The sequence below is a fragment of the Bradyrhizobium sp. 138 genome, assembly GCF_023074075.1.
Classification (GTDB): Bacteria; Pseudomonadota; Alphaproteobacteria; order Rhizobiales; family Xanthobacteraceae; genus Bradyrhizobium.
This window is the reverse complement of record NZ_JADPKT010000071.1, coordinates 1-57,671: the sequence shown is the minus strand read 5'-3', so window position 1 is coordinate 57,671 and position 57,671 is coordinate 1. Positions and strand designations below refer to the sequence as shown.

The following is a 57,671-nucleotide window of genomic DNA, read 5'->3' as shown; positions in this document are numbered from 1 at the left end:
GCGAGCGCGTGCGCCATCAGTTCGACAAGCCCTGGGGCGCAGGCGCGCGTCAGTCCAAGCTCGTCGTGATCGGCGAGCACGGCGATATCGACGAGGCAGCGATCAGGTCAGGACTGGGTATCTGATGCACGTCGTCTTCCGCGAGAGCCGCGGTCTCGAGGAGACCGCGACGCCAAGAGACATCGGCCAGGATCCGGCCGATCTCGTGGTGCTCTCGTATTCGGATTCCGACCTTGCCGCGTTCGCGGCCGGCTGGCGCCGTGGCCGCGATGGCCTGCCGTCGCTGCGGCTCGCCAATCTCGCCGAGCTGCGTCATCCCCTTTCGGTAGACACCTATATCGAGCGCACGCTGTCGCAGGCGCGCGGGATCCTGGTGCGCCTGATCGGCGGTGAATCCTACTGGCCGTATGGGCTCGCGGCCCTGCAGCAACTTGCGAAGGATCGTGGCATCGTTCTGGCCGTGCTGCCGGCCGACGGCCGCGATGACGTCAGGCTCGATGCGTACTCGACCTTGCCGATCTCGACACTGCGTCGGCTCAAGGTGCTCTGCGACACCGGCGGCCCGGTCGCGGCGCAAGCCGCGATTGCGCAGCTCGCGCTCGCCTCGGGGCTCTATGCGGGGCCAGTCGTCGGCGAGATGAGCGTGCCCGAGATGGGGTTTTACGAGCCCGCGCGCGGCGTCATTGCCGCGCCGACGCACGGCGAGGGCAGGCCGCGTGCGCTGGTGACGTTCTATCGCTCCTATCTTACCGCTGCGGACACCGGCCCGGTCGATGCCCTGATCGCGGCGTTGCGCGAGCGCGGCTTTGATGCCTGTGGCGTGTTCGTGACCTCGCTGAAGGCCGTGGGCGTTGCCGACTGGCTGCGCGTGTATCTTGCGAAGAATCCTCCGGCCGCGATCGTCAACGCGACGGCGTTCTCGGCCCTGGGCGACGATGGCACGACACCGTTCGACGCCGCGTCATGCCCTGTGTTCCAGGTCGCGCTCTCCACGGCACGGCGCGAGGATTGGGCGGAGTCGCTGCGCGGCCTCTCGCCCGGCGATCTCGCGATGCATGTCGTGCTGCCCGAGGTCGACGGCCGTCTGTTCGCGGGCGTGGTGAGCTTCAAGTCGGCAGGGCAGCGCGACCCCGATCTGCAATTCTCGCATCTGGCGCACAGGCCCGACGAGGAGCGCGTCAAGGCCGTCGCCGCACGCGTCGCGGCCTGGCGGCGCCTCGCGGAAAAGCCTGCCGGTGAGAAGCGGCTGGCGATCGTGCTCTCGAACTATCCGGGACGCCCGCACCAGATCGCGCACGCTGTTGGCCTCGATGCGCTGGCCTCGGTCGAGGCTTTGGTTTCCGATCTCGCGGAGATCGGTTTCGATGTCGCACCGGTCCAGGCTCTCGGCGAGACGCTGCTCAAGCAGCAACTGACCTGGCACGTGGCAGACTATCGCACTGCGCTCTCGCGCCTGCCGCAATCCCTGCAGGACGATCTCGCGCAAGCCTGGGGCGCGGCGGAGGATGATCCGAGCTGTCGCGACGACGCGTTCCACTTCGCTGCGATCCAGTGCGGCCGGTCGATCATCGCGGTCCAGCCCGAGCGCGGCGATGCAACGACGCGCGATGCCGATTATCACGATCTCGCACGCACGCCGCGCCACGCCTATGTCGCGTTCCACCTCTGGCTCCGCGAGCAGGGGATCGACGCCGTCGTGCACACGGGCGCGCATGGCACGCTGGAATGGCTGCCCGGAAAATCCGTGGCGCTGTCGCAGGCGTGCTGGCCGGAAGCGCTGATCGGCGATCTGCCCATCATTTATCCCTTCATCGTCAATGATCCCGGCGAGGCCGCGCAGGCCAAGCGGCGCATCGGCGCCGTGACGATTGGCCATTTGCCGCCACCGCTGGAAAACTCTGTGGTGCCGGAGGGCCTGCGCCGGCTCGAACGCCTGCTCGACGAATATTCGACCGCTGATGGTCTCGATCCCGCGCGCCGCCAGCGATTGATCGCTGCGATCCGCGACGAAGCCCGTGCGGCGGGCCTCGAGGACGATCTCGGTTTGGATGCATCGGCCGCGCCGGCCGAAGCGATTCCGCGGATCGATCGCTTCGTCTGCGACCTCAAGGAAAGCCAGTTCGGCGACGGCCTGCACGTGTTCGGCCGCGGCGCCTGCGGCGATGCGGAGCGCGATGCGCTGCGATCCGCGCTTGCGGGGACGCGTGTCGCGCCCGGACCATCGGGCTCGCCCTATCGTGGCCGCCAGGACGTGCTGCCCACCGGGCGCAATCTCTTCGCCGTCGATCCCCGCGCGGTGCCGACGCCGTCGGCACACGCGCAGGGCATCAAGCTCGCCGAAGAGTTGCTGCGCCGTCACCTGCAGGATCACGGTGACTGGCCGAAAGGCCTCGTGGTCGACCTCTGGGGTTCGGCGACGATGCGCACCGCCGGCGAGGAGTTTGCGATGGCGCTGCATCTGGCCGGCCTTGCACCGCGCTGGGATCACGCCTCCGGCCGCGTCACCGGCTACGACATCATTGCGCCGGCCGAGCTCGGCCGCCCCCGCATCGACGTCACGCTGCGGGTCTCCGGCCTGTTCCGCGACGTCTTCTCGGGCCTTGCGCAATTGTTCGAGGCGGCAGCCGAAGCGCTTGCGAGCCGCGAGGACGAGGGCGAGGAGAATCCGTACCGCCACCGCACCTCCCGCGTGTTTGCGCCGCGCCCCGGACAATACGGCGTCGGTCTGTCGGCGATCCCGGACGCGTTCACGCCGGAGACGCGCGAGGCCGCGGGCGAAGCCTGGCTGTCGACGTCGTCCTGGGCGTTCGCGGCCGATGGCGCGATGCAACCCGATCGCGCCGGCATCGAACGGCGCCTCGCCTCGGCCGATGCCTTTGTCCACGTCCAGGATCTGCCGGAAACCGACCTGCTGCTCGCCGCCGATTATGCCGCGCATGAAGCCGGCGTTGCTGCCGCCGCCGCGCATCTCGGCGCGGCAGCACCATCTCTCTATCACCTCGACACCACGCGCCCCGAGCAGCCGCATGCGCGCACGCTGACCGAGGAAATCTCCCGTGTCGTCCGGGCGCGCGCCGCCAATCCGGCCTGGATCGCCGGCATGATGCGCCACGGTTTTCGTGGCGCGGCCGAAATCACCGCGACGCTGGAGCACATGGCCGCCTTCGCGCATCTCGCCGATGCCGTGCCGCCGCATCTGTTCGATCTCTACTACGACGCGACGCTCGGCAACGAAGACGTCCGCACGTTCATGGCGCGCGAAAATCCGCAGGCGCTCGCCGCGATGGAAACCTGTTTTGCGCGCCTGCATGATGCGGCGCTCTGGCAAACGCGCCGGAATTCGATCGCGGCGGCGCTGCGGGAGGCCTCATGAGCGCTTCTGCGGTCAAGGGCTGGTGTCCCGGCGCGTTGCGGCCGATGCAATCGGGCGACGGGCTCGTGGTGCGGGTGCGTCCGTTCGGTGGGCGCCTTGAACCAGCACAAATCACCGGGCTTGCCGAGCTCGCCGGAAGACACGGCAATGGTCTGATCGACGTGACGAGCCGCGCCAATCTGCAGATCCGGGGCGTCAGTGAGCAAAGCCATCGACCGCTGCTCGACGGCCTCGCGCAACTGGCACTGCTCGACCCCGACGCCGATGTCGAAGCCCGGCGCAATATCTTGGTGATGCCGTTCTGGAGCGGCGGCGACCAAACACAGTCGCTCGCCGCCGAGCTGGAGGAGGCGCTTGCCGACAGCGGCCTCGCGCTTCCCACCAAGTTCGGCTTCGCCATCGATGACGGACGATCGCGGGTGCTCGCGGGCGATTCCGCCGATATACGGATCGAGCGCGATCGGTCGGGCCGTCTTCTGGTGCGGGCCGATGGTGCGAGGCTCGGCCGCTCGGTCGCACGCGGCGAGGCGGTCAGCACCGTGCTCGCGCTCGCAAGCTGGTTCCTGGTCTCCGGCGGGGCGAGGGGCGGGCGAGGGCGCATGGCTGCCCACATCGCGTCCGGCGCGGCATTGCCTCAATCGCTGCGCGGCGAGACCGAGCCAGCGCCCATGATGGCGGCGTTGCGGCCCGGACAATATCCGCAAGGCGCGATGGTCGGCGTCGCGTTCGGGCAGATGCTGCACACGACCCTGCATCAATTCGCCGGTTGCGGACATGCGCTGCGCATGACGCCATGGCGGATGGTGCTGAGCGAGGGCAAGCGCGAGATGCCGAGCGCGGCCGGCCTCATCACCGAGCCGTTTGATCCCGCGCTGCGCGTTATCGCCTGCAGCGGCGCGCCGCGCTGCCGCGAAGCGCATGCCGATACACGCGCATTGGCCGCCGCGCTCGCGCCGCGCATCGCCGCCGATGCGCGCCTCCACGTCTCCGGCTGCGGCAAGGGCTGTGCCCATTCCGGCACGGCTGGGATCACGCTGGTTGCGACGTGCACCGGCTTCGATCTCGTCCGCGACGGCTCGACGCGAGACGAGCCGGTTCTGCGTGGGCTCAACGGCGCCGACATCGTCAGCGATCCCTCCATCCTGGTGGGAGGGCACTGATGCCGCACATTTATGAAACCGATGGCGCGGCGATTTATCGCCAATCCTTTGCGACGATCCGCGCCGAGGCGGACCTTGCGCGCTTTTCGCTTGATGAAGAGCAGGTGGTGGTGCGGATGATCCATGCCGCCGGCATGGTCGGCCTGGAGGCGCATATCCGTTTCACGCCGGGCATGGCGACAACCGCGCGCGCCGCCTTGCTGAGAGGCGCCCCGATCCTGTGCGACGCGCGCATGGTCTCGGAAGGGATCACGCGCGCAAGATTGCCCGCGGCCAACGCCGTCATCTGCACGCTCGGAGACGAGGCCGTTCCAGCGCTGGCCCAGTCCATGCGCAACACCCGCTCGGCCGCCGCGCTGGAGTTATGGCGGCCGCATCTTGGCGGCGCAATCGTTGCAATCGGCAACGCGCCGACCGCGCTGTTTCATCTGCTCAACATGCTGGAGGACGAAAACTGTCCGCGGCCGGCGGCGATCATCGGCTGCCCGGTCGGCTTTGTCGGCGCGGCCGAATCCAAGGCTGCGCTGATGGCCGCTCCGCCTGCGCCGGCGCTGACGGTCGAAGGCCGCCTCGGCGGCTCCGCAATCACGGTCGCGGCCGTGAACGCGCTGGCGAGCCGGAGCGAATAGCAATGGGACGCATCATCTGCTGCGGTCTCGGCCCCGGCGATCCTGATCTGATGAGCGTGCGCGCGGACCGGACGGTGCGCGGCGCCAGGCATGTCGCCTATTTCCGCAAGATGGGCCGGCCGGGCCAGGCGCGCCGTATCGTCGAGGGCATGCTGGCGGCGGATGTCGCCGAATATCCCATGGAATATCCTGTCACGACCGAAATTGCGTTCGACAGCGCTGAATATGTGCAGCTGCTCGCCGGCTTCTACGATGAATGGGCCGAGCGCCTGGCGCGGCTGGCGCGGGCGGTCGACGTTGTCGTGCTCTGTGAGGGGGATCCCTACTTCTACGGCTCATTCATGCATTTGCACTCGCGCCTGCAGGGCCGGGTCGAGATCGAGGTGATCGCCGGCATTCCCGGCATGGTCGGCTGCTGGAACGGCGTCGGTCAGCCGATCGCGCTCGGCGATGACGTCACGACCGTGCTGATGGGAACGCTGGCTGAGGACGAGCTCGCGCGGCGCATGCGCGATTCCGATGCGCTTATCGTCATGAAGACTGGCCGCAATCTCGCAAAGGTGCGCCGGGCGCTCAGCGCCGCCGGCCGGCTGGACGACGCCTGGCTGGTCGAGCGCGGCACCATGCCGGGCGAGCGCGTGGTGCGGCTCGCCGAGATCGATGGCGCCGACTGTCCCTATTTCGCGATCGTGCTGGTGCACGGCAAGGGCCGGCATCTGGACGCCGCGGAATGACGGGCACCTTGACCATCGCGGGTCTTGGTCCCGGCAGCGATGCGCTGGTGACACCCGAGGTCACGGCCGCATTGGCATCCGCGACCGACATTCTGGGTTATGCACCCTATGTCGCGCGCGTTCCGCCCCGGCCTGGACTCAACCTGCATCCCTCCGATAACCGCGAAGAGCTGCAACGCGCCAGCGAGGCTTTGCGGCTTGCCGCCGAAGGCGGGCAGGTCGTGGTCGTGTCTTCCGGCGATCCCGGCGTGTTCGCGATGGCCTCGGCGGTGTTCGAGGCGTTGGAACGGGTGCCGCAATGGCAGGACTTGCCGATCCGCGTGCTGCCGGGCATTACCGCGATGCTGGCGGCGGCTGCGCGCGCCGGTGCGCCACTCGGCCATGATTTCTGCGCGATCAATCTCTCCGACAACCTCAAGCCCTGGACGGTGATCGAAAAAAGGCTGCGCCTCGCGGCGGAAGCCGATTTTTCGATTGCGATGTACAATCCGCGCTCGGCGAGCCGGCCCGAAGGATTTGGCCGCGCGCTTGCGGTGCTTCGCGAGGCCGGCTGCGGCGAGCGCCTCGTGATCTTCGCGCGCGCGATCAGCGCGGCTGACGAGAGGATCGAGACCGTCACGCTGAACGAGGCCCGGCCAGAAATGGCCGACATGCGCACATTGGTGATCGTCGGCAATTCGCAGACGCGCCGCGTCGGCCGTTGGGTCTACTCACCAAGGCGGGTCGAATGACCGAGCCACTGCATCACGTCAGTGACGCTCTCCACACGCCGACGCTCAGGCAGTTCCGGCCGCGAGATCATGATCGCGGGCAGCCCGAGCATGCGCGCCGCATCGATCTTGGCGCGCGCGCCGTCGCCGCCGGAGTTGCGGGCGACGATCCAGGCGATGCCGCGCGTGCGCATCATCTCCAGCTCGCTATCAAGTGTAAACGGCCCGCGCGACACAATCACATCGGCTGCGAAGGGCAGCGGTGCTTCCGGTGGATCGACGAAGCGCAGCGTGTAGGAATGTTGCGGCTTCGTCGCGAAGGGCGCGATGTGCTGGCGGCCGATGGCGAGGAACACGTTTGCAGGCGTCTCGGGCAGCGTAGCGACCGCGGCGTTGACATCTGCGACGTCGGTCCAGTTGTCGCCAGGCGTCTTCAGCCAGGGCGCGCGTTCAAGCGCGATCAGCGGCGTATCGGTCTGTGCGCAGGCCGCGACCGCATTGCGGCTCATCTCGGCAGCGAACGGATGCGTCGCGTCGATCACATGCGTGATGCGTTCGCTGCGGATGTAATCGGCAAGTCCGCTCACGCCGCCGAAACCGCCGATGCGGGTCGGCAGTGGCTGATCCGCAGGCGCGCGAGTGCGGCCGCCATAGGAATAGATGGCGTCGATGCCGGCGCGCGCGATCTCCACGGCGAGCAAGCTCGCATCGGCAGTTCCGCCCAGAATGAGGGCGCGCATCATGTCTGATCCCTGGCTGACCATCATCGGTATCGGCGAAGATGGCCTTGCCGGGCTATCCGAGGCAAGCCGAAAGGCGCTCGATGAGGCCGAAACCGTGTTCGGCGGCGAACGGCATCTCGCCCTTGCAGATGTGGGAAGTCGCGGCCGTCCGTGGCCGGTGCCCTTCAACGCCGATGCGGTGCTGAGCTGCCGTGGCCGGCCGACGGTGGCGCTCGCCTCCGGCGACCCGTTCTGGCATGGCGCAGGCGCGAGCCTTACCGAGAAGATCGGTAGCGACGAGTGGACCGCGCATCCGGCACCGTCAACCTTCTCGCTCGCCGCCGCGCGCTTGGGCTGGCGACTGGAGGCCACGACGTGCATCGGCCTCCATGCGGCGCCGTTCGAGCGTCTGGTGACGCATCTTGTGCGAGATGCGCGCATCATCTGCCTGATGCGCGACGCGGCGGCGGTCGGCGATCTCGCGAAATGGCTGACCGAACGCGGATGGGGCGCGTCATTGATGTGGACGCTCGAGGCGCTGGGCGGGCCACGGGAATACATTGACCAGCATCGCGTCGACCTCTTTGCCGAGGAAGTCAGCGCAAATCTGGTCGCGGTCGCGGTGTTGGCGAGGGGGACGCAGGGCATTCCCCGCAGCTCAGGGCTGCCGGACGACCTATTCGTCCACGACAGCCAGATCACCAAGCGGCCCGTGCGCGCGCTCGCCCTCTCGGCGTTGGCGCCACGTCCCGGCGAACGTCTCTGGGATATCGGCGCAGGCTCGGGCTCGATCTCTGTCGAGTGGGGTCTGTGCGGCGGCACGGCGATCGCCATCGAGGCGCGCGAGGATCGCGTTGCAAACATCCGCAGCAATGCGGCGGCGTTCGGGCTTTCGCATCGGATCACCATCATCACGGGGAGGGCGCCCGAAGCTCTTGCTGGGTTAGAAGCGCCAGATGCCGTCTTCGTTGGCGGCGGTCTTGATACCGCGATGTTCGATGCGATCTGGTCGCGGCTTGCGCCTGGAACGCGGCTCGTTGCGCACGCGGTGACGCTGGAGACGGATGCGCTGCTCGGCGAGCTGCATCAGCGCCACGGCGGCGAACTGATGCGGGTCGAGATCGCACATGCCGGCTCGCTCGGCCGCTATCGGTCCTGGGAAGGGGCACGGCCGGTAGTGCAGTGGAGTGCGGTCCGATGAAGGTCGCCGGATTCGGGTTCAAGAAGGATGTCGCGCTCGCTTCGCTGCGCGACGCACTGCTGGCAGCGGGTGGTCCGGAAGGTCTGTCGGCGATGGCGACTGTCTGCGACAAGGCCGATACAGAGTCGCTGAAGCAGCTCGCGCGTGAGTGCGGTGTGCCGATCAAGGCAGTTCCGGCCGATATGCTGGCGAGCATCGACACGCCGACGCAGTCGAAGCTTGTCGCTGAAAAATTTGGCACGGGTTCGATCGCCGAAGCCGCGGCGCTCGCTGCGGCCGGGCCTCGCGCGCGGCTGATTGCGACACGCGTTGTCTCGAAGGATCGCACCGCGACCGCGGCGATTGCCGAAGGAGATGGCGCATGACGGTGCATTTCATCGGCGCAGGACCCGGCGCGCCTGACTTGCTGACCTTGCGCGGCCGCGACCTGATCGCGGCCTGTCCAGTCTGTCTCTATGCCGGCTCGCTGGTGCCCGAAGGCGTGCTGGCGCATTGCCCGCGTGGGGCGCGCATCGTCAATACCGCATCCCTGTCGCTCGACGAGATCGTCGCGGAGATCGCCGCCGCGCATGCGGACGGCAAGGATGTCGCTCGCTTACATTCCGGCGATCTCTCGATCTGGTCCGCGATGGGCGAGCAACTCCGCCGCCTGCGTGCGCTCGGCATTCCCTATACGGTCACACCGGGTGTGCCGTCCTTCTCCGCCGCTGCGGCCGCGTTGGAAACCGAGCTGACGCTGCCGGGGCTTGCCCAGACCGTGGTGCTGACGCGCGCGCCGGGCCGCGCCAGCGCGATGCCCGAAGGCGAGAGGCTGGCCGCGTTCGCTGCCACTGGTGCAGTTCTCGCGATCCATCTGTCGATCCATCTGCTCGACAACGTCGTCGCCGAGCTCACGCCGCATTACGGCGCGGATTGCCCGGTCGCCATTGTCTGGCGCGCGAGCTGGCCAGACCAGCGCATCGTCCGCGCGACGCTCGGCACACTCGATGCCGCTGTCGGCACTGAGATGGAACGCACCGCGCTGATTCTGGTCGGCAAGACGCTTGGCGCTGCGGATTTCGACGAGAGCCGCCTCTATGCCGCCGACTACGACCGCCGCTATCGGCCTGTCGGCCCTGAACCGCGATTTCCGGAGGCGACCTGATGGCGGCAGGCCTCGTCATCTCCGCACCGGCCTCCGGCGTCGGCAAAACCACGCTGACGCTGGCGCTCGCGCGTGCCTGGCGCAATCGCGGCCTGAACGTGCAGTGCTTCAAGAGCGGGCCTGATTACATCGATCCCGCCTTTCACGCTGCCGCCACGGGACGCGCCTCCGTCAACGTCGATAGCTGGGCAATGGATCGCGGCACCATCGCGCATCTCGTCAGCCGTGGCGCGGATGCCGATGTTGTGCTGGCCGAGGGATCGATGGGCCTGTTCGACGGCGTCGCCGCGCGCGGCGTCTCCGGCACCGGTGCCACCGCCGACATCGCGGAGATGTTTTGCTGGCCGGTGGTCCTGGTGATCGATCCGTCCGGCCAGGCGCAGACGGCGGCGGCAATCGCCGCGGGCCTGCGCGATTATCGCCCCGGCGTGCGGCTTGCCGGCGTCGTGCTCAATCGCGTCGCCAGCCCGCGCCATGAAGACCTGGTGCGGCGCGCGCTCAATGATGCCGGCATTGCCGTGTTCGGAGCGCTACCGCGTCATGCCGAGATCAGCCTGCCGAAGCGGCATCTCGGCCTGGTGCAGGCCGAAGAGCAAGCGGAGATCGGCAAGCTGATCGACGAGGCCGCGCGGTTCGTTGCCGAGCATGTCGATCTCGACGCGGTGCTGCGATCCGCAGCGAGCTGGCCGCCGCAGCCTGCCGCGAACGGCCTGAACGTGACGCCGCCCGGCCAGCGCATTGCGCTCGCGCGCGATGCCGCATTCTCCTTCGTCTATCCGCATATGCTGGAAGCCTGGCGCGTGGCGGGCGCCGAGATATTGCCGTTCTCGCCGCTGGCCGATGAAGTGCCTGACGCGAGCGCCGACGTCTGCTGGCTGCCCGGCGGTTATCCCGAGCTCCATGCCGGCAGGATCGCTTCCAACGTTCGTTTTTGCAGCGCCTTGCGAGCCTTCGCTGAAACGCGCTCCGTGCACGGCGAATGCGGGGGCTATATGGTGCTGGGAACCGCTTTGACCGACGCGGACGGGATCCGCCATGAGATGACGGGCCTGCTTGGCCTCGAGACCAGCTTTGCCAAACGCCGCATGCATCTGGGCTATCGCCTCGCCGAACTCGCCGCGCCGATACCGGGCCATCGGGCCGGCGCGCGTCTGCGCGGCCACGAGTTTCACTATTCGACGATCGTTGCGCAGCCTGACAGGCCGCTGGCGGCGGTGCATGATGCAACCGGCGCAATCATCGCCGAGACCGGCTCGCAGCGCGGACGTGCCACCGGTACGTTCTTCCATCTGATCGCGGAGGACAGGTGAGCGGTTTTGTCTCTTTCGTCTCGGCCGGCCCCGGCGATCCCGAGCTCCTGACGGTGAAGGGCGCCGCGCGGCTGCGCGAGGCCGACGTCGTGCTTTACGATGATCTCGCCTCGGGCGCGATCCTCGATCTCGCCCGGCCCGGCGCTAATCTCGTCGCGGTCGGGAAGCGGGCGGGGCGACCCTCGACCAAGCAGCACCATGTCAACCGTCTCCTGGTCGACTATGCCGCAACAGGCGTACGCGTGGTGCGGCTGAAGTCCGGCGATGCCGGGATTTTCGGCCGGCTCGAAGAAGAGCTCGAGACGCTGCGCGAGGCCGGCATCGGCTATGAGATCATCCCAGGCGTCACCTCGGCCTGTGTGGCCGCCGCGCAAGCCGGCATCCCCTTGACCCGTCGCCATACATCGCGCCGGGTGCAGTTCGTGACCGGGGCCGATGTCACCGGCGAGCTGCCGCCGAATCTGAATTGGGCAGCACTGGCCGATCCTGAAGCGACGACCGTGGTCTATATGGGCCGGCGCACCTTCCCTGCGCTTGCCGCAAACTTGATCGCACACGGTCTCTCCGCCGATACCCCGGCGCTGTTCGCCGAATCCCTCGGCCGCCCCGACGAGCGGCTGGTCCGCACCACCATTGCCGAGCTTGCCGAGCAGCTTGCCCGTGGCGGCGCTGCCTCGACGGCTGCGGTGATCCTGTTCGGCGCGCTGGCGGGGGATTATCCGTCATGACGGCCGCGGCCGCCCTTCGCCCCTTGACGCCGGCTCGCCGAAAGGGGCACACAGGAGAGGCATGGTGCTCGACGCGGCGCAAAGCGCCGGAGCATAATCGGGAATGGGGGTGGGCGGACCCAGTTGCGGCGCCCAAAACCCCAGCCGCCCCCGCGACTGTAAGCGGTGAGGGACTCCGATCAGCCACTGGGCCGCAAGGCTCGGGAAGGCCGGAGATACCCAGTGAACCGCGAGCCAGGAGACCGGCCCTGCACGTTTTGAGGCCAAGGCCGTCGGGTGTGACGGCAGGAAGGAACTGAGCCATGCATATCGAACCCGGAATCGTAACGGGCGCCAAGCTCGTGTTGAGTTACGCAACCGGCATCGCCGCAGGCGGCGTTGCCTTGAAGCTTGCGGCCGAGACCGTGCGGGAGCAGGGCATCGGCTCGTTCGCAGCGCGAACGCTCGCCACGACGGGCCTTGTCTTCGTGTTCTTCCAGGTTCTGCCGCACTTCCCGGTCGGCGTCTCCGAGGTGCACTTCATCCTCGGCTCGACCCTGTTCCTGCTGTTCGGCGCCGCGCCCGCCGCCTTCGGCCTCGCGCTTGGCCTGCTGCTCCAGGGCGTGTTGTTCGAGCCGGCCGACATCCCGCAATACGGCATGAACGTCACGACGTTGCTGGTGCCGCTGTTCGCGATCCAGGCAATCGCCACACGGATCATTGCCCGCAACACCGCCTATGTCGATTTGAAGTATCGGCAGGCGCTGGGGCTCTCGACGACCTATCAGGCCGGCGTGATCGCCTGGGTGGCGTTCTGGGCGCTCTATGGCTCCGGTTTTGCCATGAGCAACCTCGCGAGCATCGCGACGTTCGCGGCTTCTTACGCGCTCGTCATCGTGATCGAGCCGCTGGCCGATCTCGCCGTGCTGGCGCTGGCGAAGTCGCTCCGCGGCGTCACCGCGCCCGGCCTCGTCACCCCGCGCCTGCACAACGCGGCCTGAGAGATCAGCGAAGGGCGGTACGCCGCCCTTCGCGCTCGCGATGCTCACGCTCTCCCTGATAGGCATCGGCTGCGGCGATCCCGACCAGCTCACGCGCGCCGCGATCCAGGCGATCAACGCGGCCGATCTCGTCCTGATCCCGCGCAAGGGGACGGCGAAGTCCGATCTTGCCGATCTCAGGCGGACGATCTGCGCGGACGTGCTGGCCAACGACAAAACCGTTATCGCCGAGTTCGATCTTCCCGTGCGCGATGCCGGTGAAGCGGATTATCGCAAGGGCGTGGACGATTGGCACGATGCGGTCGCCGCGACCTGGCAGCAAGCGATCGCAAAACATCTTGCAGGCGAGGGCAAGGTCGCGCTGCTGATCTGGGGCGATCCTTCGCTGTATGATTCCTCGCTGCGCATTGCGCGCCGGTTCGATCCTTCCAAAATCGAGGTCGTGCCCGGCATCACCTCGATCCAGGCGCTATGCGCGGCGCATGCGCTGCCGCTCAACGACATCGGCGAGCCTTTTCTGGTCACGACGGGACGGCGCCTGCGCGAAGGCGGCTGGCCGGCAGGCGTCGATACTGTGGTCGTGATGCTCGACGGCGGCACGGCGTTCCAGTCGTTGGATCCGGCAGGTCTTCAAATCTATTGGGGCGCCTATCTCGGCATGCCCGATCAGATCATTATGTCCGGCGCGCTCGCCGAGATCGGCCCGCGCATCGTCGCAGCGCGGCGGGAGGCGCGCGCGCGGCATGGCTGGATCATGGACAGCTATATTCTCAAGCGCGTCGGTTAAGCGAGGCAGCATGCTCCCCGAATGGGTCTATCACCGGTGCCCCGAAATCTCCGCGGTCCATCGCGAGGCCGCGATCGCACGGCAGGCGCATCTGACAAAGCCGACCGGTGCGCTCGGTCGGCTCGAGCAGCTTGCGATCGAGCTTGCAGGCTTGCAGGCGACGGAGCAGCCGCGCGCGGCGCGCGTGCCGATCATCGTCTTCGCCGGCGACCACGGCATCGCCGCGCAGGGCGTCTCGGCCTATCCGCAAGCGGTGACCATCGCGATGATGGCGAATTTTGCCTCGGGCGGCGCCGCGATCTCGGTGCTGGCGCGCGAGCTTGGCTCGAGCCTGGAAGTCGTCGACGCCGGCACGCTGGCGACAGACGCGATGACGGGCGTCGTCGTCGACAAGCCGCGCACTGGGACGCGCGATTTCAGTACCGAGGCCGCGCTCACCCTTGCGGAGCTGGCGTTTGCCTTCGAGGCCGGCCAGCGCGCAGTTGCGCGTACGGCGACCAATCGGCCCGATCTCTTGATCTTCGGTGAGATGGGAATCGGCAACACCACGGCTTCGGCGGCGATTGCGGCCAGCCTGCTCAGTGTGAGTGCCGAGGAAATCGCGGGCAGTGGCACCGGCGTCGATGCGGCCGGGCGCGCGCACAAGGCGCGGGTGATCGATGCGGCGATTGCGCTGCATGACGCTGCCGGGGCGTCGCCTGAAAAAATCATGTGCGACGTAGGCGGCCTCGAGATTGCGGCGATCTCAGGCGCGATCATCGCGGCTGCGCAAGCCCGCATCCCCGTCCTGATCGACGGTTTCATCGTATCGGTCGCAGCGCTCGCAGCAGTGCGGCTGAATCCGTCGTGCCAGCCGTTCCTGCTGCCCTCGCATCAATCGGCCGAGCAGGGGCATCGCCTGGTGCTGCGCGCGCTGAACGTGCAGCCGTTGATCAGTCTCGATCTCAGGCTCGGCGAGGGATCGGGCGCCGCCATCGCGCTGCCGCTGGTGCGGTCGGCGTGCAGCCTCCACAACGGCATGGCAACGTTCGCAGAGGCCAACGTGCCTGACAGGCCTAGCTGATCCGCTGGTTGACGGAGACGACGCGCCAGCCGCCCGCGAGGCGATCGATCCGGGTCAGCGACAGCGGATCGATCACGAAGCGCAAGGCGGCCTGCGGCGTCAGATCCAGCGCGATGCAGAGCGCGGCCCGGATGGTGCCGGAATGCACGACGAGCGTCGCCGATCCGGCCCCGATCCGCGCCAGACCCAGCCTGACGCGCGCGACCTGGTCCGCAAAACTCTCGCCGCCCGGTGCCCGTCCGCCAGCCGGATCATTCCAGAACTGCGCGTAAGTCTCGCCGCCGGTGGCAGCGAGCTCGTCGTGCCGATGGCCGGTCCAATCGCCGAAATCCTGCTCGCGGAATTCACCGATCAACTCCGGATCGAGCCCCAGCGCGCGCGCCGTCTCGACCGTGCGCCGCGACGGGCTGGCATAGCTGGCGGCATTCCCGGGCAGACGCCGCCGCAGCGCTTCCAATTGCGCGCGATCGCCGAGATCAGCCGGCGCATCGGCGGCGTGGATCGTCCCTTTGATGCCATCGACCGGCGCGTGCCGGATCAGCCAGAGGAAGGTCTCGCCTTCCATGCTCATCTCCAAGGAAGTTGGTCGCTGTGGCCATAACACAGCAATTGGCACATTGACTCCGTCCTGATGGTAATCCTAGATGCTCGCGACGGTTTCCCCGAGAGGGGATGAAAAGGGAATGCGGTGCGGGGAGATTGTCCCCAATGCCGTGGCTGCCCCCGCAACTGTGAGCGGATAATCCTTCGTCAGAAGCCACTGGGTCCTCGGTCCCGGGAAGGCGACGAAGCGGTGATCGACCCGCGAGCCAGGAGACCTGCCGTCAGCCGTGGTCACACGCGAAGATGTCGGTCGGGGAGTACAGACATTCGGCTTCATCGGACGGCTCAAGGGCCAAAAGGTGAGACCTCGTTCGCTGTGACGTGCCACTGACGTCATGCCGAGGTTTTGTGCCGTGTCTTCCATCCGTCTTTTCCGACCGCACCGTCTCCTGCTTGCTTCCGCCGCGCTCACATCCTTTGCTGCTCTCGATCTGCCTGCAGCGCTGGCGCAGCAGGCCCGCGAACCGCTGCCGCCGGTCGAGGTGTCGCCCGCTGAATCCAGCAAGCAGGCCAAGCCGGCGGGCCGGGACGCGCAGAGTGCACGCCGCGTGGCCGCGCGCAGGCCAGCAGTCGCACCCGCCGCGCCCAAGCCCGCCGTGCCGGCTGCTACCGCGCAAACGCCACTCAACTCCAACGCCGTCGCCGAAAGCGCTTCGCGCCTCGGCTTGACGGTGCGGCAGACGCCCGCAACCGTCGAGGTGATCTCGGCCGAGACCATGCGCGAGCAAGGCTATCGCACCGTGTCCGAGGTAGCGCAGGGCGCGGTCGGCGTTACCTCTGGCGACAATCCGGCCGAGCCCTCCGCCTTTTCCATGCGCGGCTTCACCAACAGCCAGATCAACACGCTCTACAACGGCATCAAGATCGGTCCGCAGAACATGACCTCGCGGATCACCGACACCGCCAATCTGGAAGCCGTGGAATTCCTCAAAGGCCCGGCCTCGCTAATCTCGGGCGAGGGCGCCGCCGGTGGTGCCATCAATTTCGTCACCAAGCAGCCGCACACCGGAGCTGTTAGGAACGAAGCTGATTTCTCCTGGGACTCGCTGAACTCGTTCCGCGCCCATTACGGCTCCGGCGGCAGCACCAATGTGCAGGGGCTGGACTACCGCTTCGACATCAGCCGTTCCACGCTCAACGGCTTTGCCGACGACACCAATGTCAAGACGTTCGGCACGTCCGGCCAGCTCAATTACCGGGTCTCCGACAGCCTCAAGGTCTGGGGTGCGATCGAGTATCGGGAAGACCGATCGAAAGCCTATTGGGGCGCACCGCTGGTGCCGATCGCCTATAGCGGCTCGCACGCGACGAGCGGGATCGTCTCCGGCAATTACGTCTCTAACTACAACAAAACCAACCTCGGCGCGGTGACCATCGACGACCGCACCTTCAACACCAATTACAACGTCCTCGACAATAGCAACGTAGCGCAGGAGGTGTGGCTGCGCGGCGGCTTCGAGCTCAAGCTCGCGCCCGACCTGACGCTGAAAAGTCAGGCGTATGGCTATGGCGCCGAGCGCAAATGGTTCAACAACGAGATTGAAGCGTTCAATTCCACCACGAACCTGGTCGATCGCGAGCGGTTCTATGTCGCACACAGCCAGCGCCTCGTCGGCAACATCACCGACCTGATCTGGGACAGTGATATCGCCGGCTTCGACAATCGACTGGTCACGACGTTGTCCTCGAGTTATCTCGATTTCGTCAGGCCGGGCGCCGCAAACTTTCCCGGCGATTCCGTTGATCTCGTCGATCCCAACCGTGGCTTCTACGGCCTGCTCACGACCAAGCAGCAGACCGCGCGCATCGACAACGAGGCGCTGTCGTTCGAAGACCGGCTCAAGCTGACGCGGACGTTTGCACTGATCGGCGGCCTGCGCGTCGAGCACATCGGGCTCGACCGCAACTCGACCGATGCCGCCGGCCTGGTGAATGCGGGCTTCCCGTTCACGAAAGACTGGGCGCCCGTGACTGGGCGCATCGGCTACACCTGGGAAGCCGTGCCCGGCCTGACCTTCTTCAGCCAGTATGCCACCGGCGCCGACGTCTCCGCCAACAACATCTTCCTGCTAGGGCCGACCCAGCCGCTCGACCTGACCACCGCGCGCACCTACGAGACCGGCGTCAAGCACCTGTTCTGGGACAACAGGGCAGAGTGGTCGTTCTCGGCCTACGACATCCTGCGCAAGAACGTCTATGCCGCGGCCGGCGGGCAGGCGCTCAACATCGCCGGGCGGCAGGAATCCAAGGGCGTCGAGCTCGCCGCATCCGTGCGCCCCATCGAGCCGCTACGGCTGTGGGGCAACATAGCCTATGTCGACGCACGTTACGCCGATTACAATTTTGTCGGCGGCTCGTTCTCCGGCAACACGCCGCCGAACGTGCCGCGCATCGTCGCCAATGCAGGCGCGTCGTATCGGTTCTTCACGCCCTGGCCGGTGGAGCTCGGCATCACCGGCCGCCATGTCGGCGACCGCTACAACACCGACGCCAACACGGTGACGATGAAGGCCTATACCGTCGCCGACGTCTACGCCTTCGTCGACATCCCCAAAACGGTGTTCAGCGCGATCGATCAGGCCCGCCTGACCTTCCGCGTCCGCAACATCACCGACAAGCGCTACGCGATCTGGGGCGATCCGTTCTATCCCGACCAGATCCTCTTGGGCGCGCCGCGCACCTATGAGCTCTCGGCTGCGTTCAAATGGTGAGGCCTTGAGCGCATGATGAGTGCGATCATCCTGCTGCACCGCTGGCTCGGGATCGCGTTCTGCCTGCTGTTCGCGATGTGGTTCGCGACCGGAATCGTGATGCACTTCGTTCCGTTCCCGTCGCTGACGGAAGCGGAGCGTTTTGCCGGCCTCGCGCCGGTGGATGGCGCGCAGGTTCGAATGGCGGTGCACGACGCGGTTGCCGCCAGCGGGATCGAGGATGCCGTGCGCGTCCGGCTGATTCAGCGGAGTGACGGGCCGGTCTACATCGTGTCGGGGCCGTCGCGCCTGCGCTCGGTCCGCGCCTCCGATGGGCGGGACGCCCGGGTGACTTCCTCCGATGCCGCGCTCGCCATCGCGCAGGGCCACGCCCGCAGCCGCGGGCTCGACGCCGCGCGCGCAACGGTCCTCGCGCAGGCGGACTACGATCAGTGGAGCGTGCCGAACGGCTTCGATCGCCACCGGCCGCTGTTTCGCGTTGCTCTCGGTGATCCCGCGGGGACGGAGGTTTATGTCTCCTCGCTCACCGGCGAGATCGTGCAGGATACGACGCAGCGCGAGCGCGGCTGGAATCTCGCCGGCAGCGTGCTGCACTGGATCTACCCCACGGTGCTGAGAAGCAATTGGGCGCTGTGGGACCGCGTGGTCTGGACACTGTCCCTGCTGGCCTTGATTGCAGCGATGCTGGGCGCGTTGCTCGGAATCCTGCAGATCAAGGGACGCCGGATGTTCTCGCCTTATCGCGGCTGGCACGCGCTGCATCATCTCATCGGTCTTGCGGCCACGGCGTTTGTGCTGAGCTGGATTTTCAGCGGCTGGCTCTCCATGGACCACGGCCGGTTGTTCTCGCGCGGGCAGCTGACCGCGGCGGAAGCGGGCGTGGTGTTTGCAGCGCCGGATTGGACGGCTGCCTCGTCGCTCGACCAGCAGCCGATATCGTCGTCGGCCCGGGAGATCGAGTGGTTCGCCTTCAACGGCCATGTCTATCGACGCGACCGGATCGCTCTCGGCGGCCAGACTCTGGTCAAGGCAGCAGAGACGCCCAATGAGGGATACGCGGGATTCTTGGGCGCACGCGACGTTCAGGAATTGACGACGCGCCTCGCCCCGGGCTGCGCCGCACCGTCCATTGTTGCCGATAGCGACGACTATCCCGCTCGATCCGTCATTCCCGGTGCGCCGGTCTACCGCTCACGCTGCGGCGACCTCTGGTTCGACATCGACGGCGCCGACGGCAGTGTGCTGCAAAGGCTCGATGCCTCGCGGCGCGCCTATCGCTGGGTGTACGGCGCCCTGCATACACTCGACTTCCCGATCCTCATGGCACATCCACGCCTGCGCGACATCGTGATCGTCGGGCTCTGCGCACTGGGATTCGTGTTCTCCATGACCGGTATCGTCATCGGCTGGCGGCGCCTGCGACTCTCCCTGACAGCCTGACCCCAGGGCGAACCAAGCCACGATTGCAACGTGCTATGGTGGCGGCTCGCTAAGGTCTGGGCCTGTCCAAATGACGGTGAGATCCCACTGGTGGAGCCGCGTTTAGTGGCATACCATTTGCAAGCCAATGGGCTCTGGTTTCACCTGCCCTTGGCCAATGATGGCCGGCATCACGGCATTACTGGGAGGATTTCATGGATCGCAGGACCGTATTGAAGGGACTGGCCGGCGCGGGCGGTTTGGCATTGACCGGCCTCTCGGCCCCCGCCATCGCGCAAGGCGCATCAGCGCGCACTCTGCGCTTCGTGCCGCAGGCCAATCTCGCCAATTTCGATCCGATCTGGGGCACGCAATATGTCGTGCGCAATGCCGCGGCGCTGGTCTGGGACACGCTCTACGGTATCGACGCGCAGCTTCAGCCGCAGCGCCAGATGGTCGAATCCGAGGAGACCTCCGACGACGGCAAGATTTGGACATTCAAGCTCCGTCCGGGTCTCAAGTTCCACGACGGCGAGCCGGTGCTGGCCAAGGACGTCGTTGCGAGCCTGTCGCGCTGGGCCGCGCGCGATCCGATGGGGCTGATGATCAAGGCGCTGCAGCAGGAGATCACCGCCGTCGACGACCGCACCTTCAAATGGGTCCTCAAGCAGCCTTTCCCGAAGATGCTGTACGCGCTGGCCAAGAACAACTCGCCGTGCGGCTTCATCATGCCGGAGCGCATCGCGCAGACCGACCCGTTCAAGCAGATCACCGACTATGTCGGCTCCGGGCCGATGAAGTTCGCCAAGGGCGAGTGGGTGCCCGGCGCAAAGGCGGTGTTCGAGAAGTTCACCGATTACGTGCCGCGGCAAGAGAAGGCATCCTGGCTCGCGGGCGGCAAGCAGATCCTGGTCGATCGCGTGGAGTGGGTGGTGATGCCGGATCCGGCCACCGCTGCGGCCGCCTTGCAGAACGGCGAGGTCGATTGGTGGGAGAACCCGATCGCCGATCTCGTGCCCGTGCTGAAGAAGAACAAGAACATCAGCGTCGATATCGGCGATCCCCTCGGCAATATCGGCTCGTTCCGCATGAACCATATGTTCGCGCCGTTCAACGACGTGCGGGCGCGGCGTGCGGTGCTGATGGCGCTCAGCCAGGAAGACTATATGCGCGCGATCGTCGGCGACGACAACGCATTGTGGAAGCCGCTGCCCGGCTTCTTCACGCCTGATACCCCGCTCTACAGCGAGATGGGCGGCGAGATCCTGAAGGGCAAGCGCGACTTCGACGCCGCCAAGAAGCTGCTGGCCGAGAGCGGCTATTCCGGCCAGCCGGTGACGTGTCTCGTCGCGCAGGATCAGCCGATCACGAAGGCGCAAGGCGACGTCACCGCGGACCTCCTGAAGAAACTCGGCATGAATGTCGACTTCGTCGCCACCGATTGGGGCACCGTCGGCTCCCGTCGCGCCGCAAAGACGCCCCCGGGACAGGGCGGCTGGAACATGTTCCACAGCTGGCACGCCGGCGCCGATTGCATTACGCCCGCTGCTTACACCGCCATCCGCGCCAATGGCGACAAGGCCTGGTTCGGCTGGCCCAATAGCCCGAACACCGAGAAGGAGATCACATCCTGGTTCGACGCCAAGAATCTCGAGGAAGAGAAGGCGGCGATCGGGCGGGTCAACAAGGCAGCGATCGAGGATGTCGTCTACGCGCCGACGGGCTTCTTCCTGACCTACACGGCCTGGCGCAAGAACGTCTCCGGCATCACCAAGGGGCCGCTGCCGTTCTTCTGGGGCGTGTCGAAGTCTGCTTGATGCTACGCTGAGGCCAGATGCTCTCTTACATCCTCCGTCGCATCGTCGCGACCTTGCCGGTGATGGCGATCGTCGCGCTGTTCGTGTTCAGCCTGCTCTACATCGCGCCGGGCGATCCGGCCGTGGTGATCGCGGGCGACCAGGCGAGCCCGGAGGATGTGGAGCGCATCCGCCAGAGCCTCGGCCTCGACCGTCCGTTCCTGGTCCAGTTCGGCAGCTGGGTCTGGCGCATCCTGCACGGCGATCTCGGCACCTCGATCTTCACCAATTTGCCGGTGTCGGCGATGATCGGCCAGCGCTTAGGGCCGACGCTGTCGCTGATGATCGTCACGTTGCTGCTGACGATCGTGGTGGCCGTGCCGCTCGGCGTGGTGGCGGCGTGGAAGGCCGGCAGCCTGATCGACCGCATCATCATGGGCTTTGCCGTGTTCGGCTTCTCGCTACCCGTGTTCGTGGTCGGCTACATGCTCGCCTACATCTTCGCGCTCGAACTCGAATGGCTCCCGGTGCAGGGCTATACGCCGCTCAACCAAGGCTTCTGGCCGTGGCTGGAAAATCTGATCCTGCCGGCGATCGCGCTCGGCTGCGTCTATATCGCGCTGGTCGCGCGCATCACCCGCGCCGCCATGCTTGAAGTGCTGCAGCAGGACTATATCCGCACGGCCAAGGCCAAGGGCCTCGGGCAGGGCGGCATCCTGTTCATTCACGCGCTGAAGAATGCGGCGGTGCCGATTGTGACCGTGATCGGGATCGGCATCGCGCTCCTGATCGGTGGCGCGGTGGTGACTGAAAGCGTGTTCGCGATCCCCGGTCTCGGCCGGCTCACGATCGATGCGATCCTGCGTCGCGACTATCCCGTGATCCAGGGCATCGTGCTGCTGTTCAGCTTCGTCTACGTCCTCGTCAATCTGATGATCGACGTCATCTATACGCTCGTTGACCCGAGGATCCGCTATTGACCGATACGACCGTCAATCCGCAATCGCTCCCGGCCGGCCTCGTCCTTGCGCCACAGCTGCCTGAGATCCTCCGGCCGGTCACGATCCGGCGCGGCTTCATCGGGCTGTTGCGCGGCCATCCCACCGTTGCGATCGGCGGTGCGCTACTGCTGATGCTGGTCCTGATCGCGATCTTCGCGCCCTATCTCTGGACGGTGGACCCGACCGCGCTCGCGCCCGCCAAGCGGACGCGCGCGCCGTCGGCGGATTTCTGGTTCGGTACCGACGTGCTCGGCCGCGACATCTATTCGCGTGTGCTGTTTGGCGCGCGCGTGTCGCTCACGGTCGGGCTTTCAGTTGCCATATTCGCATCCGCGGCCGGCCTTGCCATCGGCATGGTCTCGGGCTTCATCCGCTGGGCCGACGGCATTTTGATGCGCTTCATGGACGGCTTGATGTCGATCCCGCCGATCCTGCTCGCGATCGCGCTGATGGCCTTGACCCGCGGCAGCGTCGGCAACGTCATCCTCGCCATCACTGTTGCCGAGATCCCGCGCGTCTCGCGCCTCGTCCGCAGCGTCGTGCTGTCGCTGCGCGAGCAGCCCTATGTGGATGCGGCCGTGGCCTGCGGCACGCGCACGCCGATGATCATCCTGCGCCACATCCTGCCCAACACGGTGGCGCCGATGTTGGTGCAGGCGACCTATATCTGCGCCAGCGCCATGATCACCGAGGCGATCCTCTCCTTCATCGGCGCCGGCACGCCGCCGACCATTCCGTCCTGGGGCAATATCATGGCCGAGGGCCGCGCGCTGTGGCAGGTCAAGCCCTACATCGTGTTCTTCCCGGCAGCCTTCCTGTCCGTCACGGTTCTCGCCGTGAATTTGCTTGGCGACGGCCTTCGCGATGCGCTCGATCCGCGCATGGCCAAGAGCCTCTGATGGATCGAGGCTGACCCGCGATGGCGCTGCTCGAAGTCGAAAACCTCCAGACCCATTTCCGCACTCCCGGCGGCATCAACCGCGCGGTCGACGGCGTGTCCTTCCATGTCAACGAGGGCGAGACGCTCGCCATCGTCGGCGAGTCCGGCTGCGGCAAGTCGGTGACCTCGATGTCGCTGATGCGGCTGATCCCGGAGCCGCCGGGCAGGATCGCGGGCGCCATCCGTTTTGCGGGCAGGGACCTCCTGCAACTCTCCGATCGCGAGATGCGCGCCATTCGCGGTAACGACATCTCGATGATCTTTCAGGAGCCGATGACCAGCCTCAATCCGGTCCTGACCGTCGGCCGCCAGATCCGCGAGACGCTGATGATCCATCAGGGCCTCGACAAGCAGGCCGCCGAGGCGCACGCGATCGAGATGTTGACACTGGTCGGCATTCCCGAACCAAAGCGGAGGGTGCGCGAATATCCGCATCAGCTCTCCGGCGGCATGCGTCAGCGCGTCATGATCGCCATTGCGCTCGCCTGCAATCCCAAGCTTCTCATTGCCGACGAGCCGACCACCGCGCTCGACGTGACGATCCAGGCGCAGATCCTCAAGCTGATGCTGGACCTGAAGCGCCGGGTTGGTGCGGCCATCATCCTGATCACCCATGATCTCGGCGTCGTCGCCGAGATCGCCGAACGGGTCATGGTGATGTATGCCGGCCGCAAGGTCGAGGAGGCCCCTGTGGCCGAGCTGTTCCGTTCGCCGCGCCACCCCTATACGCAAGGCCTGTTAGGCGCGGTGCCGCGGCTCGGCTCGTCGCTAACAGGCGCGGCAAGGCGGCTTGCCGAGATTCCCGGGCAGGTGCCCGATCTCAGGAAGCCGATCACCGGCTGCGTCTTCGCCGGCCGCTGTGCGCTTGCGACCGATCTGTGCCGGCAATATGCACCGGGGCTCGAAGAGAAGGGGCCTCGTCACATCGCCGCCTGCCATTATGCGGCCAAGGGAGCCGTCGCGGCATGAGTGCTCCGCTGCTCCAGGTCAACGACCTCAAGAAGCATTTTCCGGTCAAGAGGGGCCTGTTCAATCGCAAGCCCGAATTCGTCTATGCGGTCGACGGCGTCTCCTTCGAGATCGCGCGCGGCGAGACGCTGTCGCTGGTCGGCGAGTCCGGCTGCGGCAAGTCGACGGTCGGCCGCGCCATCCTGCGGCTGTTCGACATCACTGCAGGCCAGGTGATCCTCGACGGCCAGCGCATCGACGACGCCGCGCCAAGCACGATGCGCCAGATGCGCCGGCGCGTGCAGGTGGTGTTCCAGGATCCGTTCTCCAGCCTCAATCCGCGCATGCGCGTGCGCGACATCCTGGCCGAGCCGATCCGCAATTTCGGCCTCGCCAAATCCGCGGAAGATCTCGAGGTCCGCGTCACGTCGCTGATGGACACAGTGCGCCTGCCGCGCGAGGCGCTGAACCGCCGGCCGCACGAGTTCTCCGGCGGCCAGCGCCAGCGTATCGGCATTGCGCGGGCGCTCGCGGCCGAGCCCGAGCTGATCGTCTGCGACGAGGCGGTCTCGGCGCTCGACGTCTCAGTCAAGGCGCAGATCGTTAATTTGCTGCAGGATCTCCAGCGCGAGTTCGGCCTCGCGCTTTTGTTCATCAGCCATGACCTCGCGATCGTCGAGCACATGACCCATCGCGTCGCCGTGATGTATCTCGGCAAGATCGTCGAGGTCGCCCCGCGCCGTGAGATCTTTGCCGCGCCAAGGCATCCCTACACCAAGGCGCTGCTTTCGGCCGTGCCGCTGCCCGAACCCGGCGCCCAGCGCAATCCCATCATCCTCAAGGGCGACGTGCCGAGCCCGATCAATCCGCCAAAGGGCTGCCGCTTCCACACCCGCTGTCCGTTCGTGTTCGATCGCTGCCGGGTCGAAGAGCCGGTGCTGCGCGCGGCGGGAGACGAGCAGTGGGTGGCCTGTCATCTCGACGAGGGCGCTGCAGCGATGAGCAGCTGAAGGGCGAGATTCGCGTCGAAAATTCGTCAACGAAAACAACCCCGTTCTACTGTGCATGGGGTTGTTTTCGCACTTTCGATGAGGCCGGCCTCACCCCTGCCGGCGCAGGAAGCCGGTAATCGTGACCTTTTCCCAGATGTCGGCAGCGGCAAAGGGATCGGCGTGATTGAAGGCCTCGACCTCGCTGCGGCCCGGCGCCTCGATCAAGAACAGGCTGCCGATCATGGTCTGACCATCGTCGGAGACCAGCGGTCCCGACATCACGATCTTGACGCCGAAGCGCGAGGTGTCGCTCAGGAAAGTTTTGTGGGCGTCGTAATTGGCGAGCCGGGTCGGCAGCGCGCCGGCGCGGTCGACGGCGTGGATGGCGAACAGCATGATGGTCTCCGTTTCTTAAGATCGGTTCTTGGGGCGGTCGCCGAGGCGACCGTCCGGACGTGATGGTTGGATTTACTTGGCGCTGAGCTTGCTGGCGTCCTCGAAGGTCGGGCAGGTCCGCTGCTCCAGCGGCACGTCGAACGGCTTGTAGTTGTCCTTGGTGATGACGGTCGGCTTCAGCACGATCTCGTTGATGACAGGCTGGTTGCGCAAGGCGCGGATCGCCATCATGGTGCCGAGGCAGCCTTGCGCAAAGCCGTTGTAGTCGCCGCTCGCCAGCAGCTTGCCGGACTTGATCGCGTCGATCGCCTCCTTGGTGCCGTTGATGCCGATCACCTGCGCCTTGCGATTGGCGCCGTCGAGCGCCTCGATCGCGCCGACCGCCATGGCGTCGTTGGCAGCGAGCACGCCGTCGATCTGCGAATTCGACTGCATCAAATTCTCCATCACCTGGAGCGCCTGCAGCCGCTGATAGTTGCCGGGCTGCGAGGCCAAGAGCTTGGCGCCGGGCGCTTCCTTCAGCGCGTCGTTGAAGCCGCGGACGCGATCGACATTGGTCAGCGAGCCCTTGACACCCTCGATGATGACGATGTTGCCCTTGCCACCGAGCGTCTTGAGCAGGAAGCGCGCGGTCTCCAGGCCAAGGCTGTAATCATCGGCACCGACGAAGGACAGGAATTTGCCGCCGGCGGAGCGGTCAGTGATGTTGACGACGGGGATCTTGGCCTCGTTGATCTTCTCGACGCCCGGCACCATCGCCTTGTAGTCGACCGGCGTGAAGACGATCGCGCTCGGCTTCTTCACGACGACGTCCTCGATCTGGCTGAGCTGCTCGGGAATCGAATCCGGCTTGGTCGGGATGTATTGCAGCGTCTTCGCGTTCAGCGTCTTCGCCATGTTGTCGGCGCCGACCCGCACCGTCTGGAAGAACGGATTGGTCTGGTTCTTGGTGAAGACGGCGATGGTCTCGCCGTCGGCCCGCGCCTGCGTCGTGAACGCCGCCGCCATCAGCAGCGGCAGCGCGAGATATCCCAGCTTCTGTTTCATGTTGCCTCCATCCCTCATTTTGCTTGTTGGATTGTTAGAACTCATTGCGCGCGGCGCCGGGTCTTCATGTCGAGCCAGACCGCGAGAATGACGATGATGCCTGTCACGAGTGGCTGCCAGTTGGCGCTGACCGACAGCAGGTTCATGCCGTTCAGCACCAAGGTCAGGATCAGCGCGCCGATGAAGGTGCCGAATACGGTGCCGACACCGCCGAACAGCGAGGTGCCGCCGATCAGCACCGCCGCGATCGCCGGCAGCGTCAGGCTCTCGCCGATGTCGGCCTCGGCCGAATTGAGCCGCGACAGGAAGATGATCGAGGCCAGTCCCGCCATGGTGCCGGAGACGGCATAGACCAGCAGCAGACGCCGCGCGACGGGAATGCCGGAGAGCCGCGCCGCGACCGGATTGGCGCCGATCGCATAGATCTCCTGGCCCCAAACCGTGCGCTGGGCGAAGAATGTCCCGATCCCGAGGAACACCAGCAGCAGGTAGACCGGGATCGGCAGGCCGAACAGATAGCCGCTGCCGATCTGGCGGAAGCCCGCGGGGAAGCCGTGCAGCGTCTCGCCCGCCATGTACCAATAGGTGAGGCCGTTCAGCACCCAGAGCATGCCGTAAGTGGCGATGAAGGAGGGGATGCGCAGCGCGGTGACCATGATGCCGTTGAGCAGGCCAACGATGCCGCCGCAGGCAAGCCCGGTGAGGATGCCGAGCGCCGGCGAGCCGGTCTTGTGGATCACGGTGCCGGCGATACAGGCGGATAGCGCGACATTGGCGCCGACGGAGAGGTCGAGGCCGGCGGTCAGCACCACCAGCGTCAGGCCGGAGGCGATGAAGAAGGTCAGGCTCGCCTGGCGGAGTACGTTGAGGATGTTGCCGAGGCTCAGGAAGGAATCGCTGAGCACGGCGAGCACCGCGCAGATCAGAAACGCCGCCAGCAGGCGGTAGAACACCTGGATCGCATCCTGCGACAGGAAGGAGCGGGCCGGCATGATCGCCTCTTTGGTGATGTCGGTCATGCGCGGCTCCGGAGGCCATCGAGGAACAGGGCGACGATGACGAGCACGCCGACGCTTGCGACCTGCACCGAGGACGGCAGCGAGATCAGATTCAGCCCGTTGCGCAGCACGCCGACGGAGAGAACGCCGAGCAAGGTGCCAAGCAGCCAGCCATTGCCGCGCTCGAACGAAGTGCCGCCGACGGCAACGGCTGCGATGGCGTCGAATTCCAGCCCGAGGCCGGCGGTGGGATGGCCGGAATTCATCCGCGCGGTCATCAACAGGCCGGCGATGCCGGCCATGGCACCGCCGATCGCATAGACCGCGATCAGCAGCTTGTTCGGCGAAAGACCGGCATAGCGCAGCGCCTCACGGTTACCGCCGAGTGCGAAGATGTAAGTGCCGAAGCGGGTGTGATAGAGCAGGCCGTGGAATGCCGCATAGGTGACGAGCGCCATCACGATCGGCACGGGCACACCCAGAAGCGTCGCGGAATAGATATCGCGCACGCTGTGGGAGATACCCACCACGCTCTGGCCGTCGCTGACGATCAGTGACAGACCCTGCGCCATGCCGAGCGTCCCTAGCGTTGCGACGAAGGGCGGAATGCCCAGGATCGCAACTAGCCAGCCGTTGGCGACGCCGAAGGCGGTGCCGACCAGCAGGCCGGCACCGAGGCCGAGCAGCATCGATTTGGTCGCGAGCGACACGATGGCGACGCAGAGCGAGGTCAGCGTCAGCACCGCGCCCATCGACAGGTCCAGCCCCTCGGTCATGATGATCAGCGTCATCGGCAACGCGAGCATGGTCAGGATGGTGGACTGCACCAGGACATTGGAGAGGTTGGCGACTGACAGGAAGCCGGGCGCGATCACGCTGAATAGCGCGATCAGGAGCACCAGCACGATGGCAACGCCGGGAATCCGTTGCAGCGGATTCGGTGCCGAGACGATCGCGGCTTCACGCATGGTGCATCCCCAGTCGCACGATGTTCTCCTCGGTCAGTTCGTTGCGCGTCAGGTGCCCGGCGATGCGCCCCTCGCGCATCACATAGGCGCGGTCGCAGACATGGCAGATCTCGATCTGCTCGGACGAGATCATGAGAGCTGCGGCGCCTTCCGCGACGAGGCGGTCAATCAGCGCAAAAATCTCGGATTTGGCGCCAATGTCGATGCCGCGCGTCGGCTCATCGAAGATGAAAAGCTTCGAGCCAGCCGCGAGCCACTTGCCGATCACGACCTTCTGCTGGTTGCCGCCGGAGAGCAGGCCGACGGTCTGCCGCGCGCTCGGTGTCGCGATGCGCAGCTGCCTGATCAGACCGTCGGCGGTGCGCTGTGCGGCGCGCTGGTCGAACAGGCCACTCGGGAACAGCTTTCGCAGCGCCGACACCACGAGATTGTCGCTCACCGAGCGCAGCAGCGCGAGGCCCTCGCTCTTGCGGCTCTCCGGGATCAGCGCGATGCCGCGGCGGGCGGCAAGGTCAGGCTCGCCGGAAATGGTCTTGCCGTCGAAGATGATCTCGCCCGATGTCACGGGATCGGCGCCGAAGATGGCGCGCGCGACCTCGCTGCGGCCGGAACCGACCAGGCCACACAGGCCGACGATCTCGCCCCGGCGCACCTCGATGTTGATATCGGAGATGCCGGTCGCGGAGCTCAGGCCCTTGACTTCCAGCAGCAGCTCGCCCGGCTTGTCGGCGAAATGCCTGGGATAGGTCATGTCGACGTTGCGGCCAACCATCATGCGCACCAGCTGGTCCGGCGTGACGTCGGCGGGCCGGACGCCGTCGATGCGGCGGCCGTCGCGCAGCACGGTGATACGATCGCCGAGCGCGAACACCTCGGCCATGCGGTGCGAGATGTAGACGATGGACACGCCATCGGCCTTCAGCCGCGCGATCAGTTCGAACAGCAGCTCGGTCTCGCGGTCGGACAACGCGGCGGTCGGCTCGTCCATGACGAGAATGCGTGCGTTCTGGCTGATCGCTTTGGCGATCTCGACCATCTGCTGCTGCGCGACGCCGAGCTTGTCGACGGTCGTCGAAGGATCGATGTCGAATCCGATCGTGCCGAGCACGCGCTTCGCATCGGCCAGGATCTTGCGGCGGTCGATGGTGCCGGGGATGCGTCCCCCAGGCTCGCGTCCCAGGAAGATGTTCTGGGCGATGTCGAGATAGGGGACCAGCGAGAATTCCTGGAAGATCACGGCAATGCCGAGCTTCTGCGCATCCGCCGTCGATGAGATCGCGACCTTCTTTCCCTCATAATAGAACTCGCCGGCGTCGGCGCGATAGGCGCCGCACAGCACCTTCATCAGGCTCGACTTGCCGGCGCCGTTCTCGCCGAGCAGCATGTGGACTTCGCCGGGGTAGACGGCAAAGGACACGTCGTCCAGCGCCTTGACGCCAGGAAATTCCTTGCTGATGCCGCGCAGCTCCAAGAGCGGCGTTGGCGAGGTGACCTCGATCGGGAGCGCGTCGCTCATGCCATGTCACTCATGCGTTGGCTCCGCTCGCAAATATCTTTCCGGGATTCATCAGACCATTTGGATCGAGCGCGGTCTTGATCGACCGCATCACGTCGACGGCCTCGCCGAGCTCGTCGGTGAGATAGTCGATCTTGCCGAGCCCGATGCCGTGCTCGCCGGTGCAGGTGCCGTCCATGGCGATGGCGCGGGCGACCATGCGGGCCTGCAGCACCTTGGCGCCTTCGGACTCTTCAGGCTTGTTGGGATCGATCAGGATCAGCATGTGAAAATTGCCGTCGCCGACATGGCCGACGATCGGCGCTGTGAAGCCATGCTGGTCGGCATCGCGGCGCGTCTCGGTCAGGCACTCCGCCAGCCGCGAGATCGGCACGCAGACGTCGGTGATCACCGCGCGCGCACCTGGCCGCAGGCCGAGGCCGGCATAGAGCGTGTTGTCGCGCGCGTGCCAGAGCCGGTTGCGGTCTTCCTGTGCCTTGGCCCAGGCAAAGCCGTGACCGCCATGATCGGTGGCGATCGCCTGCGCGGCTTCGGCCTGCTCGGCGACGGAGGATTCGGAGCCGTGAAATTCGAAGAACAGGGTCGGCGCCTCGCGATAGCCGAGCTTGGCGTACGCATTGATGCCGCGCATCATGACGTCGTCGAGCAGCTCGATGCGCGCTACGGGAATCGCGGACTGGATCACGGAGATCGCGGTATCGACGGCGTCGTGCAGGGTGTCGAAGCTGCAGACCGCTGCCGAGATCGCCTGCGGCACCGGGTGCACCTTCAGCGTGATCTCGGTGATGACGCCCAGCGTTCCCTCCGCGCCGACGAACATACGCGTCAAATCATAACCGGCCGCCGACTTGCGCGCGCGCCTGGCAGTGCGGATGATGCGGCCATCGGCGAGCACCACCTCCAGCGCCATGACGTTGTCCTTCATGGTACCGTAGCGCACGGCCATGGTGCCGGAGGCGCGCGTCGATGTCATGCCGCCGATCGAGGCGTCGGCGCCGGGATCAATCGGGAAGAACAGGCCGGTGTTACGCAGCTCCGCGTTGAGCTGCTTGCGCGTGATGCCGGGCTGCACCACGACATCCATGTCGCTGTCGTGCACGGCCAGCACCTTGTTCATGCGCGCGAAGTCGAGACAGACGCCGCCCGCGACTGCGGCCGCGTTGCCTTCAAGAGAGGTCCCGGCGCCGAACGGGACGATCGGCATGCCTGCGCTGGCGCACAGTTTCACGATCTCGGCGACCTCCTGCGTCGTCTCAGGGAAGACGACGATGTCGGGCGGCAGATTGCGATAATGCGACTCGCTCTGTCCGTGCTGATCGAGCACGCCGCGCGCAACGCTCGCGCGCGGACCGATCATGCCGGTGAGGCGATCGGCCAATATGCTCGTGCTGACCCGCGGTCCCATCCTCAGCTCCCGTCTACTCCCTATGGCCGGACTCTTGTTGGTCCGTCGTCCAGCTTAAGCGGCTCTCGCGTTGCTCGCGACCTGCTTCACGCCGAAATCGTAGTTGAGATGAAAATACTCGCGCTCGACCATGCGACCATCCGGCGCACGGCCGGCCGGATGTCGGACGAAGTCGCGGATCAGGCTGTCCTTGACGCCGAACACCACGTCGCTGTCGAGATACTGATCGCCGGCGACGAACACATGCGTCACCAAGTGCTCGAAACCGGGCGCCGAAATCATGAAATGCACATGGGCGGGACGCCAGGGATGGCGACCCTGCGCCTCCAGCATGTCGCCAACCGGGCCGTCATGCGGAATGGGATAGGCGGCCGGCTTGATCGACCAGAAATGGAAGCGGCCATTGGCATCGGTGTGGAAGCGCGCGCGCATGGCGAGATCGCCGATGGCATCGAGCTGCTGCACGTCGTAATAGCCGTCATCGTCGGAATGCCAGACGTCCACGACGGCGCCAGCGAGCGGCTTGCCGTCGACGGTCGAGACCGAGCCGGTGACCAGCAGCGGATCACCCTCCATCGGGCCGGAGATATCGGCGCCGCTGTCCTTCTCTGGCGCGGCCTGAACGAAGAACGGCCCGAGCACAGTGGTCTCGGTCGCGCCCTCCGGCACCGGATGGTTGATGGCGTCGACCAGCATGGAGACGCCGAGCGTATCCGACAGCAGGATGAATTCCTGGCGCTTGTCGTCGCACATGTGGCCGGTGCGGGTCAGGAAGTCGATGCCGAACTCCCACTCCTTCTGGGTCGGCCGCACCTCGCGGACAAAGGCGTGCAGGTGGCGCACCAGCGCCTCGCTGACCTCTTTGATCCGCGGATCGGTCGCGCCCGCGATGCGCTCCAGCACCGCATCCGTGATCGTGGTCTCGTTGAAATTGCGCATCAGTGTCTCCGCCGATCAGAGTTTGGGCTCGCCGAGGCCGGACAGCCGTTCGAGATGCTTGACGGTCGCGATGAAGTCGGTGTCGCCGTCGCCTTGTGCGACCAGCGCGCCATAGGTCTCGCGCACTTGGGCTGCGAGCTGCAGCGGCACGCCGACGGCATGGCCGGCACCTAGGATGAGGTCGAGATCCTTGGCCATCTGCTTGCAGGAGAAGGTGGACTCGAAATCGCGGCTGCGCAGCGGCGCGGTCTTGTACTTCACCATGGGAGAGGCGACCGCACTGTCGTCGAGCACCTTCAAGATGTCCTGCCAGGCGATGCCGCCCTTGCGGGCCAGCGCCAGGCTCTCGGCCATCATCGCCGCGGACACGGCGATCATCAGGTTGACCGAGAGTTTTGCGTAGCGCGCTTCCTCGGCTGGCCCGAGATAGGTCTGGGCGCGGGTGAAGGCGGCGAACAGCGGCTTTGCGCTTTCGAAGACGTCCTTCGGCCCCGAGACGAAGCAGGTCAGCGCGCCCGTATGAACGATGCTGGCATTGCCGGAGACCGGCGCACGCAGATAGGCGATGCCGCGCGCCTGGACGGCGGCTGCAACTTCGTTGGAAGCGTCGACGCTGACGGTGCTGGTCTCGATTAGGACGGCTCCAGGCGCCATCGCGGCGATGAGGCCGGTCGGGCCGAGCAACGCGCCGCGCAAGGCCGCATCATCGGGCAGGGACGTGAAGACAGCGGCCTTGCCGCTCACCGCCTCGGCCGGCGATGCCGCAATCGAAATGCCCTGTGCGCGCGCTTCGTCCAGCCGCGCCGCGCTCCGATCGAACGCGGTGACAGTGTAGCCAGCCTTGGCGACGAGCGCCGACATCGGCAGGCCCATCTTGCCGATCCCGATGAAAGCGATGTTTTTCGAGGTATCTGCCATTGTTGTTGTCCGTTGGCGCCTCAGGCGACGCGTCCCTGTCGTTCGATGTCCTGCACCAGCCGCCGGCCGGATTGCGCCAGCAGCTGTTTCTTTGTTTCCAGCCCGTCAACCAGCAACTGGCCGTTCCGCTTCTTCCAGGCGCCGCCGATCATCACGGACTCGATATTGGCGAGGCTCGTCTGCATCAGCACGGTTGCGACGGGATCGTGCACCGGGACGAGATTGAGATCGGAGGCGTTGATGATGACGAGATCGGCGAGCTTGCCCGGTGCTAGCGAGCCGATCTGGTGTTCGCGGCCGAGCATGCGGGCGCCTTCCGTCGTGATCCAGCGCAGCGCCTCGCGGACGGGAATCGTGGTCGTTGCCGGAATGGCGCCATTCGCTTGACGAGCCTCGGCATTGTCGAGCGCCCGCTGCATCGATAGCGCGATGCGGGCGGCGGAGAAGAGATCGCCGGCCAGGACGGATTCGAGGTCGATGCCGATGGTCGGGCGAACGCCGCGCTTGAGCAGCCGTCCGGTGATCGGAAAGCCGTGGCCCTGGATCATCTCGTTCTCGGGTGTCACCGAAAAGGACACGCCAAGATCGACCAACCGATCCAGGAGATCGTCAGGCAGATCGTTGCCATGCACGATGTTGATGCCGGCGCCGACGAGGCCCGCCTCGATCAGCCTCTCCCAGCCGCCTGGCGTCTTGACCGGTCCGCCGCCCTGATGCATGGAGGCGATCAGCTTGAGCTCCCGCGCCAGGCGGAAGTCATGCATGGCGACATCGAGCGTCGAATAATGCGGGCCGAGGATCGCGAGCCCGAGCGTGACGAGGCCGTCGCGGTCGGCGAGGGGGCCGGCGAGCAACCGCTCGACCTCGCGGCGCGGATGCGGCACCTCCGAGAAATGCGGCTCGCCCGGCTTCGGCTCGGGCTTGGGCGAGCCGTGGAAGAAGGCGGCGCGAATGCCGCTCTCGATCAGGCCGCGCACGGCGGCATCGGTGTGATCGGGCGTCGGATTGTTGTGGCACCAATCGACCAGCGTGGTCGTGCCGCAATTGATCTGGTTCAGCGCGCCGACGAGCGTTGCGATATGAATGTCGTCGGGCCGAAACACGGTGGCGAGGCCGGCATGCATGCGGCGGAAATATTCCAGCAGCGTCCAGTTCGCGGCATAGCCGCGCAAGCCGGTCTGCCAAGTGTGCATGTGCGCGTTGATCAGGCCGGGAATGACGATGCGGCCCTTGCCGTCGATGATCTCTGCATCACCGCTGCCGAGGTCGATCGACGGCCGCACCTCGGCAATACGGCTGCCCTCGACCAGCACATCGCCGGTGCCGAGGTCGCCGATCGCGTCATCCATGCTGATGACGGTGGCAGATTTGATCAGTGTGCGCCGCATCGCCTCACGCCGCCGCTTTGGTCGCGGCCGGCGGCTCGCCGGCCCAGGCACGTGCGATCAGGTCACGGATGGCATTGCGCTCGAGCGGCCGCGGATTCCAGTACGCATTCGTCACCGCGAGATCGGCCGCCTTGTCGATGCCGCTTTCGGGCATGCCGACGTCACGCAGCGCCAGCTTCGCGCCCAAGCGCTTGGCAAGGTCATAAAGCCCCTGTGATGCATCCGCCGAGCCGATCGCGCGCGAGATCCGTGCCATCGCATCCGGCACGGCCGGTGCGTTGTAGGCGAGCGCGTGCGGTAGCACGATGGTGTGCGTTTCGGCATGCGGCAAGTCGAAGGTGCCGCCCAGCGTGTGGCAGAGCTTGTGATGCAGCGCCATGCCGACGGTGCCGAGGCAGACGCCGCAGAGCCAGGCCCCATAGAGGGCTTCGGTGCGGGCCTCGCGGTCGTCGCTCCTGGCGGCGATCACGGGCAGGGCGCGTGCCAGCGCGCGGATGCCTTCTTCCGCCATCAGCGACGTCACGGGATTGGCGTCACGCGCATAGAGCGCTTCCACCGCATGGGCGATGGCGTTGATGCCGGATGTGGCGGCCAGATTCGCCGGCAGCGTCAGGGTGAGGTCGACATCGTAGATCACGGTCTCCGGCAGGATCGCCGGATCGCGCACCGTGGTCTTCAGGCCGTTCTCGGTCTGGCCGACGATCGGCGTCATCTCCGAGCCGGCATAGGTGGTGGGAATGCAGAGCTGGTTGATTCCGGTGCGCAAGGCCAGCGCCTTGCCGAGGCCCGTGGTCGAGCCGCCGCCGAGCGAGACGACGCAATCGGCCGCGCACGCCTTCATCGCGGCGAGCGCCCGCTCCGTGACCTCGACCGGCGTGTGCATGGTCGCGCCGGGAAAGATGCCGGCATAGAGCGAACCGAGTGCCGCCCCCAAGCTCCTGCCTTGCGCCTCCTGCTGCGGCGTCGTCAGCACCAGCGCGCGCGTGCCGCCGAGCCGCTCCACCTCGGCCTTGGCCGACGAAAGCGTTCCGCTGCCGAACACGACGCGGCAGGGCAGGTTTTCAAAGGTGAACGAACCGATCATGCGCCGGTCTCTTTGAAGGGATAATCGACCTGGAAGCGTCCGATCCGCAAGTCGCCCAGCGCCTCGCGCACACGCAGATGTTCCGGATGGTTGGCATAGGCGGAAAGCGCCGCCTGGTCGGTAAATTCGGAGAACAGGACCACGTCGCAGGCATAGTCGACCGCACTGACGTCCACGCCGACTTCGATATGGGTGAGGCCATCGATCCGCCCCTTCAGGCCCTCGAACAGGGTCTTGACCTTGAGGCGGGCGGCGGCGCGCTCCGCAGGCGTCTCCCCACGCAGCCGCCACATCACGATGTGCCTGATCGGGCCCGACATTTCCTGATTTCCTCGCCTGCCATTCTCTTTTGTTGGCTCATTTTGCCTTGCAGAAATCGGAAATAAAGGTCAAAATTTGTAAGTCTCTTTTCCTGTATCAGCAAAAATGGACCGGCTGCTCCAACTCGAGGTCTTCTCCAAAACCGCTGAACTCGGCAGTCTTTCCAAAGCTGCCGAAATCCTGCGGATGTCGAACGCGGCCGCGAGCCGCCATCTCAGCGCGCTGGAGGATCGGCTTGCGGTCCGGCTGATCGAGCGCAACACGCGCCGGCAATGGCTGACTGAAGCCGGGCAGGAACTGCTGCAGCGGTGCAGCACGCTGTTGAACGAGCTCGCCGAAGCCGAGGACGCGGTCTCCGACCGCGCGCTGTCGCCGAAGGGCATGCTGCGCGTGACGTCTTCGCTGTCCTTCGCGATGATCTATCTCGCGCCGATGCTGCCCGCCTTCCGCGCGCTCTATCCAGATCTCAGCGTGCAGATCATCAGCGCCAACCGCTATCTGGACTTCATCGAAGCCGGCATTGATGTGGCGATCCGCACGCGCGAGCACGAGCCGGATTCCAACATCATCGTCCGCCGCATCGGCCAGATGCATCGTGTGCTTGCGGCGGCTCCCTCCTACCTGGAGAAGCACGGCCGGCCGGAGCATCCCACAGATCTCGCCCGCCACAACATGCTGATCTACAATCTCGCCAACGATCCCTATTCGCTGCGGCTGAGCCAGGGCAGCACGACGCAGACGGTGCGGATCGCGCCGACGCTCGACAGCAATGACGGCCAGATCATCTGCGGCGCAGCGCGCGCAGGGCTCGGCATCCTGATCCAGCCGCTTTACATCGTGCAGGGCGATATCGCCGCCGGCCGGCTGGTGCCGGTCCTGATGGGCTGGGAGCTGCCGCTGCTGACCATGAACATCGCCTATCAAAACCGCGTCAGGCTGCCTGCCAAGATCAGGGTGTTTTCCGATTTCCTGGTCAGCTATATCCGCGAGCATTCGGAGCCGGGGATCTGGATCGACGCGGCGAAATGAGCGGAGAGCATCCATGTATCTCGGCATCGATCTCGGTACCTCCGCAGTCAAGACCGTTCTCGTCGATGACGCCCAACGCGTGATTGCAAGCGAGAGCCGGCCGCTCGCGACCGCCTCGCCGCTAGCAGGCCATTCCGAGCAGGATCCCGCGCAATGGATCGATGCGACCTTCGCCACGCTGGATGCCCTGAAAGCAACGCATCCCGGCGCGCTGGCGGATGTCAAAGGCATTGGACTGTCCGGCCAGATGCACGGCGCCACGCTGCTCGATGCGAGCTTAAAGCCCTTGCGGCCCTGCATCCTCTGGAACGACGGACGTGCGGCCGCTGAGTGCCGTATCCTGGAGCAGCGCTGGCCCGCTTTGCGTGCGGTCACGGGCAACAAGGCCATGCCGGGATTCACCGCGCCAAAGCTGCTCTGGATCGCGACGCACGAGCCCGACATCTTTGCGGCGACAAGGCTCGTTCTGCTGCCAAAGGCGTACTTGCGTCTGGTGCTGTCGGGTGACGCCATCGAGGACGTCTCGGATGCGTCGGGATCCCTTTGGCTCGACGCCGCGCGCCGGGACTGGTCGGACGCAGCACTGGCCGCGACGGGCCTGTCGCGCGATCAGATGCCGCGTCTCGTCGAAGGATGCGCGCCCGCAACGACACTGCGCAGCGAGCTGGCGCGGCGCTGGGGCATGACCGGGCAGTCGGTCATTGCAGGCGGCGCGGGCGACAATCCGGCAGGTGCCATCGGCATCGGTGCGATCCGGCCGGGAACCGCGTTCGTGTCGCTGGGAACTTCGGGCGCCTTGCTGGCGCCGACCGACAGGATTGCCGCAAACCCCGATCGCGTCGTGCACACCTTCTGCCATGCCATTCCCGGCATGTGGATTCAGGCTGGCGCGATCCTGTCGGCCGCTTCGTGCCTGGCCTGGGCCGCGCGGCTGTTCGGCGTCACCGAGGCTGAGTTGCTGGCGCCGCTGGGGTCGCGCCCGCAGGCACCGTCGCCCGTGAGCTTCCTGCCTTATCTTGCGGGTGAGCGGACGCCGCATGACGATCCCGTCGTGCGCGGCATGCTCGATGGTTTGAGCCATGGCACCGATCGCACGGCGATCGTGCAGGCGGTGCTCGAAGGCGTTGCCTTCGCGCTTGCCGATTGCCGCGACGCGCTTGCGGGGGCCGGCATTGCGATCGCGGAAGCCGACGTCATTGGCGGAGGATCGCGGTCGCGATTCTGGCTCTCGGTGCTGGCAAACGTGCTGAATGTCCCGGTCCATCGCTTTGCCGGAGGTGAGACCGGCGCGGCGTTCGGTGCGGCGAGATTGGGGCGGCTTGCTGTCACCGGTGAGGCAATCGCAACTGTTTGCACGCGGCCGCAACGCATCGAGACGTTCGAACCTGACGCCGGGCTGACGGATGCTTATGCCGAGCGGCATCCCGCGTGGCGCGAACTGTATCGGCCGCGCCACTAGCGCCGCCTCGACGTTGCATTCTCGTGTGTTCGGTATTGCCCTGGCCTGCGGCCTTTTGTTTAATGCGTGAACCGCGCTGACGGAGAGATCGAGACGCGGGTGGGAAACGCATTGTGCGCCGGGAGGCACGATGAACGATCCGATCCTCGAGATGCGCGGGGTCTCAAAATCCTTCTTTGGCATCAAGGCACTGCGCGGTGTCGATCTCACCGTCTATGCCGGCGAGGTCCATGCCTTGATGGGCGAGAACGGCGCCGGCAAATCGACGCTGATGAAGATCCTGTCGGGCGCCTATCGGCCTGATCCAGGCGGCGAGATCCGCATCGAAGGACACCCTGTACGGATTGAAGGTCCACTCGGCGGCCGCAACGCAGGCATCTCCATCATCTATCAGGAGCTGTCGCTCGCCCCCAATCTCAGTGTTGCCGAGAATATTTATCTGGGACGCGAGATCTCGCGTTCAGGGATGCTGGCGCGCGGCGAGATGCGTGAGGGCGTCGGTCCCATCCTGAAGCGGCTGGGCGCAGACTTCCTGCCATCGACGCTGGTGGCGCATCTCTCCATGGGCCAGCGGCAGCTGGTCGAGATCGCGCGTGCACTGCACGCGAGATCAAAGATCCTGATCATGGACGAGCCGACCACGGCACTGTCGGCGGGCGAGAGTGCGCGGCTGTTTGCGCTGATCCGCCAGCTTCGCTCCGAGGGGCTTGCCATCATCTATATCTCGCATCGCATGGATGAGGTCTACGCGCTCGGGGACCGCGTCACGGTGCTGCGCGACGGCCGGCTGGTCGGCTCGCTCGACAAGGCCGAGATTCGCGCCGATACCATCGTGCGGATGATGGTGGGACGCGACGTCTCCTCGTTCTACAAGAAGGATCACGATCCGGAGGCGGGGCGGGGACATCCCGTGCTCGCCGCGATCGACATGGCCGATGGTCAGCGCGTCAGGGGTTGCTCGCTCACCGTGCATGCGGGCGAGGTGGTCGGCCTCGCCGGCCTGATCGGTGCCGGCCGCACCGAGCTTGCGCATCTCATCATCGGCGCGCTGCCCAAAACCTCCGGCCGGCTTGAGCTGGAGGGCCGCCCGGTCGAGATCCGCACGCCGGGCGAGGCGCTCGAGGCCGGCATCGCCTATCTGACCGAGGACCGCAAGGCGCTGGGCCTGTTTCTGGACATGTCATGTCTGGACAACATCAATCTCGCTGTGCTCGCGCGCGATGCGAAGCTCGGCTGGTTCCTGGATCGCGACAAGGCGCGCGAGCGCGCCGACAGGGCATTCGCCGGCCTCAGCATCCGCGCCGCCAATGTCGGCGTCCCCGCCGGCGGCCTGTCCGGCGGCAATCAGCAGAAGCTGCTGCTGTCGCGGCTTCTCGCGATTGCACCAAAGGTGCTGATCCTCGATGAGCCGACGCGGGGCGTCGATGTCGGCGCCAAATCCGAGATCTATTCGATCATCGACAATCTGGCCAAGGCCGGCACCGCCATCCTCGTCATCTCGTCCGATCTGCCTGAAATCATCGGCATCTGCGACCGGGTTGTGGTCATGCGGACTGGGCACATCGCCGGCGAGGTGATGCGCGGTCCCAATTCGCCGCTGACACAAGAGGATATCATGGCGCTTGCCACGGGAATGGAGCATCTCGATGCCTGACAATGGTGCTTCGCAGGCCCAGCCTGCCGCGGCCACGGCGACCAACGGTGCTGCCGCCGAGACAAAGCGCCAGCGGGTGCGGATGCTGATCAGCGCGCTCGGCATGCTGCCGGTGCTATTGATTCTCTGCGTCGGCTTCCATTTCCTGTCCGAGGGACGCTTCTTCACCGGACAGAATCTCGGCATCGTGTTGCAGCAGGCCGCCGTGAACACCGTGCTCGCCGCGGGCATGACCTTCGTCATCCTCACCGGCGGCATCGACCTCTCGGTCGGCTCGATCCTGGCGGCCTCGGCGATGGCCGGGTTGACGCTCTCCAAGCTGCCGGAGCTCGGAATGCTGTGGTTGCCGGCCTCGCTGCTCACCGGCCTTGGCTTCGGGATCGTCAACGGCGCGCTGATTGCGCTGCTCCGCCTGCCGCCTTTCATCGTCACGCTCGGTTCTCTCACCGCCGTGCGCGGCCTGGCGCGGCTGCTCGGTGCCGACACCACCGTGTTCAATCCATCCATTCCCTATGCCTTCATTGGCAATGGCTCGCTGACGCTCATTCCCGGCGTCGCCTCGATCCCGTGGCTCTCGGTGATCGCCTTGCTCGTCATCCTCGTCTCGTGGCTGGTGCTGCGCCGGACCGTGCTCGGCGTGCACATCTATGCGGTGGGCGGCAATGAGAGCGCGGCGCGGCTTGCCGGCATCAAGGTCTGGGCCGTGCTGATCTTCGTCTACGGCGTTTCAGGACTTTTCGCCGGGCTCGGCGGCGCCATGCAGGCGGCGCGGCTCTATGCGGCCAACGGCCTGCAGCTCGGCCAGTCCTATGAGCTCGACGCGATCACCGCCGTGATCCTCGGCGGCACCTCGTTCGTCGGCGGCATCGGCTCGATCTGGGGCACGCTGGTCGGTGCGCTGATCATCGCGGTGCTGTCGAACGGCCTGATTCTCGTCGGCGTCTCCGACATCTGGCAATATGTGATCAAGGGTCTGGTGATCATCGGTGCCGTCGCGCTCGATCGCTACCGGCTGCAAGGCTCCGCCAGAACATGAAAGGCTCCGCCAGAACTTAAGGTTTCGGCGCACATGACTTCCGTTGCGGCAACTGGTCTGCCGCGCCGGAGACGAAGACAGACCAGGGAGGAAGTCCATGTTGAAGACGATCATGCTCGCCGGCGCCGCGATGGCGCTGGCTTTAAGCACTACGCCATCCTTCGCCAAGGAGCTCAAGTCGATCGGCGTCTCGCTGGGATCGATGGGCAATCCGTTCTTTGTCGCGCTGTCGAAGGGCGCCGAGTTCGAGGCCAAGAAGACCAATCCCAGTGTGAAGATCACGACGGTCGGGTTCGAATATGATCTCGGCAAGCAGGTCACCCAGATCGACAATTTCATCGCTGCCGGCGTCGATCTGATCCTGCTCAACCCCGGCGATCCCAAGGCGATCGGGCCGGCGATCAAGAAGGCGCAGGCCGCGGGCATCGTCGTCGTCGCGGTCGATACCGCGGCCGAAGGCGCCGATGCCACGGTAACCACGAACAACGTGCAGGCCGGTGAGATCTCCTGCCAGTACATCGTCGACAAGCTGGGCGGCAAAGGCGACGTCATCATCGAGAACGGGCCGCAGGTCTCCGCCGTGATCGACCGTGTCGTCGGCTGCAAGAACGTGTTCTCGAAGAACGCCGGCATCAAGGTGTTGTCCAACGACCAGGACGGCAAAGGCTCGCGCGAAGGCGGCCTCACCGTTGCGCAGGGCTATCTGACCCGCTTCCCCAAGATCGATGCCATCTTCGCCATCAACGATCCGCAGGCGATCGGCACCGACCTTGCGGCGCGCCAGCAAAACCGCAGCGGCATCATCATCACCGCGGTCGACGGCGCGCCCGATATCGAAGCCGCGCTGAAGGATCCGCAATCGCCGCAGATCCAGGCCTCGGCCTCGCAGGATCCGTTCTTCATGGCGCGGCGGGCCGTGCAGGTCGGCGTCGGCATTCTCAATGGCCAGAAGCCTGCCTCGACCGTCGAGCTGCTGCCGTCCAAGCTCGTGACCAGGGACAACGTCGCCGAGTACAAGGGCTGGACCTCGGATCGCTCTCAATAAGCGTCGTCCGTCGTCGACGCGGGCCATCTACGAAATGACGGGCGGTATGATTGATTCACGCCGCCCGTAGCGCATGGCCGCCAACACGCGCTGCTCCGCATTAGCGGGCGGCGGAGGAACTGGTTCGCGCGGGGAACACGGCCGATGGAAGTCCGCTCGCGAAGGCGCGGGTCTTGGGTTGGACACGCGATCCGTCGATCAACTCGAGCCGGCCGCAGCGATTCAGGGTGTGGAGCTTCCTGCCGGGCCATAGCGGTCCGGGCCTCAGAGAATGCCGCACGATCTGCTTGAAGGCGGTCGGCGACAGTTCGACCACTTCCGCCAGCGCGAGCGCCGCGCCGTATCCGTCGGTGCAGTTCTGGATCGGGCGCCACAATTTGTCATTGAGCGTGACGAAATTTCCAGCTGGCCGCGTGCTTGCGCGGTCGATCAGGACCGGATTGCTGGCATGGGGCAACCAGGGGCCCAAGAGGTGATCCGCATAATAGATCGCCAGCGAATCCGAATAGCCGCCCGTTCCGTCGCGCCAGGCGCCGAATAGATAATGCAGGCCATTGTGCCGCGTGATCGTGACGTCGGCGAGCTCGAGGCCTGAAAGGAGCGTCGCGTGTCGCTCCCATCTGTCCGGGAAGCGGACGCATTTGTAGAGGGCGACATCCCCGTTGGTCGAACTCTCCGGGATCATCCACAACTCGCCACCGTCCTCGATCAGAAACGGATAGGAGAGGTGCCAGGGCTCCTCCAGCACCGGCACGACCTCGCCGACCGGTCCACTGTCACCGAACTCGATCGCCGAGATGATGCCTTTTCCGACACGGTGATCGAGATCCTCGAAGAAGACGAAAGTTCGTCCCTGCCAATTGATGGGGACAGGATCGGCGTAGAAGTGATTTCCAGGATCACCCAGAACATTCCAGCTCGGACCCGATAGATCTCCGGTCTGCCAGACGCCCGCGCCGTCATTGAAGCGCCATCCGATATGCCAATGCGGGGCATAGCAGCAGAGGCGATAGATCTCCTTGGCGATCGAGACGGCAAGGCCGCGCGTGACGTAGCCCAGGGGTCCGCGGTGCGAGCCATTTCCAGCGCGGCGTGCCAGCTGCGGCACAATGCGCGGCCGTCCCGACAGGATCGCCGCCACCATGGTCAGGGTTCGCGCCATGACGGTTTCGAGTGCGCCGCTGAGGCCCGCGGCAATTTCGCCGGATGGATGGCCGCGATCGAGGACCGAACCGTCGACGTCGTCGATGATGTCGATCACCGGCAGGTCGCCGGCGAGAATGGCGGCGAGTGCGGCGTTTTCGCCTGCAACGCCGTTGAACAGCGGACGGAGATAGCGCGGTGCGGAGCTGTTCGGATCGCGCGCACCGCCGGTGAAATCGACGATCACGTCAGCCGTCTGGTTGCGAACCTGCGTCCGTTCCGGAGCGACGTTCAGCCTGTTGGCGCCGCTGGGCTTGCCCTTGTGCAACACCATGCGTTCGAGCTCGAACAGGGCGTCGAGACCTGCGGGCCGTGGCTCGGCCGTTGCCACCCATGCAATTTGAACCGGAACGTTGCGGCCGTCGATCGACAGCGTGTCGCGGTCCATCCAGCGCCGCGCGTACTCACGTTCACAGCGAAACTCGATGATCATGTCGAGCCCATCTATTCCAACCTCTCAGGTCAAGTGACCTGGCTGAGAATTCGAACGTATTCCTCCACCATGGCATCTACCGAATAGCGCAACTTCAGGCCCTTGGCGTTTTGTCGCAGTTCATCGCTCAGATGCTGGTCCGTCAGCAGCCTGGAGACGGTTGCCGCGAGCTTGGTATGATCGGAGGCGTCGACGAAGAGTGCAGTCGGCTTTCCTTCGTAAGACAACACTTCGCGCAAGACGGGAAGATCGGTCACGACTGAGGGAACCCCGGCGTTCGCAGCTTCGACCGCGGCCAGACCGAAGGTTTCCGCCTGCGTCGGGAATACAAACACGTCCAGACAGGCAAGAAAATCCGCCATTCGGCTGGGGGGGATCTCCCCGAGCAAATGCAGCCTGTCCGATACCTTCAATTCATTCGCCAGCAGCCTTAACCGGGCTTCGTCGGCGCCCTGGCCGGCGAGCGCAAGATGCCAGGACGGTTGATCCGGCAACAGACGTATCGCCACGTCGAGCCGCTTGTGCGGATGCAGCCGTGCCGCGCAGCCGAGCAATACGCGATCCGGCGGCAGGTTGAATTTCCGTCGCGCAGCCTCCTTCGACAGGGTGAGAGCCTTGTCGTCGAAGCCGTGCGGCACATGCACCATGCGCGACCGGTAGGCTGCGGGGTAGCGCGAATATTCGCGCTCCATGTCCTGCGAGTTGAGCGTGATGCGGTCGAAGAAGCCGACGCTGCCCATGACGATGTCGGCGGTGCGCACCGGCCAGCTCATCGCCAACGCGGATGAAACCTGATTGGCGATGACAGGTGCGCCGCTGACGAGGCGCGTCATGCCGGCGCCGATGACGTTGCCGAAATGCTGGAAGGTCAGGACGGCGTCGGGTCTGATCGTTCTGATATGACGACCGAGCGTCCACAACATCCGCGACAGCGCCACCGGATTGCCGGGCCGGCTCGACGCGCAGTAGAGCGTATCGGGCGGTTCGTCGAAAGAATCCGATTTGCGGAAGAAGAACAGATTGGTGACGCGGTAGCCGCGAGCGATCAGCCCGGCGCCAAGCAGCCTGGAGATCTCCTGCGCACCGGCGTTCTCGGCCTGGGTTTGCGCAAGAAGCACGTGCAGCTTAGCTCCGCTGCCGTCCGGCTGCGCGAGGGCTGTCGCGGCGGTCTCACCCAATTCCTTGTTCGGCTGATAGTGCAGCACGGATCCCGACCCGCTAGAGAAACGAAATCTTCACCTTCTTGGCTTCGTACCTATCATGCGCCCATCGCGCGGACATCGGCTAGCAACAAACGGAGTTAATGCGAGGCTCGGCAATCGACGTCATTCGCACCGTCATTTCGCTGGTTCCCGCATGGTGCGTAGGAAGTACGTTAACCAATCGATCTTGCGCACCGCCGACGCGTGAACGCTGCCTAGTCACTGGAATCGGCGCCGCGAACTGCATAGCTGCCGCGTTTCATGGCGGTGAAGCGCAAAAGCACGAGAATTGAGGGATCGACCCCTGATCGCCGGCGACAGAGGACGTTCAGGGCAATGGTCGCGAGCGCCAGCGACACCGTCGCCGAAATCGCAGCGCCAAGCACGCCGAGCCAAGGAATGAGAACGAGAAATCCCACAAGCCGCAGCGCGACGTTGGCGGCAACGACGGGAACATAGATTCGTTCATGGCCGGTCAGCTGCAGGATCGCAGCAGACGGGCCGCCTGCGGCCTGGATGGCCGTTCCGATCGCAAGCACGATCAAGACCGAATGCTGCTCGGTGAAATGGGGCCCGAACAGGTTGAGGAGATAGGGGCCGCCGATCCAGATCGTGGCGAGCCCGGCGGCCACGCAAAGCGCGGTCACTTCCGCCATCAACCGCAAGGTTCGTTCGAACTCCCGATGATTCTTGCTGAAATACAGCGAGGGAAGCCGGCGCGCGCCGAACGTGTACAACGCCGCGGACACCATGGCGAAGATGTTGGCGAGCCGCGAGGCCGCAAAGTAGATTCCGGCCGTCACCGGATCCAGCATCCAATAGACCAGGATGACGTCAAAATACTGGTTTGCGACCTCGAGGATGGATGCAAGCCAGAAGTGGAGGGCGCTCGACCGCCAGCGCGAGGTTTCGGAGCGCGCCGCCGTGCCGCGCAGATCCGGCAGCACGCGGGCGACCGAAATGATCTGCGCAGCCAGGCTGACCGACATGGCAATCGTCATCACCGCGAACAACTCGGCGGGATCGAGTTGCCGGTGCGCGAGCAGCATGGCGAGCAGAAAGACGACGACGATGACCCGCCAGAAGAACTCGCGATTGCCTTCGCCCATGAGAATGCTGACGAGGGAGCGTGCGACCTGACTGCCGAGCATCACGCCGGCATTCACGGCCGTGTAGGCCGACACCGCAAGGATCAGCAGCCACCAGTCGCCCCTCATGTTCGCCACGATGCCGATGCCGACGATCACGACCAGCATGGCGGCCGAGGCAATCTTGAAGCTCGAGAGGAGGATACCTTTGATGAGGTCCGGCCTGTCGCCGACCTGATACTCGTTCAGGAAGCGCACCAGCAACGATTCCTGACCGACCAGTCCCACGACGGCGGCGATCTGGGCAACCGAAAGCCAGGTCGCAAAGATGCCGAAGCCGTCGGGCGACATCGTTCGTGCCGCCAGCGAGAACACCGCAAACGCAAGCGCGCCGCTACCAACCTTGAGGAGGATGGTCCCGACGACACCGCGTGTGACGTCACGCCGCAACAACTGGAGGATGGATCCGATCATGGAAGTCTAAGGAGCTGCTCTTTCCTGAAGAGACATGTTCCGATATCGGCGACAACCTAGCATGCTGAAAAACTGCGAGTGTTAATGGGTGGCAAGCAGGATCTTGCGGGCGACGACATCGCGGTTCTGCCGGTTGCTTCACTGTGGAACATCGTCGTCCCTCATAGTCTCAAATAGAACAGGGCCTGGCTCGGACCGATTGACGGCGTGCGCCGCATCGACGGCCGCGAAAAGGCGAGATCAGCCGTTTGAACGGGGTTGGCGCGCCGAGATCGGCCCCGGAGCTGCCAGAAACCGGAATTTCCGGAGAATCCCGAGCAAGAGGCGTGCCGGCCATGGTCGGACGACCGGCTCTCTATCCTGTTAACCTCGATATCGAGAAATGATCGCGTTTGGTCCTGCGATGCGACATCAGGCCGGAGAATTGCACGTGCGACTTTGGTTGACCGTGGGAGCCCAGATCATGACCGAGCCGATCGCCACAGCTGACACTTCGAGAACCGTCGCGGACATCGCGATCGTCGGCGGCGGGCTTGCCGGCTCGCTCGCGGCGGCGGTGCTGGCGCGGGCAGGGCATCGCATCGCTCTGATCGACAAGCGGGCGGTCTACCCGGACGAGTTCCGGGTCGAAAAGATCGGCGGCCATCAATTGGCGATGCTCCGCAAGCTGGGCTTCCTCGATGCGCTCGGGACTGTCGCTTGCCGATATGATCAGGTGCTCAATATCCGGGAAGGCAAGGTGGTCGATGTCAGCGTCGGCCAGGCTTATGGATTTCCCTATGCCGATCTCGTGGCCATGGCACGCAGCCAGCTGCCCGATCCATCCAGCCTGATCGTCGACGAGGTCACTGCGATCAGCTGCAGCGATGACGTCCAGCATCTCGAGCTCGCCTCCGGACGGCGTGTAACCGCGCGCCTCGTCGTTCTGGCCACGGGCATGGCGGGAGCACCCGCCTACAAGCTCGGCATCAAGCGGCGCGTGCTGGCCGAGCGGCATTCGGTTTCGTTCGGCTTCACGATTGCGCGCCAGGACGCTCGCCCGTTCGATTTCGAGGCGCTGACCTGCTATGGCGAGCGCACGGCTGACGGCATCGACTATCTCAGCCTGTTTCCCGTCCGCGCAGGCATGCGGGCCAATCTCTTCATGTTCCGCGATCCGACCGATCCGATCATGCGTGAGCTGCGTCGCGAGCCGGAAGCGACACTCTTGCGTCTGCTGCCGGGATTGCAGCCCTATCTCGGCGATTTCCGCGTCACCGACCGGGTCCAGAACTGGGTGATGGATTTGACCGTCGTCGAGGGACATCTCCAGCCCGGAATCGTGCTCATCGGCGATGCGTTCCAGACCAATTGTCCCGCCGCCGGCACGGGCGTCGCGCGCCTGCTGGTGGACGTCGATCGTCTTTGCACCGAATATGCGCCGCGTTGGCTCAAATCCGCCGGCATGGGCCAGGAGAAGATTTCGCAATTCTATTCCGATCGCGACAAGATCGCGGCGGACCAGCAGTCCCTGAAGATGGCGCGCTTCCGTCAGGCCCTGACGTCTCGTAGCGATATCGGCTGGGATGTCCGGCGGCGGCTGCACTTCCTGCGGCGCAGCCTGGCGCACCGCGTCGATCAAATGCATCCGGGCTGGCTTGGACGTGTTCGCGGCGCGCTACGCGCCTGAGCGCTGCGTCGCTTCGCTTGCCGTCCGTCAGCGCGTGGGCGTCGGGGTGCGGGCGGGCAGCAGCCTCAAATCCGACAGTCGCTTGGCCGCCAGTTTGAGCCAGGGAGCCTGCTTCAGCGCGAACAGGGCAACAGTGCCTGCGGTGCTGCCGGCTTTGGTGACCGCCCACATCGGCGAAGGCTGTGCGCCGAACAATTTCTTGTAGGGTTCGTCACCAATGGTGAAATCGAGCATCTGATCCCCGCACGCGATACACTCCCGCGCCACCTGCTCGAACATCAGCGCGCCCAAGGACTGGCTCTTGTACCCGGCAATGTCGAAGGCACTCATGATGATGAGGAAGCTGTCCCGATGGCACAGTCCGAGCACGGCGGCGATCACCTCGCCGTCCATCGTCATTGTGTAGAGGCGCACAAAAGCGCCGAGACCACGAAGGGCCACGTCGGAATAGAAATCGAAATATTCCGGACGCTGCAGCAGATCTCCGTCGCCCTGCGCCTGAAAGCGCGGACCGCGAAACTTCTTCATCACCTCCAGCGCCTCAAGCACGGAGACGCTGTCGTTGCAGCATGAGAAGCTCAGCGCGCCTTTCTTCTGGAGCTGGCGATATTTCTTAGCAAGCTCCTTCTGATAGGAGCGATCGATCGCACTGGCCCGCCATTGCTCGAACGGCGCGACCAGAACCGTCGCGTAGGCATTGGTGTCCATCGCGACGCGGCGCGATGCAGCCAGGAGGTTCTCGATCGGAAGCCGCCCGTCGGGCAGCTTGGTCATTCGGAGCAGGTCGAAGGGACGAACGAGGCGCCGGATCTCCGCGCATGCCGCCGCGTCCTCGAGCAGCTGCGAAAACAATTCGGGGCTGCAGACCGGCGCCAGATAGTCGGAGACGCGCAGGTCGGCGAACTCGACGGTTCGGACGGGGCCGCGCCGGATCCGGAGCAGGGGCAGCACCATCGCCAGCGCCCCCGTCGCGCGGTGGCGGACCACGACGACCAAAGCTGCTGCGCGCGCTGCCGGCGCGAGCCTGGTATAGAGGCAATGCAGCCAGATCGGATGCTGGAAAGCGGTGGCGGCCGATCGACCAAACAGCTCGGCATATTCTTCAGACAAAAAGTCGAACGACTGCTCGACGGCGATGTCGAAATTGTTGCTATGCCTGTTCATGCGCAATCAGGGAAACCGGACTATTCGCGAAAATCGATCGAGCCGTAGCTGCGCTTTATAGCAGGGTCGTTACGGGCTAGACACCGGCGGCGTGCGATTTGCATTAATGTGTTCAACCGCGTTCGTATCGTTACCAAACTCTTAATTCCGCGGTCGCTCGTCCCGCACGTCTTTCAGGCGCCACATTCGTGTATGATGACAGGTTCAGTCCCGAACATGCAGAAGATGTCCCTGCTCTCTCGGCGAGAACTGCTCGATATGGCGGCGGGGATCGCGGCGCTTGCCGCCTGGCCCGGTGGCGCAGCCGCTGACGAATACCCCTCCCGCCCCATCAGGCTGGTCATTCCCTACACGGCAGGCGCCGCGGGTGATCAGATCGGCCGGCCCTGGGCCGACAGGATCGGCACGCTGCTGGGGCCGATCTATGTCGAGAATATCGGCGGCGCTGGCGGCGCGATCGGCACCGCCGCGGTGGCGCAGAGCGCAGCCGACGGCTATTCGCTTCTGCTCGGCAATGGCAGCACCCAGGTGATGATTCCGCTGTCCTCCGCGCAGCCGGCCTATGACGGGGTTCGCGATTTTCGCGCCATCTACCGGCTGATCACCAGCACGCTCGCATTCGCGGTTCATCCGTCCTTGCCGGTCAACGACTTGCGGGAGCTGATCGCTTTTGCCAAGGCCAATCCGGGCAAGCTGTCGTACGGCACTCCGGGCGTTGGCACTGGCAATCATCTCGTCGGCGAGACGTTCAGACGGCAATCGGGCCTTGCAGAGGACTTCGTCCACGTCCCGTATCGGGGCATGGGGGCCGCGACCAACGACCTGGTGAGTGGCCAGATATCGTCGGTGATTGCCGTGGTGTCGAGCCAGATCCTGCAACTCCACTCTGCGGGCAAGCTGCGGCTGATCGCCGTGACGAGCGAGCGGCGCTTGAGTGGCGCGCCGGACATTCCGACCGTGATCGAATCCGGCATGCCGGGCCTCAGCTATGCCGGCTGGTTCGGCTTGTTCGCGCCACGAGCGACCCCGGATGTGATCGTGGAGCGGATCGCCGCTGCGACCCGTGCGGCGATGGCCGATCCACAGTTGCAGGAAAGCTATCGTTCGCAAGGTCTGGAGCCGGACGTCGATTCAGGGCCCGACAAGTTTCAGCGCCTGGTCGAGGACGAGCTGGCCCGCCTGGCTCCCATCGTCAAGTCGATCGGGCTCAAGCGCGACTGAGATCACGTCGGGCGTGCTTGCCGGCGTCTCGCAACAAGAGATTCGAAATTCGATCACTCGGAATTTTGAAGCAGATGCTGCGGCAGTTTCAATTGCGTCTCGTCATTCTGCACGCGGTCGCACGCATCGTTGGAATCGTTCCAGACAGGTTTCCACCGCGCTCATCGATGATCGAGACATTCTAAATCGCAGCGCACGCATTTTCGTTGCCGTCCCCATAGCGCCTTCCTAGAGAGGGCCCTTGATGAGGGATTTTCTGCAAATGCGGCGTATCGATGGGGTTGAGACGGTAGCTCGCTTTGGTGCGGCGCTGCTGGGTGGAGTAGCGTTGCTCACGTGGCTTGAATCGCCTGCGCGATCCCAAACGCCGCAAGGTGGCAGTTCCATTCCGCCCGTGACTGTCGATGCTCCGGCGCAGCAGTCGGCGCGCCGTGCGCTGACCAAGCGAAACGATGTCCGGGCCCGATCGATGGCGCGGCGCGCCCCGGCGCGTGGCGCCCCGCAAGCCGAAACTGCCGCGGCGCGACCGCAATCGGGTGTCGTTCCCGCCTTTGCAGGCGGCGAGGTCGCGCGAGGCGCGCGGCTGGGACTGCTCGGAAATACCGACACCATGAAGTCACCATTCAACGTGACGAGCTACACGGACAAGTTCATTCGGGATCGGCAGGCGGCAACGGGTGCGGATGCCCTGATCCTGGATCCATCCGTGCGAAGCTCCCACCCGACGGGCGGTGTGGTGGACTCCTTCAACATTCGTGGATTCCCGATCAACGAAGGCAACAACGGTGAGTTCGCCTTCGAGGGCCTTTACGGAATCGCGCCGACATATCGCATCTTTACCGACTACGTCGAGCGCATCGAGGTGCTCAAAGGTCCATCCGCCGCGCTCTCGGGCATGGCACCCAATGGCGGCGTCGGCGGCATCATCAATGTCGTGCCCAAGCGTGCGGAAGAGGATTTGACCCGCTTGACCGCAAGCTATGGCTCGGTTGCCCGCTTCGGCGGTCACTGGGATGTTGCGAGGCGCTACGGCAACGGCAAGGAATGGGGCGTACGGGCCAGCGGGAGCCTCCGCGACGGCGACACGCCGATCGATCGCCAATCCGAAACGACAGGTGTCGGATCGCTGGCCCTCGACTATCAGGGCGAACGGTTCAGGTCATGGCTCTATCTCATCGCGCAAACCGATCGGTTCGATGCTCCGTCGCGTCCGTTTCTGATGGCTCCCGGCCTGCAGGTGCCGAAGGCACCGGACGGCAAGTTGAACGTGACCCAGCCCTGGGAATGGTCGCACATCACCGACAAATCGGCGTTGCTGCGGACCGAATACGATCTCAGCGACCAGGTCACGCTGTTCGCCGACGTCGGCGGCTCCAAGACCAATGTCGAGCGATTCTTCGGTCTTCCGACCATTGTCAACACCAGCGGCGACACGACCTCGACGCCTCAGTTCTTTGGCCTCAGCATTGATCGAACCACATATGACGGCGGTGTCCGCGCCCGCTTCGATACCGGCTTCGTTCACCATGCCCTTGCCTTCCAGGCTTCGGTCTACCATGACGCACTGTACCGGCGGCTGACCAATGGCAGCCTGGTCACCTCGAACATCTACAATCCGACCGTCGCGCCAACTCAGTTTGCCAACGAAATTAGCGGCCGCCCTCGGCTCTCGGACAGTGAACTCACCGGGCTCTCGATTGCCGACACCATGTCCGTGCTCGATGAGCACGTCCTGTTGACCTTGGGTGTCCGGCGCCAGGGCATCGAAGCGCACAACTATGCTTCCAATATAGGGACGCTGACGTCGTCCTATGACAAGAGCGCCGTCACCCCGGTGGTTGGCCTCGTCGTCCGTCCCCAGGACAATGTCTCCTTGTACGCCAACTATGTCGAAGGTCTCGCCCGGGGCGACGTGGCGCCTCAGACCGCGTCCAATTTCGGCGAAGTGCTCCCACCCTATGTCGCCAAGCAATACGAGGCCGGCATCAAGGTGGACTTCGGCCGGATCGCAGCCACCTTCAGCGCCTTCGAGATATCGAAGGCGAGCGGCGAGCTGTCCGCCGGGCGCTTCGCGGCGACCGCCGAACAACGCGTCCGCGGGCTCGAGTTCAACGTCTACGGCGAGCTCATGCCGGATGTTCGTCTCCTCGGAGGCCTCTCGCTGCTGGACGGCACCCTGACGAAGACCGCCGTTGCGGCCAATATCGGCAATACGCCGATCGGCGTTCCGAACGTACAGGCCAATATCGGGGTGGAGTGGGATCTTCCCTGGATGAGAGATCTCACATTGAACGGGGCCGTCATCTACACCGGCAGGCAGTTCGTCGACAGCGCGAACAAACAGCCGATTCCGGATTGGACGCGTCTCGATCTCGGCGCCCGTTACACCACGGCGATCAACGGCAAGAAGACGGTTTTCCGCGCAAACATCCAGAATGTGACCGGCGAGAGTTACTGGTCGAGCGTGGCTTCGTTCGGAACGTTCTTCCTGGGAGCACCACGCACATATCTGCTGTCGATGACTGTGGACATGTGAAGCACCGGCGCACGCTTGCGTAAGACGCAGTCCGGCATTCCGCTCCGGCGCCGCGATGGACACCGGATCAGTAAAGTCTCCGTCGAATCAATGACGTAACTTCCGTTTCGGTGTGCCTTCGGCCGCAAGGTCGAAAGTGGCGCGGCTCTTGCTCTTGCCAGTATGAGGGTTCTTGATAAACCTCATACCGCGGGATCGGGTGGATGGAGCAAGCGGTGAGGCGGACCTTACGGGCGATCGAATCCGGAACTTTGGTGCTGTTCGGGGGGCTCATTGCCGCCAACATCGCTGCATGGGCCTGGGCCTTCGCGCTGTTCGGCGACCGGCCAACGGTGCTGGCGACTGCGCTGCTGGCCTGGGTGTTCGGTCTGCGCCACGCCGTCGATGCCGACCACATCGCTGCCATCGACAACGTGGTGCGCAAGTTGATGCAGACTGGCGGCGCGCCGCACAGCGTCGGCCTCTATTTTGCGCTCGGCCATTCCACGGTCGTCGTGGCCGCGACCATATTGCTTGCGCTCGGCGTGGTGAGCCTTGGCGGCGACAGCCTGCTCAAGGAGATCGGCGGCTTCATCGGCACGTCGGTGTCGGCCCTGTTCCTGCTCGCGATCGCGGCCATCAATCTCGTCATCTTCGCCGGCCTGTGGCGGACGTTTCGCGCTGCGCGGCAGCAGGGCGTCCACGACGCCGAAGGCCTCGAGACGCTGCTCGCCAAGCGCGGCGTCCTCGCGCGACTGCTTGGACCGCTGTTCCGCCTGGTCACGAAACCATGGCACATGTATCCGCTCGGCTTCCTGTTTGGACTCGGCTTCGATACCGCAACCGAGATCGGCCTGCTCAGCATCTCCGCGACCGAAGCCGCGCACGGCGCGTCGGTTGCAGATGTGCTGGTTTTCCCAGCGCTGTTCGCATCCGGCATGGCACTGGTCGATACCGCCGATTCCGCGCTGATGGTCAGTGCCTATCGATGGGCGTTCGTCGATCCGCTGCGAAAGCTCTGGTACAACCTCACGATCACCGGCGCCTCCGTGGCCGTCGCGCTGTTGATCGGCGGCATCGAGGCGCTCGGCCTGGCCGCCGACCGGCTCGGCCTGACCGGAGGCGTGTGGACGCTGGTCGACGGCATCAACGAGTCGCTCGCCAATGTCGGCTTCGCCGTGATCGCGCTGTTCGCGATCGCCTGGCTGGCCTCGGCCTTGCTCTATCGCCGTATCTTTGCCGACGGACGGCACCAGGGCGCAGCGAAAGCTCTGGAATGCGCCGATGCGACCGAAACGGCGTGAGCCCGGTCGTGGCAGCGCGCTGACGGCACTCTCGGCCCTGGTGTTGCTCGCGGATGATGGCCGCGCCTTCGCGCAGAGCAGGGACGCCTCACGCGAGCTGCCGCCAATCCAGATCGCTGGCGGCGAGACCGCGGCGCGCAAGAAGCCCGTCGCATCGCGCCGCTCCGGCAAGCCGCTCTCGGCTGGCCACCGCATCTCAGTGCATCCGGCGCCAGCGCAAGCGGCGGATGGGCGCAGTGTCGCCTCGGGCGCAAAGGGCCAGCCCGGCATGGCCAGCGAAATCACCATCTCCGGCGAACAGCTCAATGCACGTCCATTCACGCGGCCGGGCGAAGCCCTCGAAGCCGTGCCGGGTCTCATCGTGACGCAGCATTCCGGCGAGGGCAAAGCCAACCAGTATTTCTTGCGCGGCTATAATCTCGACCATGGCACCGACCTTGCCATCACCGTCGACGGTATCCCCGTCAACATGCGCACCCACGCACACGGCCAGGGCTATGCCGATCTCAACTGGCTGATTCCGGAAACCATCGCCGCGGTGGATGTGCGCAAGGGCCCGTACTTTGCGGAGGAGGGCGATTTTGCCTCAGTCGGCAGCGTCCATATCGGCCTGATCGACCGCACCAAAGGGCTGGTGCAAATGAGCGCCGGCAGCTTCGGCTACCGCCGTCTGCTCGGCATGGATTCTGCGAAGGTCGGTGACGGTGCGTTGCTGGTGGCCGGCGAGATCGGGACCTATAACGGCCCGTGGGACTACCCGGACAATGTGCGGAAGCTCAATGGCCTCGTGCGCTACAGCCAGGGCACCGCGACCGACGGCGTGTCCGTCACCGCCATGGCCTATGCGAACAGATGGAATTCGACCGACCAGGTGCCGCAGCGTGCGATCACCGCCGGCTTTCTCAGCCGCTTCGGCTCGGAAGATCCAAACGACGGCGGCAGTACCAACCGCTTCGCGCTTTCGGGCCGCATCGCGCAGACTGACGATGCGGGTTCGTGGAAGGCCAATGCCTATGTCGTGAAGAGCCAGCTCGACCTCTTCAACAATTTCACCTACTTCCTCAGCGATCCCGTGCTCGGCGACCAGTTCCACCAGCACGACGATCGCCTGATGCTAGGTGCCAACATCTCGCGCACGCTGAACGGTTCGCTGGCCGGCCTGCCGATGCAAACCACCTTCGGCCTGCAATCGCGCTATGATGCCGTCGACCTCGCGCTCACCAACACCTTCCGGCGCGGCTTTCTTTCCAATATCCGCAGCGACAAGGCCGGCGAGGGCAGCGTCGGCGTCTATGCCGAAAACACGGTGCGCTGGACGGACTGGCTCAGGACGACGGTGGGATGGCGCGGCGACTATTATGCCGCCGACGTCACGTCGCGGTTCAATGCCAGCAATTCCGGCCGCACTGACGCCGCGCTCGGCAGCCCGAAATTTCGGATGGTGCTCGGTCCATTCAGCCAGACCGAGTTCTTCCTCGGTGCCGGTTACGGCATGCACTCCAACGATGCCCGCGGCGCGACCACGACGGAGGACCCCGGTGATCCCGCGACGCGGCTGAGGCCATCGCCGCTCCTGGTGCGCACCAGGGGTGCGGAGGTCGGTGTTCGCAGCAAAATCGTTCCCAGCCTCGATACCTCGCTCAGCGTCTTCATGCTGGATCAGGATTCCGAGATCCTGTTCGCCGGCGATGCCGGCGACACGTCGGCAACCCGCGTCAGCCGCCGCTACGGCTTTGAATGGACCAGCCACTACCGGCCGAGATCCTGGATCGACATCGACGCCGATCTCGCGATGACGCATGCGCGCTACCGCGGCTATGACAGCGGGCAGGCGGAGGTCTATGCCTCGCTCGCCGGCTATCCGGAGGCGCAGCTCGGCAATGCGCCCGGCAACTACATTCCGAACGCGCCGGCGATGGTGGCGTCAGCCGGCGTCACGCTGGGCGAGACAACCGGCTGGTTCGGAACCTTGCGCTGGCGCTATCTGGCGTCGAGCCCGCTGACGGAGGACAATGCGTTCCGCTCCTCGGCGGTCAGCATCTTCAACGGCCGCGTCAGTTATCGCATCGACAATGGCTGGCGGCTTCAGCTCGATGTGCTCAACCTGTTCAACACGAGGGCGAACCAGATCACCTATGCCTATGGCTCGCTGCTCAAGACCGACACGCTCTACAACCTCTGCACATCGGGCGCCGCGCCAGCGGCAGTCTGTCAGAATGGCGTAATGGACTACGTGCTGCACCCCGTGGAGCCGCTGACGTTCCGGATGACTGTCGCCGGGGCGTTCTAGGTTTGCCCGAGCAGCCTGTGTCGCCCTCTGTCAATCCCTCTTGTTTAAAATATTCCACTTTACCGAAATTCGGTTTTGTCGTATGTGTCGGCCATCCCGGCTCACCAAGAGGGGCGATCTCGAGGTCGTCTTGATCGCGAGCCGGGCTTGCGGTGGACGCGGCAGCGTCGGCACGAGAGGTGCGGGCAGGGCGGGTAGTCCCTGTGAGCCCGAGGCCTCGTGCGGACGAACGGCGCTGTCAGGTTCGTCTCGCCTGTAAGTTTTCAGCTCCGTCGACAGGGCTGGAAATACTGCGGGCGATAGGGCGGGCCGTGCGTACGGCAAAACCGTGTGGTCCTGGCCGTCGTTGCCACGGTCAAGTCTTCGCGAAGGTGCGAGCGAGCCCAACCGGGCAGACTGCATCATCCAATTCGCGAGGCGAGGGAGGCCAAAGGAAAGTTCGGCTCCCGGGAGAGCACGGCATAAGCCGTCCGACCATCGCGCAGGGAAGGCCGAGTGATCGGCACCACCTGTATGCTGCTGTGCGGTTCTTCCTGCGTGTGCATTTCGCGCAGCGGACCGCGGGTGCCTGTCGGCACCCGGCCTTCCCTGCGCCCTCTTGGATTTGAGGGTGGAGCGACGAAGCAAAGCTCGGGCGATTCCAGCCGCGAGAGCGAGAAGGCATGTCTGCGTGTCACAAGCTCGATCTCGTAGGGTGGGCAAAGGCGCTCTTGCGCCGTGCCCACGATCTCTCTCAGTCGTGAAAGATACGTGGGCACGTTTCGCTTTGCCCACCCTACGGCACTCCTCGTGCTTCCGCGAGGATGAGAGACGATGGGTTTCGCTTCGCTCTGCCCATCCTACTTGCTGCTCGCACCTCAGATCCTATGGGGCGGCGGGTGGTCAAGAGGTTAGGATTGGATTGCCAACCACCCAGCCTCGGAGGACCAAGATGATCAAGCTCGATCGCACTGA

At 65.3% G+C, this 57,671-nt stretch carries 48 protein-coding genes and 2 riboswitches (1 of these 50 running past the window's edge); of the genes, 31 read left to right on the top strand and 17 right to left on the bottom strand.

What is annotated here, in order from left to right; genetic code table 11:
* The 6 genes in view from cobW to cobJ are tightly spaced (at most 2 nt apart) and all read left to right on the top strand, a layout consistent with a single transcriptional unit that may run on beyond the window.
* On the top strand, positions 1-125 hold the final stretch of the coding sequence (gene cobW, locus IVA79_RS23720) for a cobalamin biosynthesis protein CobW (RefSeq protein WP_247557308.1). 910 nt of this gene lie to the left of the window's left edge; only the last 125 of its 1,035 coding nucleotides appear in the window; its start codon lies beyond the left edge, outside the window; the stop codon is at positions 123-125.
* On the top strand, positions 125-3,373 hold the full coding sequence (gene cobN, locus IVA79_RS23715; protein WP_247557305.1) for a cobaltochelatase subunit CobN: 3,249 nt from the start codon (positions 125-127) through the stop codon (positions 3,371-3,373). The genes cobW and cobN overlap by 1 nt, the downstream gene beginning before the upstream one ends.
* Positions 3,370-4,533 (top strand): precorrin-3B synthase, encoded by a 1,164-nt coding sequence (cobG, locus tag IVA79_RS23710; protein ID WP_247557301.1) that lies wholly within the window; start codon positions 3,370-3,372, stop codon positions 4,531-4,533. The genes cobN and cobG overlap by 4 nt, the downstream gene beginning before the upstream one ends.
* Positions 4,533-5,162 carry a precorrin-8X methylmutase gene (locus IVA79_RS23705; protein WP_247557299.1) on the top strand — a complete coding sequence of 210 codons (630 nt, stop codon included), beginning with the start codon at positions 4,533-4,535 and terminating at the stop codon, positions 5,160-5,162. The genes cobG and IVA79_RS23705 overlap by 1 nt, the downstream gene beginning before the upstream one ends.
* 2 nt (positions 5,163-5,164) lie before the next feature.
* Positions 5,165-5,896 carry a precorrin-2 C(20)-methyltransferase gene (locus IVA79_RS23700; protein ID WP_247557295.1) on the top strand — a complete coding sequence of 244 codons (732 nt, stop codon included), beginning with the start codon at positions 5,165-5,167 and terminating at the stop codon, positions 5,894-5,896.
* The gene (gene cobJ, locus IVA79_RS23695; protein ID WP_247557291.1) at positions 5,893-6,627 is read left to right on the top strand and encodes a precorrin-3B C(17)-methyltransferase; all 735 of its coding nucleotides are present in this window, start codon (positions 5,893-5,895) and stop codon (positions 6,625-6,627) included. Before IVA79_RS23700 ends, cobJ begins: the two co-directional genes overlap by 4 nt.
* On the opposite strand, the gene IVA79_RS23690 is transcribed toward cobJ, so the two are convergent.
* Positions 6,603-7,349: a cobalt-precorrin-6A reductase gene (locus IVA79_RS23690; protein ID WP_247557288.1), complete on the bottom strand. Its 747-nt coding sequence runs from the start codon at positions 7,347-7,349 to the stop codon at positions 6,603-6,605. The two genes, cobJ and IVA79_RS23690, sit on opposite strands and share 25 nt — an antisense overlap.
* On the opposite strand from IVA79_RS23690, the gene cbiE reads away from it, so the two are divergent.
* The 8 genes from cbiE to cobT all read left to right on the top strand — a co-directional run bounded on the left by cbiE (position 7,348) and on the right by cobT (position 14,541).
* Positions 7,348-8,529: a precorrin-6y C5,15-methyltransferase (decarboxylating) subunit CbiE gene (cbiE, locus tag IVA79_RS23685; protein ID WP_247557285.1), complete on the top strand. Its 1,182-nt coding sequence runs from the start codon at positions 7,348-7,350 to the stop codon at positions 8,527-8,529. The two genes, IVA79_RS23690 and cbiE, sit on opposite strands and share 2 nt — an antisense overlap.
* On the top strand, positions 8,526-8,894 hold the full coding sequence (locus IVA79_RS23680; protein WP_247557282.1) for a cobalamin biosynthesis protein: 369 nt from the start codon (positions 8,526-8,528) through the stop codon (positions 8,892-8,894). The genes cbiE and IVA79_RS23680 overlap by 4 nt, the downstream gene beginning before the upstream one ends.
* Entirely contained in the window at positions 8,891-9,673 is a 783-nt protein-coding gene (gene cobM, locus IVA79_RS23675) for a precorrin-4 C(11)-methyltransferase (protein WP_247557279.1), read from the top strand. The genes IVA79_RS23680 and cobM overlap by 4 nt, the downstream gene beginning before the upstream one ends.
* On the top strand, positions 9,673-10,983 hold the full coding sequence (locus tag IVA79_RS23670; RefSeq protein ID WP_247557276.1) for a cobyrinate a,c-diamide synthase: 1,311 nt from the start codon (positions 9,673-9,675) through the stop codon (positions 10,981-10,983). The genes cobM and IVA79_RS23670 overlap by 1 nt, the downstream gene beginning before the upstream one ends.
* The gene (gene cobA, locus IVA79_RS23665; RefSeq protein WP_247557274.1) at positions 10,980-11,711 is read left to right on the top strand and encodes a uroporphyrinogen-III C-methyltransferase; all 732 of its coding nucleotides are present in this window, start codon (positions 10,980-10,982) and stop codon (positions 11,709-11,711) included. Before IVA79_RS23670 ends, cobA begins: the two co-directional genes overlap by 4 nt.
* Before the next feature lie 45 nt (positions 11,712-11,756).
* Positions 11,757-11,977: riboswitch (cobalamin riboswitch) on the top strand.
* Between the two features lie 36 nt (positions 11,978-12,013).
* The gene (locus IVA79_RS23660; RefSeq protein ID WP_247557272.1) at positions 12,014-12,691 is read left to right on the top strand and encodes an energy-coupling factor ABC transporter permease; all 678 of its coding nucleotides are present in this window, start codon (positions 12,014-12,016) and stop codon (positions 12,689-12,691) included.
* A 40-nt stretch (positions 12,692-12,731) separates the two neighbouring features.
* On the top strand, positions 12,732-13,478 hold the full coding sequence (cobF, locus tag IVA79_RS23655; protein WP_247557270.1) for a precorrin-6A synthase (deacetylating): 747 nt from the start codon (positions 12,732-12,734) through the stop codon (positions 13,476-13,478).
* 10 nt (positions 13,479-13,488) lie between these two features.
* A complete protein-coding gene (cobT, locus tag IVA79_RS23650) occupies positions 13,489-14,541 on the top strand; it encodes a nicotinate-nucleotide--dimethylbenzimidazole phosphoribosyltransferase (protein WP_247557268.1) in 1,053 nt (350 codons plus the stop codon).
* Here cobT and IVA79_RS23645 read toward each other — a convergent pair.
* Entirely contained in the window at positions 14,534-15,106 is a 573-nt protein-coding gene (locus IVA79_RS23645) for a histidine phosphatase family protein (RefSeq protein WP_247557267.1), read from the bottom strand. The genes cobT and IVA79_RS23645 overlap by 8 nt on opposite strands.
* 72 nt (positions 15,107-15,178) lie before the next feature.
* A riboswitch (cobalamin riboswitch) is annotated at positions 15,179-15,382 on the top strand.
* 115 nt (positions 15,383-15,497) lie between these two features.
* Between IVA79_RS23645 and IVA79_RS23640 the strand changes: the two genes are divergently transcribed.
* The 7 genes from IVA79_RS23640 (at position 15,498) to IVA79_RS23610 (ending at position 24,969) form a co-directional block, all read left to right on the top strand.
* Positions 15,498-17,855: a TonB-dependent receptor gene (locus IVA79_RS23640; protein ID WP_247557266.1), complete on the top strand. Its 2,358-nt coding sequence runs from the start codon at positions 15,498-15,500 to the stop codon at positions 17,853-17,855.
* 12 nt (positions 17,856-17,867) lie between these two features.
* A complete protein-coding gene (locus tag IVA79_RS23635) occupies positions 17,868-19,295 on the top strand; it encodes a PepSY domain-containing protein (protein WP_247557265.1) in 1,428 nt (475 codons plus the stop codon).
* Positions 19,296-19,489: 194 nt separating this feature from the next.
* Positions 19,490-21,091, top strand: a complete 1,602-nt coding sequence (locus IVA79_RS23630; protein ID WP_247557264.1) for an ABC transporter substrate-binding protein — start codon at positions 19,490-19,492, stop codon at positions 21,089-21,091.
* A gap of 17 nt (positions 21,092-21,108) precedes the next feature.
* Positions 21,109-22,050 (top strand): ABC transporter permease, encoded by a 942-nt coding sequence (locus IVA79_RS23625; protein ID WP_247557263.1) that lies wholly within the window; start codon positions 21,109-21,111, stop codon positions 22,048-22,050.
* Positions 22,047-22,970 carry an ABC transporter permease gene (locus tag IVA79_RS23620; RefSeq protein WP_247557262.1) on the top strand — a complete coding sequence of 308 codons (924 nt, stop codon included), beginning with the start codon at positions 22,047-22,049 and terminating at the stop codon, positions 22,968-22,970. Before IVA79_RS23625 ends, IVA79_RS23620 begins: the two co-directional genes overlap by 4 nt.
* A 20-nt stretch (positions 22,971-22,990) precedes the next feature.
* Entirely contained in the window at positions 22,991-23,980 is a 990-nt protein-coding gene (locus tag IVA79_RS23615) for an ABC transporter ATP-binding protein (RefSeq protein ID WP_247557261.1), read from the top strand.
* A complete protein-coding gene (locus IVA79_RS23610; RefSeq protein ID WP_247557259.1) occupies positions 23,977-24,969 on the top strand; it encodes a dipeptide ABC transporter ATP-binding protein in 993 nt (330 codons plus the stop codon). The genes IVA79_RS23615 and IVA79_RS23610 overlap by 4 nt, the downstream gene beginning before the upstream one ends.
* A gap of 90 nt (positions 24,970-25,059) precedes the next feature.
* On the opposite strand, the gene IVA79_RS23605 is transcribed toward IVA79_RS23610, so the two are convergent.
* From IVA79_RS23605 to IVA79_RS23555, 11 genes are all read right to left on the bottom strand, one after another.
* Entirely contained in the window at positions 25,060-25,347 is a 288-nt protein-coding gene (locus IVA79_RS23605; RefSeq protein WP_247557257.1) for a YciI family protein, read from the bottom strand.
* 72 nt (positions 25,348-25,419) lie between these two features.
* Entirely contained in the window at positions 25,420-26,394 is a 975-nt protein-coding gene (locus tag IVA79_RS23600; protein WP_247557255.1) for a sugar ABC transporter substrate-binding protein, read from the bottom strand.
* A gap of 41 nt (positions 26,395-26,435) precedes the next feature.
* Positions 26,436-27,413, bottom strand: a complete 978-nt coding sequence (locus tag IVA79_RS23595; RefSeq protein ID WP_247557253.1) for an ABC transporter permease — start codon at positions 27,411-27,413, stop codon at positions 26,436-26,438.
* Positions 27,410-28,360 (bottom strand): ABC transporter permease, encoded by a 951-nt coding sequence (locus IVA79_RS23590; protein ID WP_247557251.1) that lies wholly within the window; start codon positions 28,358-28,360, stop codon positions 27,410-27,412. The genes IVA79_RS23595 and IVA79_RS23590 overlap by 4 nt, the downstream gene beginning before the upstream one ends.
* Positions 28,353-29,876, bottom strand: a complete 1,524-nt coding sequence (locus tag IVA79_RS23585) for a sugar ABC transporter ATP-binding protein (protein WP_247557249.1) — start codon at positions 29,874-29,876, stop codon at positions 28,353-28,355. The genes IVA79_RS23590 and IVA79_RS23585 overlap by 8 nt, the downstream gene beginning before the upstream one ends.
* Before the next feature lie 10 nt (positions 29,877-29,886).
* Positions 29,887-31,281, bottom strand: coding sequence for an FAD-linked oxidase C-terminal domain-containing protein (locus IVA79_RS23580; protein WP_247557247.1), 1,395 nt, complete (start codon positions 31,279-31,281; stop codon positions 29,887-29,889).
* A 54-nt stretch (positions 31,282-31,335) separates the two neighbouring features.
* Positions 31,336-32,220: an intradiol ring-cleavage dioxygenase gene (locus IVA79_RS23575; RefSeq protein WP_247557244.1), complete on the bottom strand. Its 885-nt coding sequence runs from the start codon at positions 32,218-32,220 to the stop codon at positions 31,336-31,338.
* A 15-nt stretch (positions 32,221-32,235) separates the two neighbouring features.
* A complete protein-coding gene (locus tag IVA79_RS23570) occupies positions 32,236-33,138 on the bottom strand; it encodes an NAD(P)-dependent oxidoreductase (RefSeq protein ID WP_247557242.1) in 903 nt (300 codons plus the stop codon).
* Positions 33,139-33,158: 20 nt separating this feature from the next.
* Complete coding sequence (locus IVA79_RS23565) at positions 33,159-34,526, bottom strand: amidohydrolase family protein (RefSeq protein ID WP_247557240.1); 1,368 nt, start codon at positions 34,524-34,526, stop codon at positions 33,159-33,161.
* Between the two features lie 4 nt (positions 34,527-34,530).
* Positions 34,531-35,610, bottom strand: a complete 1,080-nt coding sequence (locus IVA79_RS23560; RefSeq protein WP_247557238.1) for a maleylacetate reductase — start codon at positions 35,608-35,610, stop codon at positions 34,531-34,533.
* The gene (locus IVA79_RS23555) at positions 35,607-35,930 is read right to left on the bottom strand and encodes a Dabb family protein (RefSeq protein WP_247557236.1); all 324 of its coding nucleotides are present in this window, start codon (positions 35,928-35,930) and stop codon (positions 35,607-35,609) included. Before IVA79_RS23555 ends, IVA79_RS23560 begins: the two co-directional genes overlap by 4 nt.
* Before the next feature lie 106 nt (positions 35,931-36,036).
* On the opposite strand from IVA79_RS23555, the gene IVA79_RS23550 reads away from it, so the two are divergent.
* The 5 genes from IVA79_RS23550 (at position 36,037) to IVA79_RS23530 (ending at position 42,154) form a co-directional block, all read left to right on the top strand.
* A complete protein-coding gene (locus IVA79_RS23550) occupies positions 36,037-36,960 on the top strand; it encodes a LysR family transcriptional regulator (RefSeq protein WP_247557234.1) in 924 nt (307 codons plus the stop codon).
* Positions 36,961-36,973: 13 nt separating this feature from the next.
* Positions 36,974-38,419 (top strand): xylulokinase, encoded by a 1,446-nt coding sequence (xylB, locus tag IVA79_RS23545; protein ID WP_247557232.1) that lies wholly within the window; start codon positions 36,974-36,976, stop codon positions 38,417-38,419.
* A 130-nt stretch (positions 38,420-38,549) separates the two neighbouring features.
* The gene (locus IVA79_RS23540; protein WP_247557230.1) at positions 38,550-40,073 is read left to right on the top strand and encodes a sugar ABC transporter ATP-binding protein; all 1,524 of its coding nucleotides are present in this window, start codon (positions 38,550-38,552) and stop codon (positions 40,071-40,073) included.
* The gene (locus IVA79_RS23535) at positions 40,066-41,109 is read left to right on the top strand and encodes a ribose ABC transporter permease (RefSeq protein ID WP_247557228.1); all 1,044 of its coding nucleotides are present in this window, start codon (positions 40,066-40,068) and stop codon (positions 41,107-41,109) included. Before IVA79_RS23540 ends, IVA79_RS23535 begins: the two co-directional genes overlap by 8 nt.
* A 97-nt stretch (positions 41,110-41,206) precedes the next feature.
* Positions 41,207-42,154, top strand: a complete 948-nt coding sequence (locus IVA79_RS23530; protein ID WP_247557225.1) for an ABC transporter substrate-binding protein — start codon at positions 41,207-41,209, stop codon at positions 42,152-42,154.
* Positions 42,155-42,254: 100 nt separating this feature from the next.
* Here the strand turns inward: IVA79_RS23530 and IVA79_RS23525 are convergent, their stop codons facing one another.
* From IVA79_RS23525 to IVA79_RS23515, 3 genes are all read right to left on the bottom strand, one after another.
* The gene (locus IVA79_RS23525; protein ID WP_247557220.1) at positions 42,255-43,790 is read right to left on the bottom strand and encodes a hypothetical protein; all 1,536 of its coding nucleotides are present in this window, start codon (positions 43,788-43,790) and stop codon (positions 42,255-42,257) included.
* A 29-nt stretch (positions 43,791-43,819) separates the two neighbouring features.
* A complete protein-coding gene (locus IVA79_RS23520; RefSeq protein WP_247557216.1) occupies positions 43,820-44,995 on the bottom strand; it encodes a glycosyltransferase family 4 protein in 1,176 nt (391 codons plus the stop codon).
* Between the two features lie 212 nt (positions 44,996-45,207).
* Positions 45,208-46,554, bottom strand: coding sequence for a polysaccharide biosynthesis C-terminal domain-containing protein (locus tag IVA79_RS23515; protein WP_247557214.1), 1,347 nt, complete (start codon positions 46,552-46,554; stop codon positions 45,208-45,210).
* Between the two features lie 442 nt (positions 46,555-46,996).
* On the opposite strand from IVA79_RS23515, the gene IVA79_RS23510 reads away from it, so the two are divergent.
* Positions 46,997-48,223, top strand: coding sequence for an NAD(P)/FAD-dependent oxidoreductase (locus IVA79_RS23510; protein ID WP_247557586.1), 1,227 nt, complete (start codon positions 46,997-46,999; stop codon positions 48,221-48,223).
* A gap of 27 nt (positions 48,224-48,250) precedes the next feature.
* Here the strand turns inward: IVA79_RS23510 and IVA79_RS23505 are convergent, their stop codons facing one another.
* Positions 48,251-49,387, bottom strand: a complete 1,137-nt coding sequence (locus IVA79_RS23505; protein WP_247557212.1) for a GNAT family N-acetyltransferase — start codon at positions 49,385-49,387, stop codon at positions 48,251-48,253.
* Positions 49,388-49,612: 225 nt separating this feature from the next.
* On the opposite strand from IVA79_RS23505, the gene IVA79_RS23500 reads away from it, so the two are divergent.
* The 4 genes from IVA79_RS23500 (at position 49,613) to IVA79_RS23485 (ending at position 56,717) form a co-directional block, all read left to right on the top strand.
* The gene (locus IVA79_RS23500; protein ID WP_247557583.1) at positions 49,613-50,608 is read left to right on the top strand and encodes a tripartite tricarboxylate transporter substrate binding protein; all 996 of its coding nucleotides are present in this window, start codon (positions 49,613-49,615) and stop codon (positions 50,606-50,608) included.
* Positions 50,609-50,852: 244 nt separating this feature from the next.
* A complete protein-coding gene (locus tag IVA79_RS23495) occupies positions 50,853-53,144 on the top strand; it encodes a TonB-dependent siderophore receptor (RefSeq protein WP_247557210.1) in 2,292 nt (763 codons plus the stop codon).
* Between the two features lie 203 nt (positions 53,145-53,347).
* Entirely contained in the window at positions 53,348-54,427 is a 1,080-nt protein-coding gene (locus tag IVA79_RS23490) for a HoxN/HupN/NixA family nickel/cobalt transporter (protein WP_247557208.1), read from the top strand.
* Positions 54,408-56,717, top strand: coding sequence for a TonB-dependent receptor (locus tag IVA79_RS23485; RefSeq protein ID WP_247557206.1), 2,310 nt, complete (start codon positions 54,408-54,410; stop codon positions 56,715-56,717). The genes IVA79_RS23490 and IVA79_RS23485 overlap by 20 nt, the downstream gene beginning before the upstream one ends.
* Positions 56,718-57,671: the final 954 nt, after the last annotated feature.

What these genes read in the sequence shown, in the direction of transcription:
- IVA79_RS23490 (WP_247557208.1), top strand. Translation starts at nt 53,348, where the DNA reads ATGGAGCAAGCGGTGAGGCGGACCTTACGGGCGATCGAATCCGGAACT.
- IVA79_RS23610 (WP_247557259.1), top strand. Translation starts at nt 23,977, where the DNA reads ATGAGTGCTCCGCTGCTCCAGGTCAACGACCTCAAGAAGCATTTTCCG.
- IVA79_RS23560 (WP_247557238.1), bottom strand. Translation starts at nt 35,610, where the DNA reads ATGATCGGTTCGTTCACCTTTGAAAACCTGCCCTGCCGCGTCGTGTTC.
- IVA79_RS23515 (WP_247557214.1), bottom strand. Translation starts at nt 46,554, where the DNA reads ATGATCGGATCCATCCTCCAGTTGTTGCGGCGTGACGTCACACGCGGT.
- IVA79_RS23550 (WP_247557234.1), top strand. Translation starts at nt 36,037, where the DNA reads ATGGACCGGCTGCTCCAACTCGAGGTCTTCTCCAAAACCGCTGAACTC.
- IVA79_RS23705 (WP_247557299.1), top strand. Translation starts at nt 4,533, where the DNA reads ATGCCGCACATTTATGAAACCGATGGCGCGGCGATTTATCGCCAATCC.
- IVA79_RS23645 (WP_247557267.1), bottom strand. Translation starts at nt 15,106, where the DNA reads ATGGAAGGCGAGACCTTCCTCTGGCTGATCCGGCACGCGCCGGTCGAT.
- cbiE (WP_247557285.1), top strand. Translation starts at nt 7,348, where the DNA reads ATGTCTGATCCCTGGCTGACCATCATCGGTATCGGCGAAGATGGCCTT.
- IVA79_RS23535 (WP_247557228.1), top strand. Translation starts at nt 40,066, where the DNA reads ATGCCTGACAATGGTGCTTCGCAGGCCCAGCCTGCCGCGGCCACGGCG.
- cobJ (WP_247557291.1), top strand. Translation starts at nt 5,893, where the DNA reads ATGACGGGCACCTTGACCATCGCGGGTCTTGGTCCCGGCAGCGATGCG.
- cobG (WP_247557301.1), top strand. Translation starts at nt 3,370, where the DNA reads ATGAGCGCTTCTGCGGTCAAGGGCTGGTGTCCCGGCGCGTTGCGGCCG.
- IVA79_RS23600 (WP_247557255.1), bottom strand. Translation starts at nt 26,394, where the DNA reads ATGAAACAGAAGCTGGGATATCTCGCGCTGCCGCTGCTGATGGCGGCG.
- IVA79_RS23555 (WP_247557236.1), bottom strand. Translation starts at nt 35,930, where the DNA reads ATGTCGGGCCCGATCAGGCACATCGTGATGTGGCGGCTGCGTGGGGAG.
- IVA79_RS23585 (WP_247557249.1), bottom strand. Translation starts at nt 29,876, where the DNA reads ATGAGCGACGCGCTCCCGATCGAGGTCACCTCGCCAACGCCGCTCTTG.
- IVA79_RS23565 (WP_247557240.1), bottom strand. Translation starts at nt 34,526, where the DNA reads ATGCGGCGCACACTGATCAAATCTGCCACCGTCATCAGCATGGATGAC.
- IVA79_RS23670 (WP_247557276.1), top strand. Translation starts at nt 9,673, where the DNA reads ATGGCGGCAGGCCTCGTCATCTCCGCACCGGCCTCCGGCGTCGGCAAA.
- IVA79_RS23590 (WP_247557251.1), bottom strand. Translation starts at nt 28,360, where the DNA reads ATGCGTGAAGCCGCGATCGTCTCGGCACCGAATCCGCTGCAACGGATT.
- IVA79_RS23700 (WP_247557295.1), top strand. Translation starts at nt 5,165, where the DNA reads ATGGGACGCATCATCTGCTGCGGTCTCGGCCCCGGCGATCCTGATCTG.
- cobN (WP_247557305.1), top strand. Translation starts at nt 125, where the DNA reads ATGCACGTCGTCTTCCGCGAGAGCCGCGGTCTCGAGGAGACCGCGACG.
- IVA79_RS23680 (WP_247557282.1), top strand. Translation starts at nt 8,526, where the DNA reads ATGAAGGTCGCCGGATTCGGGTTCAAGAAGGATGTCGCGCTCGCTTCG.
- IVA79_RS23495 (WP_247557210.1), top strand. Translation starts at nt 50,853, where the DNA reads ATGAGGGATTTTCTGCAAATGCGGCGTATCGATGGGGTTGAGACGGTA.
- IVA79_RS23500 (WP_247557583.1), top strand. Translation starts at nt 49,613, where the DNA reads ATGTCCCTGCTCTCTCGGCGAGAACTGCTCGATATGGCGGCGGGGATC.
- IVA79_RS23575 (WP_247557244.1), bottom strand. Translation starts at nt 32,220, where the DNA reads ATGCGCAATTTCAACGAGACCACGATCACGGATGCGGTGCTGGAGCGC.
- IVA79_RS23525 (WP_247557220.1), bottom strand. Translation starts at nt 43,790, where the DNA reads ATGATCATCGAGTTTCGCTGTGAACGTGAGTACGCGCGGCGCTGGATG.
- IVA79_RS23530 (WP_247557225.1), top strand. Translation starts at nt 41,207, where the DNA reads ATGTTGAAGACGATCATGCTCGCCGGCGCCGCGATGGCGCTGGCTTTA.
- IVA79_RS23690 (WP_247557288.1), bottom strand. Translation starts at nt 7,349, where the DNA reads ATGATGCGCGCCCTCATTCTGGGCGGAACTGCCGATGCGAGCTTGCTC.
- cobF (WP_247557270.1), top strand. Translation starts at nt 12,732, where the DNA reads ATGCTCACGCTCTCCCTGATAGGCATCGGCTGCGGCGATCCCGACCAG.
- IVA79_RS23540 (WP_247557230.1), top strand. Translation starts at nt 38,550, where the DNA reads ATGAACGATCCGATCCTCGAGATGCGCGGGGTCTCAAAATCCTTCTTT.
- IVA79_RS23595 (WP_247557253.1), bottom strand. Translation starts at nt 27,413, where the DNA reads ATGACCGACATCACCAAAGAGGCGATCATGCCGGCCCGCTCCTTCCTG.
- IVA79_RS23660 (WP_247557272.1), top strand. Translation starts at nt 12,014, where the DNA reads ATGCATATCGAACCCGGAATCGTAACGGGCGCCAAGCTCGTGTTGAGT.
- IVA79_RS23580 (WP_247557247.1), bottom strand. Translation starts at nt 31,281, where the DNA reads ATGGGACCGCGGGTCAGCACGAGCATATTGGCCGATCGCCTCACCGGC.
- IVA79_RS23615 (WP_247557261.1), top strand. Translation starts at nt 22,991, where the DNA reads ATGGCGCTGCTCGAAGTCGAAAACCTCCAGACCCATTTCCGCACTCCC.
- IVA79_RS23485 (WP_247557206.1), top strand. Translation starts at nt 54,408, where the DNA reads ATGCGACCGAAACGGCGTGAGCCCGGTCGTGGCAGCGCGCTGACGGCA.
- IVA79_RS23625 (WP_247557263.1), top strand. Translation starts at nt 21,109, where the DNA reads ATGCTCTCTTACATCCTCCGTCGCATCGTCGCGACCTTGCCGGTGATG.
- cobM (WP_247557279.1), top strand. Translation starts at nt 8,891, where the DNA reads ATGACGGTGCATTTCATCGGCGCAGGACCCGGCGCGCCTGACTTGCTG.
- IVA79_RS23570 (WP_247557242.1), bottom strand. Translation starts at nt 33,138, where the DNA reads ATGGCAGATACCTCGAAAAACATCGCTTTCATCGGGATCGGCAAGATG.
- IVA79_RS23630 (WP_247557264.1), top strand. Translation starts at nt 19,490, where the DNA reads ATGGATCGCAGGACCGTATTGAAGGGACTGGCCGGCGCGGGCGGTTTG.
- IVA79_RS23505 (WP_247557212.1), bottom strand. Translation starts at nt 49,387, where the DNA reads ATGAACAGGCATAGCAACAATTTCGACATCGCCGTCGAGCAGTCGTTC.
- IVA79_RS23635 (WP_247557265.1), top strand. Translation starts at nt 17,868, where the DNA reads ATGATGAGTGCGATCATCCTGCTGCACCGCTGGCTCGGGATCGCGTTC.
- xylB (WP_247557232.1), top strand. Translation starts at nt 36,974, where the DNA reads ATGTATCTCGGCATCGATCTCGGTACCTCCGCAGTCAAGACCGTTCTC.
- cobT (WP_247557268.1), top strand. Translation starts at nt 13,489, where the DNA reads ATGCTCCCCGAATGGGTCTATCACCGGTGCCCCGAAATCTCCGCGGTC.
- IVA79_RS23605 (WP_247557257.1), bottom strand. Translation starts at nt 25,347, where the DNA reads ATGCTGTTCGCCATCCACGCCGTCGACCGCGCCGGCGCGCTGCCGACC.